The sequence below is a fragment of the Micromonospora xinjiangensis genome, from assembly GCF_056150165.1.
Genome location: NZ_JAXCFO010000003.1, coordinates 228,207 through 284,847, shown reverse-complemented (window position 1 = coordinate 284,847; position 56,641 = coordinate 228,207). Strand labels below are relative to the sequence as shown.

The following is a 56,641-nucleotide window of genomic DNA, read 5'->3' as shown; positions in this document are numbered from 1 at the left end:
CCGGCTGCTCGCCGAGCCGGGGTTCGCCGAGCGCTTCCGTCCCCGCGTCGTCTCCACCACCCTCGCGGTGGCCTGGGTGGCGGCCGGCCGCCGGGCCGCGTACGTCACGGACGGCGACCTTCGGGACAGCGTGCACTTCGCCAGCGGCATCGCCCTCTGCGAGGCCGCCGGATGCGTGGTGACCGGCATCCACGGTCAACCGCTGCACACGGGCGCGGGCGGGCTGATCGTGGCGGCGGACCGGGAGACGCACGACGCTCTGCTGGCGCTCGCCGAGAAGCAGTCGCCGCCTGGTCTCGACGACGCCTGGTAGGCGATTCGCGTCCTGTCGGAACGGCCCGGCCGCGCGACGAGCCCGTGTCAGAGCCCGTGTCAGAGGCGGTGTCAGGGCCGTGTCAGGGCGGTGACAGGGTGGACGCCGATCGTGGCGGCATGAGAAATTCAGCGATCCACGTCTCCGGGCTGCGGAAGGCGTACGGAGACAAGAAGGTGCTCGACGGCATCGATCTGGATGTCCAGGCGGGAACGGTCTTCTCCCTGCTCGGCCCGAACGGGGCCGGCAAGACGACCACCGTCAACGTGCTGACCACGCTGGTGAAGGCCGACAGCGGCACCGTACGCGTCGCCGGACACGACGTCGCGACCGAGGCGAAGGCGGTGCGGGCGGCGATCGGTGTGACCGGTCAGTTCGCCGCGGTGGACGAACTGCTGACCGGGCGGGAGAACCTCCAGCTGATGGTGGACCTGAGCCGGACGCCCACCAGGGACGGCAGACGGGTCGTCGCAGAGCTGCTGGAGCGGTTCGATCTCGTGGGGTCGGCGGACAAGGCGGCGTCGACCTACTCCGGGGGCATGCGGCGCAAGCTCGATCTCGCGATGACGCTCGTCGGCAACCCGCGGATCATCTTCCTGGACGAGCCGACGACCGGACTGGACCCACGCAGCCGCCGCACCATGTGGGAGATCATCCGTGACCTGCTCGCCGACGGGGTGACCATCTTCCTCACCACCCAGTACCTCGAGGAAGCCGATCAGCTCGCCGACCGGATCGCGGTGCTCGACCAGGGCCGCCTGGTGGCCCAGGGCACTCCCGACGACCTCAAGCGCCAGGTTCCCGGCACCCACGTGCGGCTCCGGTTCGCCACCGTCGCCGAACTCGACGCGGCCGCGCGCGTCCTCACCGACTCCCGGCGCGACGACGAGGCGATGGTCCTGCGAGTCCCCAGCGACGGCGGAACGAAGTCGCTGCGGGCCCTGCTGGACCGGCTCGACGAGTACGCGATCAGCGCCGAGGGGTTCTCCGTGCAGACCCCCGACCTCGATGACGTCTTCCTCGCCCTGACGGGCCGTACCACGGAGGTGGCCGCGAAATGAGCGCCAAGTCCCACTCGATCGTCATGCTGCGTCGCAACGTCAAGCACATCGCGCGGAACCCCACCTCGGTGTTCAACGCGGTCCTGATGCCGATCGTCATCATGCTGATGTTCGTGTACATGTTCGGGGACGCCTTCGACGTCGGTGTCGACTACATCGACTACGCGACGCCGGGGCTGATGTTGCTGGCCGTCTGCTACGGGCTGGGGGCCACCGCGACGGCGGTGAACTCCGACATGACGAAGGGCATCATCAACCGGTTCAAGGTCATGCACGTCTCCCGGGGCGCGGTGCTCAGCGGCCACGTCATCGCCACCGTGCTGACCAACCTCATCGCCATCGGGGCGCTCGTCGGGGTCGCCTTCCTGCTGGGATTCGACCCGTCGGCGAGTCTCCTGGACTGGCTCGGCGCGATCGGCGTCATCGTGCTGCTCGGCTTCGCGGCCAGCTGGCTCACGGTCGCCCTGGGCCTGTCCGCGAAGTCTCCGGAGACGGCGGGTCTGGCCTCGGTGCCGCTGGTCATGCTGCCCTTCTTCAGCAGCGCGATCGTGCCGGCGGAGAAGATGGGGCCGGGCCTGCGGCAGTTCGCGGAGTACCAGCCCTTCACCCCGATCATCGAGACCCTGCGGGGCTTCCTGAACGGGACGCCGTCCGCCGGTGACGTGATTCCCGCCCTCGCCTGGTGCGTCGGCATCGCCCTCGTCGGCTACCTGTGGGCGCGTTCCACCTTCACGAAGCGAGCGTGACCTCGACCAGCTGACCCCAGCCCGTCCGGGTGCCTTCGAGCGCCGCCTCGGCGAACTTCTCCTCGCCGAGGCGGCGCCGCGCCGTCTGTTCGATCCGGAGCACGTCCGGGTGGGCCCGATCCGGCATCCCGCGCACCGCGGCACTCGCCGCGAGCAACCGGGCGGCCTGCTCCGGTTGGTCGCGGCGCAGCGCCAGGTCCGCGACACCGACGAGCACCTGCGCCGTCAACGGTGCGTACCCGGCCTCGAGCGCCGCCCGGCACGCCGCCGCCCGATGGGTGCGGGCCTCGTCGACGTCGTCGGCCAGATAGCCCAGCAGGTCGTGTGTCCCCGCCCGGATGCCCGCCAGCCCCGCCTCCTCGCCGAGCAGGGCGGTCATGGCCCGGAGCTGCTCGTACGCCTCCTCGGCGTTCCCGCGCCAGCGCGCCAGCTCCGCCTTCGACAACGCCAGTTCGGCCAACGCGCCCGGCCAGGTGACCCGCGCCGCGCGCCGTTGCGCCTCGGTCACGGCGGCGGCGCTGGCGTCCTCGTCGCCCAGCAGCCAGTACAGCCGCGCCTGCCGCGACCGCATCCGGATGACGTCCTCGACGGCGCCCACCTCGGTGACCGCCGCGATCGCCTCCTCGTAGTGCTCGCAGGCGGCCGCGTACTCACCGCGTACCGCGATCAGCTCCGCCAGCTCGGTCAGCGCGAACGAGGTCCCGAACCGTTCGCCGAGGGCCCGGAACTCGGCGAGCGCCTGCCGGAGATGGTTGTCCACGTCCGGCCCGTCGCGGCCGAGGATGATCCGCATCTTGCCGAGGTGCAGCCGGGCCAGCGCGCGTACCCAGGGGTCTTCGTGGTCCAGCAGCGTCTCCCAGGCGGGCAGCAGCGCGTCCGGCTCCCGCAGCATGCGTTCCAGCGGGACGACGAGCGCCAGCCCCGGGTGACTGCCCCGGCTGCGCACACTGAGCCGGTACGCCTTGTGGATCCACTCCGCCGCGTGCTGCGCGTCGCCCGGTCCGGAGTTCAGGAAGAGCACCACCAGCGCGTACACCGTCGCCCGGATCTCGTCCGGCACCTCGCCGGGCACTCCGGTGGCCGCGGTGACCAGCTCCATGCCTTCGGTCCGGTGACCGCCGAGCCACCAGTACCAGCCGGCGCCCGCCGCCAGGCGCATCGCCGCCGGTGCCTCGCCCGCCGCGAGCGCACCCCGCATCGCGGACCCGATGTTGTCGTGCTCGGCCTCGAGCACGGCGAGCCATGCCACCTGGTCGGCGCGGCGCAGCCGCGGCTCCGCGGTCTCGGTGAGATCGGTGAAGTAGGCGAGATGCGCCTGGCGCGCCAGCTCCGACTCTCCCGCCTCGGCGAGCCGGTGCGCGGCGTACTCCCTGATCGTCCCGAGCATCCGGTAGCGCGGCGCGCCGCCACCCTCGGCGACCAGCAGCGACTTCTCGGTCAGCGCGGTGAGCAACTCGAGCACGTCCTCCCGCTCGACCGCGTCGCCGGCGCAGACCCGCTCGGCCGCGTCCAAGCTCGCTCCGCCGGAGAACACCGAGAGCCTGCGCAGGACCGTCCGTTCGGCGTCGGTCAGCAGCTCCCAGCTCCAGTCCACCATCGCCCGCAGCGTCCGGTGCCGGGGCAGGGCGGTACGGCTGCCGCCGGTCAGCAGGCGGAACCGGTCGTCGAGCCGCTCGGCGAGCTGATCGAGCGACATGGTGCGCAACCTGGCCGCGGCCAGTTCGATCGCCAGTGGCATCCCGTCCAGTGCCCGGCAGACGCGCGCCATCATCGACGACGTGTGGGCGTCGACCGCCAGATCCCTGCGCACCGCGCTCGCCCGGTCCCGCAGCAGACGGACGGCGGGAGAGGCCTCGATGCCGCCCGGGCCGGCGTCCTCGTCCGGCAGGGTCAGGGGCGCGACCGGCCACAGCGTCTCACCGGTGATGCCGAGCGGTTCCCTGCTCGTCGCGAGGATCCGCAGTCGCCGGCACTCGCCGAGCAGTCGGTGGGCGAACGCCGCCGCCGACTCGATCACGTGCTCACAGTTGTCGAGGATCAGCAGCGCCTCACGCTCGCGGACGGCGGCGACGAGCCGGTCGATCAGCTCCGCGTTCGGCGCCCCGCCGAGCAGGGTGTCCCGGAGGCCGAGCCCGGCGAGCGTCGCCTGCACCACGTCGCCGCCGGCGCCGATGGCGGCGAACTCCACCAACCAGGCGCCGTCGGGCAGGTCGTCGAGCAACCCGCGCGCCGTCTCGACGGCCAGCCGGGTCTTCCCCGAGCCACCCGGCCCGATCAGCGTGGTGAGCCGGTGTTCGGCGACGAGCGCGCGGACCGCGGCGACGTCGGCCTCCTTGCCGATGAAGCTGCTCAGCTCGGCACGCAGGTTGGTCTTCCGGTTCTCCTCCCGCCGTCCCACCTCGCCGCGCAGCAGCGCGACGTGCAGGGCGGACAGCTCCGGTGAGGGGTCGACGCCCAGCGTGTCGGCCAGGGTCTCCCTGGTCCGCTGATACACCAGCAGCGCCTCGCTGGCGCGGCCGGCCGCGGCGAGCGACCGCATCAGCGCGGCGACGAGCCGCTCCCGCACCGGGTGCGCGGCCACCAGGTCGGTCAGTTCGGCGACCAGCTCCGTACCGTGGCCGAGGGCGACCTCCGCGTCGAACCGGTCCTCGAGCGCGGTCAGGCGGAGCCCCTCGAGCCGGGTGACCACCGCGTCGAGCACGGCGCTGTCGGGCAGGCCGACGTCCTGCATGGCGGCACCGCGCCACAACGCCAGGGCCTCACGCAGCAGTCGGACCCGCACCGCATCGTCGCCGTTCCGGGCCCGGCTCGCGGCGACGAGGCGTTCGAACCGCACCGCGTCGACCGTGTCGGGTTCCACCGTGAGCCGGTAGCCGTCCGTCTGCCCCTCGATCACCCCGGCCGGAAGTACCTTTCGCAGCCGGGAGACCAGGCGGTGCAGAGAGTTCGTGGCGTCGGCGGGCGGGTGCTCGCCCCAGATCCAGTCGACGAGCGTGGCCTTCGGGACCACCCGACCGGCTTCGAGCGCGAGGGCGATCAACAGCCCGCGCAGCCGCGCGCCCGGCACGTCGGTGAGGGCTCCGTCGTCCGTACGAACCTCGAACGATCCGAGCATCCCGATCTGCACGCGGCAGATTGTGCCAGGGCCGGCGTTCCCCGGACGAGCCCGAACCCTCGGGTGGCAACGCCGTGCGGTCGGTTTCGGGAGGAGTCAGTCGTCGTGCTCGCCCCGGGCGCTGCCAGCCAGCGCAACGCCGAAGGCCCCGGGGGACTCGCGTCCTGACCGGGGCCTCGATCGTGGAGCGGGTGACGGGAATCGAACCCGCACTGTCAGCTTGGGAACTGGACAAGATCGGATCTCGTGCTGGGTAGACGCTGGTCCTCCGGTCCTGGGCGGCCTGGCATGGCCCCTTGTGGCACCGCTTAAGGCCCGTGGATGGCCCGGCAGCTTCGGCTGCCGCTGGCTGAGCGGCCTGCGGGTTGGGAGACAACCACGGATGGTCGGGGTTCCGCTGCCTCCCTCGGACTGGGTGATCGTCAGTGTTTGTGCAACCATGCCGCAATGTCGCGTGCACGCCTGCTGACAGTCGCCGGAATTCTCCTAATGCTGGCTTCGTGTCTGCTTCCGTGCCTTACGTTCTGGAACGGAATCACCCTGCCTGATCAGGACCCGACACCTGAGGCTATTCAGCAGCAGAACGCAGAGGAGCTCGCGTTCGAGCAGAGGTTCCAGCTGGCCGCCTCGATCGCTGCCGCTCTTGCAATCCTTGGTTTGGCAGCCTTCATCTACGCCTGGAAATGCCGCCAGCGGTCCACCCCTGTCCGTGGCGACTAACGGGAGCGGGCAGATACCCAAAGTACCGCACGCATCGGGAAAGGTTCCTGGACGGACGGAGCCGAGGAACTGTTGGCGGATCTCTGAGGAGGGCCGGGGTTCGGGCGGAGCCCCGAGGTCGTCAAGGGTTTGATAGTCCCAAGCGTGGCCGGCCAGCCGGGCCGATGCCGGCCGGAGGTCGCCAGCAGGCCGGGGCCGGGCCGGCGTGGCCCGCTTTGCGGGCCGCCTTGATGCCGAAGAGGTGACCCTCATCCCAGAGGAACCCGAGCGGGAAACTCGGCTGAACACCTGGGGCTACGGCGTGCCCGATGGTCCACTCGACGTGGCGGCCGTTGTGAAAGCCCTTCAGCTCGTTCACTGCGAGCTCAGGCAACGGTGGGTCACCACAGCCGCAGCGGGCACCTTTTATGCCTGGTACGACGAGCAGGCCGGCCAGCTCCGGTGCTCGTTGACCTCCGCGCCTTCAGACCGGCTTCCCTTCGGGGCGCCCTACGGAGAGACGGTCGATGCTGCGGGAGTCGTCGCCCTGGCCGCCGCTGACTCCAGTCCGGACCGCGTCCCCTGGGCAGAGCTGACGGACGTAGACAACGCCGAGGCGTCCGCTATCGCCGGCGAGCAACTGCGGTCGCGCTTCCCCGTCTGGGTGGCACCCCTCAAGTGAAGACTGCCGGTTCGCCGGAACCTCAATTTGGAAACGCGCGCTCAGGCGGTCGTGATGCCCGAAACGCCTGCGGCCGGCGGTCGCCCCAGCTGCGTCTCGTGCCCGTTCGTGACCGCCACGTGCCACGGCTACTGGCCCACGGATGACCCATGCCGGCCTTCGGGCTCCTGGCCCTGGGCGTCGTCTTGCGAACCACTGGGAACCTTGGCGGCATGAGCAGCATGGTCGCCACTCCTCGCGGTAGGCCGGGTGCTCGTCGTACGACTGGGCGAGCACTCGGAGCGCGTACGCCAGACCGGCGAAACGCTGGTCAGTGGGGTCCATCGACTCGTATTCCCGTGCCAGCATGTCGACCAGGTCCAGCATTGGCAGATGACTGTCGAGGAGCGCTGCACCCCCGAAGCGATGGGCCACCTCGGCATAGGCATGGCACCTTGTGCCCCTCGTGCCCGGTCATGACCGTCGCGCCCCACGGTTACTGGCCCATGGGTGGCCCGGCACGCCCGGGTTGCGTCTGAAGCCCATCTCCGCCGTGAGTCCGCACATCGTGGAACGGGCGTGCTCCCCGCTGTCAACACAACGATCCACCGTGTTAACAGCGGGGAGCAGGTCTGTTCGGCTCTGCCCGACTCGTGGTGGAGGTGGGCGACCCATCTCTGTCGAAGATCCCCGCCGGAGGCGCGCCCTCTACCGCAGCTTCGCTCGCTCATCGACGACGTGTGGAGTCTGGCCTAAGAACGCGTCGGGTGGCATCGGGCCGAACGCGATGCTGACGGTGACCAAGGTGTAGTGCCAGTCCGCCATGCCGGCAGCGGACGAGTAGCGGGTGTTCAGCTGCCACCGCACCCATTCCCCCGGTTGCAGCATCACCACGGGTCGGTGAGACCGGACAGGTACCCCGAAGCCATTGGGTATCTGCACTCGCAACGCCTCCCCGACTAGGCGCAGCCCGAACTCGTGAGGTGATGGAGCTTCGTGGATCACGCGCTGCCGGGGAGTGAAGTCGTCGCCTTCGTCTAGGACGATGTCGTGGAACAGCGGTGGGCGACCCGGAGGTAACTCGAACGCGGTCGGGGCAGCGTTGCGAAGGGTTGCGCGTGGAAAGCCGCGGGACCGCTTGCTCCACGTCGTGCGTACCCGTTGCACGATGACGTCCATGGCGAGCCATGGTGCTGCCTACTGACGCCGACGGCAATCGACTTCGTTCGCGACAAGTTCTGCCTGATCTCGGTAGGCCCGCCGCGCCGGCCGATGCCGCCCGCAGGTCGCCAGCAGGCCGAGCGCGGGCGGGCGCGGCCCGCTTGCGGCTGCTCTACGGCATCCAACCCAAGAAGGCCCGGCCTGGGCTACGGGCCGGGCAACTGCAAGAACAAGGTCCACAAGCGGGAGACCCTCGGCATTGGCGGCCGACGAGTCCTCATCAGCCGCCAATGGTCCGGCAAAACCGTCGCCGACCACCGTGCCGACCGCAAGGACTGGGTCAAGGCGATGCTCGGCATCACCACCGACGCCGACACCGCCCCACCTGGCGGAGAGCAACGGCACGCCTGGGAACTCGCCAAACCCACCGACCCCGACGTGCCGCCCCTCGGTCACCGGGTCCTGCGCGCGATATCCGAACGCATCCAATGGCGTGCCCAGCTCGACACGGCCAGGCGGGATCAGGCACCACCCGATGTTTCGGCAACTGACCACACCACGACGGGGAGCGGGGAGGTATGACGGCGGTGGACGAGGCGGCTGACGGTGGAGGAAGCCGCGGCGCGCATGAGAATGAGCGTCCGCTATGTGCGTCGAATGGTCGCGCAGCGGCGCATCGCCTTTCACACGGTCGGTCGCAGCGTGCGCCTCAAGGCTTCGGACGTAGACGCTCACGTCGACGCCGGCCGGGTGGAAGCCCTCTCCGTGTCCGACGTTTGGACCGGCATGCGGAGCGTGGCCTGATGGCGGCACGGCGGCGGTTCGGCAGTATTGGCAAGCGGGAGTCGGGCCGTTACCAGGTGCGCTATCCCGGACCGGATGGGCGCCAGAGGACGGCCCCGGATACCTTCGCCCGCAAGTCGGATGCCGACCGGTACCTGTCAATGGTCGAGGCGCAGATGATGCGCGGCGAGTGGATCGACCCGGAGCGGGCACGGATTAGGCTGGGCGACTACGCGGAGCGGTGGATTACGCAACGACCGGTGTTGACGTTGGTTTAGGTGCTCGGTCTCGCCGACCTGATGGACGACCGGTTCCGCGCCCTGGTGCTGGTGACCACGTTCGCCTGCCTGCGGTGGGGAGAGGCGTCGGCGCTGCAACGGCAGGACGTCGACGCGGAAGCCGGGGTGATTCGGGTTCGGCAGACGTTCACGGAGGTACGCGGCGTCGGCCTGGTCCTCGGTCCGCCGAAGTGACGTGCTGGCCTGCGTGCCGTCTCGGTGCCGGCGGCGATCCTGCCGGCGCTGCAGGACCACCTTGCACGCTTCGTCGACGGCAACCTCAACAAGGTCATCGGCTGGTCGGCGGCGGTCGGCAGGCTCGGCGTACCGGGTCTGCACTTTCACGATCTGCGGCAGACCGGTAACACGATCGCGGCACGGACCGGCGCGAGCACCCGAGACCTGATGGCTCGGTCGGGGCACGCCTCGCCCCAGGCCGCCATGATTTACCAGCACGCCCCCTCGGAGGCGGATCGGGCCATCGCCCAGGCCGTGAGCGACGCGGTGAAGGCCGAACGGAAGAAGGGCAGGAAGTCGGCGGCCGGCGCATCGGGCAAGCCCAGGGGCAAGGGGAGGAAGCGTGGCTAACGGCCCGTGGATGGCCCGTCAGGCGTTCGTGGTTGGCGGAACATCGAAGGCCCCGGCTCGGACTCGCGTCCTGACCAGGGCCTTCGAATCGGAGCGGGTGACGGGAATCGAACCCGCACTGTCAGCTTGGGAAGCTGATGTTCTGCCATTGAACTACACCCGCAGGCGGGACCACTGTACCTGAGTCACCGACCGGGTGCATCCAGGTACCCCTCCGCGCGCCCTCTCCTACCGCCGTGGTCCCTGCCCGCCCGGCCACGATCAGAGCCGGCGGTCGGCCCGCCGGACCGGAGCAAGAAGTTTCCGTACGACAAGGTATGGGCGTTCTCAAATCTTTCGATTGCTTGTAACGTCTGCCTCACGTTTCGACCACGGCGTGACATACCCCCTGTCACGCCGCCAGAAAGAGGTGGGCCCATGGGACTCCGTCCCAACCTGCTGACCCGGCGTGCCGCCGGTGTCGCGTCGACAACCCTCGCGCTGCTGCTCAGCACCGCCGCGGTGGGCGTCGTACCGGCCGCTTCGGCCTTCTCCGCCGCCCCGGCGGGCACCTGCGTGGAGCCGGCCGACGTCCACGCCGACGCCCGCGTCAAGGCCGGTGGCGTCGCCAAGCACGAACCCAACGAGCTGACCGCCAAGCAGGTGCAGGAGCGCGAGGCCGACCTCGCCGCCGCGCTGCGGGAGCGTGCCAACCGGCGTACGACGGCCGCCGTCGCCCCGCTCGCCACCGTCACCATCCCGGTGGTCGTGCACGTGATCCAGGAGAACAACACCCGGGCCGGCGGCAACATCCCCGATTCGATGATCAACAACCAGATCTCGGTGCTGAACCAGGCCTACAGCGGCGCGACCGGCGGCGCACCCACGGCCTTCGCCTTCCAGCTCACGAAGATCAACCGGGTGACCAACCCGGCCTGGTACCCGATCGTCGAGGGCTCTTCGGCGGAGCGGTCGATGAAGACGTCGCTGCGCGAGGGCGGCAAGAACACCCTGAACGTCTACCTGGGTGAGCTGAGTGACAACCTGCTCGGCTGGGCGACGTTCCCGCAGCGGCGGCTCAACAGCATGGACGGTGTGGTCGTGCTGAGCGAGTCGCTGCCCGGCGGCACCGCCACCAACTACAACCAGGGCGACACCGCCACTCACGAGGTGGGCCACTGGCTGAACCTCTACCACACCTTCCAGGGCGGCTGCTCGACCACGGGTGACAGCGTCAGCGACACCCCGGCGGAGGCCTCGCCCGCCTCGGGTTGCCCGACCGGGCGCGACACCTGCCCGGCCGCCGGCCTGGACCCGATCACCAACTTCATGGACTACAGCTACGACTCGTGCATGTACCAGTTCACCCCTGGGCAGGCGAGCCGGATGCTGACCGCGTGGAACGCCTACCGCGCGGCCTGACGTCGCGGCGTACCACCGGTGCCGGCCCCGTCACGACGGGGCCGGCACCGGTGTCTTCCTCCCCAGGACGCGGTCAGGCGGCCGAGCGCTGGGTGTCGCGACGCTCGCGGCGGGCGGGTCGGGTCTGCGGGACGACCGGCGCGTGATCGGCCGGACGGTCGGAGGCCCGGGGGTCGAGCCAGACCTGCACGGCCGGACGCCCCCGCCCCTCGCCGGGACCGCCGGCACTGCCCGAGTCGCGCCGGGCGAGCATGGCCACGTCGACGGTGAACTCGAACAGCCGCCAGTCGACCTGGGGTGCGGCGCCGGCGCTGGCCGCCAGCCGGGCCACCCGGGCCCGGTCCGTGACCGGGCGGGCGTGGCCGGCGACGTACGCCTCGTCGTCGCTCTCCTCCGGCGGGAAGGAGTGCAGCGCGTAGCGGCCGTCGCGCTCCAGGTCACGCCGCTTGGGCGAGTCGATGATGAAGCAGAAGAGACCCTCGTCGGTGATCACCGGTGACACCGGGTGCACCCGGGGCCCGCCGTCGGCACGGACCGTGGCCAGATAGCCGAAGCCCGGACCGTACTGCTGCATGAGAACGCGGATCCCGTCGGCGAGCCGGGGCTCGTCAGCGGCGAATTCGGACCAGGAAGCCATGTGGGCATTCTATCGAACAAATGTACGAGGAGCGACCGCGACGCGCTGGTCACCCGCACCGGATGGGGACCTTCGAGGAAGCCTCGCTATGGTGGTGCGATGCTGCTCTCCGACCGCGACCTGGTCACCGAGATCAAGGCCGGCACGCTCGGGCTGGAGCCGTTCGAGCCCACCCTGGTCCAGCCGTCCAGCATCGACGTCCGTCTCGATCGGCTCTTCCGGGTCTTCAACAACCACCTCTACACGCACATCGACCCGGCCCGGCAGCAGGACGACCTGACCTCCGTGGTCGAGGTCCCCGACGGAGAGCCGTTCGTGCTGCACCCCGGCGAGTTCGTGCTCGCCTCGACGCTCGAGGTGATCTCGCTCGGCGACCAGCTGGCCGGGCGGCTGGAGGGGAAGTCGAGCCTCGGCCGGCTCGGCCTGCTCACCCACTCCACCGCGGGCTTCATCGACCCCGGCTTCTCCGGCCACGTGACGCTGGAGCTGTCGAACGTGGCCAACCTGCCCATCACGCTCTGGCCGGGCATGAAGATCGGGCAGCTCTGCATCTTCCGGCTCTCCTCGCCGGCCGAGCACCCCTACGGTTCGGCGGTCTACGGCTCGCGCTACCAGGGGCAGCGCGGCCCGACCCCGAGCCGGTCCTGGCAGAACTGGCGCACCTGGCCGACCCGCTGACACCACGAGAAGGGGGCCCGCTCCGGGGTCGGAGCGGGCCCCCTTCTCGGCGTACGCGTCAGCCCGGCCGGCCGAAGCTGTGGATGGGGCCGTCGTCGACCTTCTTCATCTTGATCGGCACCCCGGCCTGCGAGGCGTGGACCACCCAGCCGCCGCCGACGTACATGCCCACGTGGTGCAGGTCGCTGTAGTAGAAGACGAGGTCACCGGGGCGTAGGTCCGCCCGGCTCACCGTCTTCGTCACCCGCCGCTGCTGGGCCGCGTTGTGGGGCAGGGCGACACCGGCCTTGGCCCAGGCCGCGAGCACCAGGCCCGAGCAGTCGTACGCGTCGGGGCCCTCGGCGCCCCAGACGTACGGCTTGCCGATCTGCGCGCAGGCGAACTTGACCGCCACTCCGGCCGGCCCGCCCGGGTAGGTGGCCGGGCACGGGGCGGGCCGCAGCGGGCCGCCGCCACCGTTGCCGTACACCTTGATCCGCAGCTTCTGCAGCCGGTCGATCTCGGCGTTGATCTGCTTCTTCTTCGCCGCCAACTGGGCCTCGGCCCGGGTCAGCTGGGCGACCAGGGCGTCGAGCGGGGCCTTCTGGCGCATCAACTCGTCGCGCAGGTCGGCCACCTGCCGCACACCCTGCTGCCGGCTGTGGGCGAACCGGTCGAGCAGCTCCAGTTGGCCGACCAGCTCGCCGGGGCTACGGCTGCCCAGCACGGCGTTGACGGTGGAGACGTCCTCGCCCTTGTACGCCCGTACCGCGAGCGCGCCGACCTCGTTCATAGCCTGGTCGACCTGGAGTTGCAGGGGCTTGATCCGGTCGGCCAACGCGTCGGCCTGCGTGCGCTTGGCGGCGAGCGCCTGGCGGGTGGCGTTGTGCTGCTCGATGACGGGCTCGAGCTTGTTCCAGTCCTCGTCGATCTGGCGCTCGATCTCGGCGATCGACGGGTCGGCGTGGGCCGCTGTCGCGCTGCCGGTCAGGATGACGGCAACGCCGACGAGGGCGGCGAGGGCGGTGGTGAAGCGGGACCAGCGGGAACGCGGCGCGTCCGTCGAGGGGCCGGCGGTCACCGGCCCGATCGACGGCGGCCGCGGGGCATGGTGGGCCACCGGGCTCCGTACTCCTTCTTCCTGACCGCCTACCGGGTTAGCTGACGGGTTCGGGCGGGAAGGGAGGCGCCCTACCGCATTGGCTGCGGATTCACCCCGGGAACCTGGGTCCCCGGCTCGCTCGTCGAGCGACTCGGCGGTGTCGGACCGTTACCGCCCGGGTTGGACGGACCTGCTACCGGGCCGACGATTGACCAGACTAGAGAGCCCCGTTATTGATCCGCAACCCTTCGCGCCGTGACACTCCGTGCTCGCCACCACGTCGGCGGACGGCCGGTGCGATGTCGAAAGTTTTCTTCGAATTCGGTCCGACGACGGAAAGGTATTGACCCCGGTGCGGTGACGGAGTGAAGGTGACAAATACCTGACCCGTCCATTCCTGGGGGTTCGATGCACCTTCCCACCATGTCCAGGGGCAGGCGTGGCCTGCTCGCCACCGCGCTGGTCGCCGCCACCGTGGCCGTGCCCCTCGCCGGCGTTCCGGCCGGCGCCGCCCCGCTCGCCGGCGCCCCGTCGGGCGGTGACCGACAGCAGCAGTACGCCGCCGCGGCGGCGGAGTACGGCGTGCCGGAGAGCGTCCTGCTCGGCGTCTCGTACCTGGAGTCCAGATGGGACACCCACGCCGGCACGCCGAGCACCAGCGGCGGCTACGGCCCGCTGCACCTCACCGACGCGGCCCACGTCGCGAGCCTGCCCTCCGGCTTCCACGTCGACGAGGGAGAGGACCCGCGCGGGGACACGTCCCGCCCGATGACCGTGGACGCACCGGCGGGAGCCGCGGGGGCCGACAGGGCGCCCGCCGCCGCGCTGCAGACGCTCCAGGCCGCCGCCGCGCTCACCGGGGCGCCGGTCGAGGCGCTGCGCGCCGACCCGGCCACCAACATCCGAGGGGGCGCCGCGCTGCTCGCCGCGTACCAGAGGGAGCTGGGCGGCCCGGTCGGCACCGGAACCGACGCGGGGGCCTGGTACGGCGCGGTGGCCCGCTACTCGGGCGCCGACACCGAGGCGACCGCCACCGCCTTCGCCGACGAGGTGTACGACCAGATCCGCGCGGGCGCGAGCCGTCGGACCGACGACGGTCACCAGGTCACCCTCGCCGCCCAGGCGGTGACGGTGCGGGCGGACACCCTGCACCGGCTCGGGCTGCGCCGGGCGGAGCGGCCCGACGGGCTGGAGTGCCCCGTCGGCCTCGGCTGCGAGTGGATCCCGGCCCCGTACGAGCAGTACGGCCCGGGCGCCGGCGACTACGGCAACCACGACCTGGGTAACCGACCGGCCCAGCAGAAGATCGAGTACATCGTCATCCACGACACCGAGGGGTACTACGGCCCGAGCGTCGACCTGGTGAAGCGAGCGGACTACCTGGGCTGGCACTACACGCTGCGCTCGGTGGACGGCCACGTGGCCCAGCACGTCAAGGCCAAGGACGTCGGCTGGCAGGCCGGCAACTGGTACGTCAACGCCAAGTCGATCGGCATCGAGCACGAGGGCTTCGCCGGTCACGGCACCTGGTACACCGAGGCGATGTACCGCACCTCGGCGAAGCTGGTCCGGTACCTGGCCCACAAGTTCCACATTCCACTGGACCGCCAGCACATCATCGGCCACGACAACGTGCCCGGCACGGTGGCCTCGACCGTCGCCGGCATGCACTGGGACCCGGGCCCGTACTGGGACTGGTCGCACTACTTCGACCTGCTGAAGGCGCCGTTCCGGACCACCGGCACCGCGCGGACCGGCCTGGTCACCATCGACCCCGACTTCGACACCAACCGGCCGGCCCTCCAGGGCTGCAACCAGCAGCCGCCCGGCGTGCCGACCCCGCCGCCGCCCGCCGAGCCCTGCCCGCTGCGCGGCTCCTCCGCGGTGGTCCTGCACAGCGCGCCGAGCCACGACGCCCCGCTCGTCAACGACCTCGGCGAGCGCCCGGACGGCACGCCGAACACCATGTACGTCTCCGACCACGGCGCCCGCGCCTCGGCGGGGCAGACGTACGCGGTGGCCGAGGTGCGCGGCGACTGGACCGCGATCTGGTACCTCGGCCAGAAGGCGTGGTTCCAGAACCCCGCCTCGGCGCCGACCGCGAAGTGGGCCACCGGGCTCGTGGCGACCCCGAAGCCGGGGAAGGCCACGATTCCCGTCTACGGCCGCGCCTACCCGGAGCAGGACGCGTACCCGGCCGGCGTGCCGTACCAGACGATCTCGCCGCTGCAGTACACGTTCCCGGCCGGGCAGCGGTACGCGGTCGGCGGGATCCTGCCGAGCGAGTACTACCGCGCGGTGACCTTCGACGGCTCGTCGCCCGGCGACTGGACGGTCGTCCGGGGCGACCTGCGGTACGTGCAGGTCCAGTTCGGCCACCGCATCATGTACGTCAACCTCGACGACGTGCTGCTGCTCCCGTCCCCGATCGGGGCGCCCCGGTGACGGCCGACGGGCCGACCGGGCCCTGACGGTCGGCGGCGAACGCGAGAGCCCCCGGTCGGATCGACCGGGGGCTCTCGTCGTGGGCGGTGGATCAGCCGGGTCGCCGGAAGCCGGCGACCGGCATGTTGTTGATACTCGCCACCTGGACCGGTTTACCGGCCCGTGGCGCGTGCACCATCTGGTCGTTGCCGAGGTAGAGCCCCACGTGGTGCAGGTCGCTGAAGAAGAAGACCAGGTCACCCGGGCGCGCCTCGGAGCGCGGGATGGCCTTGCCCTCGTTCCACTGTGCACCGGTGAAGTGGGTCAGGCTGATCCCGGCGGCCTTGTACGCGTACTGGGTCAGGCCGGAGCAGTCGAACGAGTTCGGGCCGGTGGCCCCCCACACGTACGGGTCGCCGACCTGCTGGCAGGCCGTCTTGATCGCGACGCGGGCCGCCTCGCTGACCACGCCCTTGACCGTCGGGCAGTTCTCCGGCCGGACGACGGTCTTCGGCAGCAGCTTCTCCAGCCGCTTGATCTCGGCGTCGATGTTCTTCTTCTTGGCGGCCAGGTCGTCCCGCTGCTTGGTCTGCGTGACGATCAGGGCGTCCAGCTTCTGCTTCTGCGTGTCGTACTTGGCGCGGATCTTGAGGATGCCCTCGACCTGCTTCCGCTCCTGCCGCGCCAGCCGGTCCAGGATGGTGAGCTGCTCGGTGAGCGTGTCGGGCTTGGCGCTGACCAGCAGCGCACCGACCTCCTGCGAGGGGCCGCTCATGTAGTAGCGGGAGGCGAGGTCACCGACCCGGCTCATCGCGATCTCGGACTGCAGAGCGAGCGGCTCGATCTTCTTCTGCAGGTCGGCCGACTTCTTCTGGTTGACCTTCAGCTGCGCCCGCACCTTGTTGTACTGCTCGATCGTGGGTTCCAGCTGCTCCCACTGCTTGTCGATCTGCGCCTCGATCTCTTCGACCGAAGGCGCGGCGTGTGCCGGCGCGGCGAGCATGCCGGCGCCGACGGCCGCGGCGGCGACCAGGGTGAGCAGGCGGTGGGCGACCCGGCGCAGGCCACCCGGACGAGCGGAACGTCCCGGTGCGTGACGATGGGGGGGCATGGTTGCCACCGGCACCGACTCCTTTGCAACCGACCGCCGGGCGCCTCGCGGAGGGGAAGAGGCGAGGGCAGACGACCCACAGCGGTCGGTGCCCCACGATAGGGAAGCGCCGAAGCGGAATCAAGGCGACGACGCGCGCCGTCACCCTGTGTGGAACACCGCGCGTACGAAGGGTGTCCGTCGCGGCGGACGGGGCTGTCCCGTGCGCCGCCGAACTACCGTGGCGCCATGGCGCACCTCACCCTCGCGCACGAACTCGCCCTCCTCGGCTACGACGACGCGGGCGTCAACCGGCTCGGCGCACCGCACCTCGGATTCGGCCTCGCCGGGGCGCTGCTGCTCGAACTCTCGCTCGCTGGCCGGGTGACGGTCACCGACGGCCGGCTGACGGCGGTCAGCGCCGACCGGCTCGACGTGCCGCTCCTGGACGACGCGCTGGCCCGGATCGCCGCCGACGGCAAGCGCCGCCGCCCGAAGGACTGGGTCCGGCTGCTGGCCGAGGACCTGCCGGAGCGGGTGCTGGACGGGCTGGTGGAGGCCGGCGTGCTGCGTCGCGAGTCCGACCGGGTGCTCTGGGTCTTTCCGCGCACCCGCTACCCGTCCCCCACGGGTGCCGAGCCGGTGGTGGAGACGCGGGCGCGGCAGCGGATGCTGGCCGCGGTGGCGGGCACCGGGCCGGTGGAGCCGCGGACGGCGGCGCTGATCAGCCTCAGCCGGGCCGTCGGGCTGGACCGCAAGCTCTTCAAGGACCTGCCGAAGGCCCAGGTCAAGCGGCGGTTCTCGGAGATCGCCGAGGGTAGTTGGGCCTCGGACGCGACGAAGCGGGCGATCGCCGACACGCAGGCGGCGGTGATCGCCGCGACCACCGCCAGCACGGCGGTGATCGTGACGAGCACCTCCTGACCCCGCACGACACGACGACGGCGGTGGCCGGTGCCACCGCCGTCGCGCGTGCGGGTCCTTCGCGGGCGTACGCCGTCAGCCGGCGACCGGCTCGGCCTCCTTGTCGCCCTGGGCCTGCTCCGGCTTGACGGAGCGGAGCAGGACGCTCGCCACGTCGATCACCTCGACCTGCTCACCGGCCCCCTTGCCGTTCACGCCGTCGTTCAGCATGGTCGAGCAGAACGGGCAGCCGACGGCGACCGTCTTCGCACCGGTTGCCATGGCCTCCTCGACCCGCTCGACGTTGATCCGCTTGCCGATCTTCTCTTCCATCCACATCCGGGCACCACCGGCGCCGCAGCAGAAGGAGCGTTCGCTGTTGCGCGGCATCTCGATGAGGCCGTCGGCGCCCTGACCGTCACCGGCCACGGCGCTGCCGAGCACCTCGCGCGGCGGGGCGAAGACGCGGTTGTGCCGGCCCAGGTAGCAGGGGTCGTGGTAGGTGACGCCGCCGTCGACCGGCTGCACCGGGGTGAGCTTGCCGGTGGCCACCAGGTGGGCCAGGAGCTGGGTGTGGTGCACCACCTCGAACTCGCCGCCGAGCTGGCCGTACTCGTTGCCGAGGGTGTTGAAGCAGTGCGGGCAGGTAGCGACGATCTTGCGCTTGCTCTTCTCCCGGCCCTCGAACGCCTCGTTCAGCGTCTCCACGTTCTGCTGGGCGAGCATCTGGAAGACGAACTCGTTGCCGATGCGGCGGGCCGGGTCGCCGGAGCAGGTCTCGCCCTCGCCCAGGATCGCGAACGTCACGCCCGCCTCGTGCAGCAGCGTGGCGACCGCCCGGGTGGTCTTCTTTGCCCGGTCCTCGAAGGCGCCGGCGCAGCCGACCCAGAAGAGGTACTCGAAGTCGTCCACCTCGCCGACCCGGGGCACCTCGAAGTCGAGGCCCTTGGTCCAGTCCTCCCGGGTGTTCTGCGGGGCGCCCCACGGGTTGCCCTTGTTCTCCAGGTTGCGCAGCATGACGCCGGCCTCCGACGGGAAGCTCGACTCGATGAGCACCTGGTAGCGGCGCATGTCGACGATGTGGTCGACGTGCTCGATGTCGACCGGGCACTGCTCCACGCACGCGCCGCAGGTGGTGCAGGACCACAGGACGTCCGGGTCGATGACACCGCCCTCCTCGGCCGTGCCGATGAGCGGCTTGTCGGCCTCGGCGAGGGCCAGCACGTCGACGTGGGCGAGCTGCGCCTCGGTCGCCTTCTCCTCACCGGTCAGGTCCTTGCCGCCGCCGGCCAGCAGGTACGGCGCCTTGGCGTAGGCGTGGTCCCGCAGGCTGAGCACGAGCAGCTTCGGCGACAGCGGCTTACCGGTGTTCCAGGCCGGGCACTGCGACTGGCAGCGACCGCACTCGGTGCAGGTACTGAAGTCCAGCAGGCCCTTCCAGGTGAACTGCTCCACCTGCGCCACGCCGAACTGGTCCTTCTCCGGGTCGGCCTCCTCGAAGTCGAGGGGCTTGCCGTTGCTCGTCATGGGTCGCAGCGCGCCGAGGCCCGAGCCGGCGGGCTTGGCCGGCTCGCGCTTGAAGAAGATGTTGGGGAACGCCAGGAAGCGGTGCCATGCGACACCCATGGTGACGTTCAGCGAGATCACGATGAGCCAGGTCATCGAGATGACGATCTTGATGAGGGCGGCGACGCTGACGCCGGCCTCCCAGTCCGGGAGGGCGTTGCCGAGCGCGTGGCTCACCGGGGTGGCCCAGGCCGGGTACTCGAAGTGACCGGTCGCGACCTTGAAGCCGCGGATCAGGAAGCCGAAGATCAGCACCAGCAGGACGACCCACTCGACGAAGTAGCCCTGCCACATGGTCGAGCCGGTGAAGCGGGAACGGCCGCCCGGGCGGCTGGGCCGGTTGCGCAGCCGGATCGCCATCAGCACGAGGATGCCGACCAGGCCCAGCACGCCGATGATCTCGGTGGCCAGGCCGAAGACCGTCCAGTGCCCGATGATTGGCAGCCCGCCGGTGGTGCTGACCACCTCGAAGTACGCCTCGAGCACCAGCAGCGACAGCACGATGAACGCGACCATCACGAACCAGTGGGCGGCGCCCACGACGCTCCATTTGAGCATCCGCGTGTGGCCCGCGGTCTCGACCAGCATGGTCTTGGTGCGGGTGCCCTTGTCGGTGAACCGCTCCGGCGCCGGTTGACCCAGCCGGATGACTGCCACCATCTTCAGGACCGCGCGTACCGCAAGTCCCACCGCCACGGCGGTGATGGCGGCCGCGAGGATCGTGGTGACGATCTGGACGCTGCCCATCGAGTTGGCCTCCCGGTCTGCTGCCTGTCGAGCGGCTCGGCGACCGGGGCCGGCGTCGGGGCACGATCAGCGAGCCTCGCTGCCCCACGCGCGACCGGACCGGTCGATGACCTCGCTCCGCTCGGTCATGCAGTGCAGCCTACGCGCAAGGTTACCCAGCAGTAACGTGAGTCTTCTCGCACCCGGGCCGCGCCGCCCTGCGCACACGATAGGTGGACCCGCGCGGATCTGCCGGGCAGGGGCGGCGCGGAGTGAGGTGCGGCGGCTCCCGGAGCGCGGCGCCAGCCGTCCGCCGCGCCCGGAGCGTCGGGCTCAGCGCCAGCGGGAGAGCAGGATCAGGGAGCCGACCATCGCGCCGAAGCCCACCGCGAGGTTCCAGTAGCCCCACGACATGACCGGGTACTCCTGCTCGGACAGGTAGTAGACCACCAGCCAGCCGATGCCGAGCACGATGAGCGCGACCGCCGTGATGGGCAGCCAGACCGGGCTAGGCTTGCGCGTCGCCGCCGTCGCCGTCGGGCGCACGTCCGTCGGCGGGGTGTACACCTTCTTCTTGCGGACCTGAGACTTCGGCACGACGCTCTCCAGAGGGGGTTATTACGACCTCGTCCGGCCTGACAACCGGGCGCGGGGGCGACGGTCCATGGCCAATAATGTTCGACAGCTAGCGTAGTCCGGAAGGCCCGCCCAAGCCATGAATGGGGTCAGGCCGGTGCGCGGAGTGACCGGAAAGGGTGGGTTGTACGGGCACCCGACCGGTCAGGCCGGCAGAGGACGACGGGAAGGAACGCTCGGTGGAGTACACATCCGGCGCGGCCTCCTGGCAGAAGGTGATCCGGCGTGCGGTCGCCGGTCTGCTGCCACGACGCCCGCGGCAACGACGGCCGGGCTGGTCGATCGGGGTGCCGCTCATCGCCGCCGCGGCCGGGCTGCTCTTCACCACCACCGCGACGACCGCCGGTGGCACCGCACTGCGCGAGGACCGGCGCCCCCAGCTCACCCAGTTGATCGAGGAGCGCCGCCAGCAGGTGGCCGCGAGCGAGCACCGCGCCGCGACACTGCGCCAGGACGTCGAGGAACGCACCACGGCGCTCGGCCAGCAGGACGGCCCGATCAAGGCCCAGCAGGACCGGGCCGCCGCCAGCCGGCAGTCCGCCGGGCTGACCGCGCTCACCGGCCCCGGTGTCACGGTCGAGCTGAACGACGCTCCCCAGCTCAATGACCAGCACCTGCCGGAGGGGGTCACCAACGACGACCTGGTCGTCCACCAGGGGGACGTCCAGGCGGTGGTGAACGCGCTCTGGGCCGGCGGCGCGGAGGCCATGTCAATCATGAACGTCCGCGTACTCGCCACCAGCGCGGTACGCTGCGTCGGTAACACCCTGCTGCTGCACGGCCGGGTGTACTCCCCTCCGTTCAAGATCGTAGCGATCGGCGATCCGGCTGCCCTGCAGCAGGCTCTCGCCGAGTCTGAGGGAGTCCGGTGGTTCAAGGACGCGGTCGACCACTACCAGCTCGGTTATCAGGAGCGCGTCTCCACGGTGACCGTGCCGGCATTCGAGGACTCGACCGCACTTCGCTCGGCGAAGGTGCTCCAGTGAGCCGCTGGCGAAGGTGTTCCTGTGAGCAATGACGACCGGCCCGACGGGCGGCACCGGGGCCAGGGCGACGAGCCCACCGCTTTCCTGCCGAAGGTCGACCGTGCCGAGCCGCCCGCCGGCCGTCGGCGGGCCGCCTGGCCCGACCCGGTCCTGCCGGCCCGCTCGCCGGCCCCGCAGCCGCCCGCCGCGCCCGATCCACGCCCGGGCGCGGGCACACCTACCGTCCCGGGCGGCCCCGTTGGCGCACCGCCCCCGTGGCCCGGCGCCGCGCCGACCCGACCCACGTCGCCCGCGGGGCCCGACAGCAACCTCGCGTACGGCGGATCGGCTCGTCGCGACGAGGTGCCGCACCGGGCACCGCGAGACGACGGAGCGCAGCCCCTCCGGTCCGCCGCGCCCGACCCGGCTCGATGGGCGGCCAACCCCGACCACCCGGCCGGGGCCGACAGCCACCCTGGCCGGCCGACCGCCTCGGGTGGCCTGCCGCACCGTCGGGCCGCCGCCGAACCGGATCAGGTCGGCCCCGGAGGGGCACATCCCCGGTCCGCCACCCCGGCCCACCCCGGCTCGGCGGCACCCGGCACGCGCCCGCCGGCCCCGGCCGGAAACGGCCCCACCGCGTTCCTCCCCCCGGTGCCGGCGCGCGGCGAGCGCGTCTCCGGCGCCGTCGAGCCGAGTGCCCCGGTCTCACCGGCGGCCGCGGACCCCTCCGCCACCGCGCTCATCCCGGCCGTGTCCCCGGCCCGGCACCCGGCCCTCGACTCCACGGCGCTGATGGGCGCCGTGCCCAAGCCGCCCGAGTCGGACGACCCGGTCGAGCCCGGCCCCGCCGAGCCGCCACGTCCACGTCGGGGCGAGCGGGTGGTGAAGCTGCGCCCGGAGCAGACCGGCGAGGGTTACAAGAGCGTCTACTCGGAGTTGACCCGACCGTCGTTCGGCTCCCGGCTCCGCACCGGACTGCGGGTCAGCGGCGAGGTGCTGATGACCTTCGGCCTGGTGGTGCTGCTCTTCGCCGGCTACGAGGTGTGGGGGAAGTCGGCGATCGTCGACGCCCACCAGAGCGACCTCAGCCAGCAGTTGGCGCAGGCCTGGGGGCCGACCGGTGACCCCACGGTCTCCGCCTCGGCCAGCCCGACGGCCAAGCCGGCCCCACCGGTGAAGGGCAAGCCCCTCGCCGGCCTCTACATCCCGAAGCTGGACAAGAACTGGGTCGTCGTCGAGGGCGTGACCCAGGCGGACATCCGGTACGCCCCGGGCCACTACCCGCAGAGCGCCCTGCCGGGCGAGGTCGGCAACTTCTCGGTGGCCGGGCACCGGAACCGGGCCACGTTCTGGCGCCTCGACGAGCTGGACCGCGGTGACGCGATCGTGGTCGAGAGCAAGACCGACTGGTACGTCTACAAGGTCTCGCAGACCCGGATCGTCAAGCCGACCCAGGTCGAGGTGGTGGCACCGGTGCCGGGCAAGCCGGGCGAGAAACCGACCCGACGGATGCTCACCCTCACGACCTGCAACCCGAAGTTCGACAACTACGAACGGTTGATCATCCACGCCGAGCTCGACCACACCCAGCCGAAGTCGGCGGGCCGCCCGGCGGAACTGGGGAGCTGACCCGCGATGTACGCATGGATCTGGCGCAAGCTTCCCTTCGGCCTGGCCGGCAAGCTGACCGGGTCGCTGCTGCTCGCCGCCGCCGCGGTGGCCCTGCTCTGGTACGTGGTCTTTCCGTGGGCCGAGCCGCTGCTGCCCTTCGACGACGTGCAGGTCAGCCAGGACGCCGACGTCCCGGCCGACCCGGGGAGCGACACCATCCCCGGCGACGCCCCGCCCGGCGACGAGCACGATCTGCCGTACGACACCGAGCGGAACAACACCCCGCCCCCCTCCCCGAGCCGGTGACCTGATGCGCGTCCTCGTGATCGACAACTACGACTCGTTCGTCTTCAACCTGGTGCAGTACATCGGCCAGCTCGGCGTGGAGTGCGACGTACGCCGCAACGACGAGATCGACGTCGCGGAGGTCGGGAAGGTCGGCGCCGCCGGCATCCTGCTCTCACCCGGCCCGGGCAGCCCGGACCGGGCGGGCATCTGCCTGGACGTGATCCGGCGGTACGCCGGGGAGCTGCCGATCTTCGGGGTCTGCCTCGGTCACCAGGCGATCGGCGAGGCCTTCGGCGCTACCGTTGCCCGCGCCCCCGAACTGCTGCACGGCAAGACGTCCGAGGTGCGGCACGACTCGGTCGGCGTGCTCGCCGGCCTGCCGGACCCGTTCACCGCGACCCGCTACCACTCCCTCGCCGTGCTGCCCGAGACGCTCCCCGAGGAGCTGGAGGTCACCGGCCGGACCGGGTCCGGCGTGGTGATGGCGATGCGCCACCGCACCCTGCCGATCGAGGGCGTGCAGTTCCACCCGGAGTCGGTGCTCACCGAGGGTGGCCACCTGATGCTCGCCAACTGGTTGGCTGTGTGCGGTCACCCCGAGGCGCTGGAGCGCGCCCCCGCGTTGGCCGCCGAGGTGGACGCCCGCCGCCGGGCCGCGTTCGCCGCCGCCTGACGGGGCACCTACCTGTCGCCGGGCGAGGCGCTGCCGACCGCCGGACGAGACAAGGCACCTGCCCGCCGCCTGGCGAGGCAAGGCACCCCCGCCCGGCGCTGGTCGGCGTTCGCCGCCGCACGCCCCGCTCGCGGGCCGTCCGACGCGCACTCGCCCGACCCGGGCCGTGGCCCGGGCCGGGTGAGCGGTCAGTCCTGCCGGGGGAGGCCGCTCGGCGGCGGGAAGAGCGGGAAACCGTTGCCGCCGCCGTTGCCGGTGCCGGGCGTGGTCGGGGTGGCCGTCGGCGTCGGGGTCGCCGAGTCCGTGGGTGACGGCGGGCTCTCCGGCGCCGGGACGCCGACCCAGATGGTGACCGTCCGGTCCTGGGCCAGGTTCTCACCGGGCCCGGGGTCCTGGCGCTGGACGCGGCCGGCCTGGTCGGCGGGCACCTCGGTGCCCTCCTCGACCTTGACCTTGTAGCCCGCCTCCTTGAGCTCCTCCCGCGCGTCGTCCTCGGTGGAGCCGATGACCCGCGGCACCTTGCCCACGTTGCCCTTGGAGATGGTGAGGGTCACCTCGCTGTTCTCCGCCACGCGGGACCCGGGCTCCGGCGACACCTTGAGAACGGTGCCCTTCTCCTTGGAGCTGTCCTCCTCGACCGGCGGCCTGACCTTGAAGCCCAACGACTCCAGCTGCTCCTTCGCGCTCTCGAAGCTGGAGTTGACCACGTTGGGAATCTGCTGCATGTTCGGGCCGCCGCAGAGCTGGATGGTGACCGTCCGGCTCTGCTCCAGCTGGGTGTTCGGAGCGGGGCTCTGGTTGACGACCGTGTCCTTCCGGCAGGTCGCGTTGAACACCTGCTCACCCAGGCTCGGCGCGAATCCCGCGTTCTGGATCTCCTGGAACGCCTGCTGCTGGTTCATCCCGGCCAGGGACGGCACCGGACGCAGGTCATCACCCTGCTGGTTCCGGAGCAGCGCCGCCACCAGGGCGATCACCGCGAGGACGCCGACCGCCGAGAACGTGGCGATCAGCCAGGACGAGGCACGGCGGCGGCGCGGATCGCCGACCCGGGCGGGGATCTGGTGCGTCGGCGGGGCGGCGGCGCCACCGGCCGGGTAGCCGGGCGCGGCCGCCGCCGGGGCCATCGGCATCGTCTCGTGCTCCCGCATCACGGGAGTGGCCAGCACCGGCCGGCCGGCGGCGGCGCGGAGCAGGTCGGCGCGCATCTCGGCGGCGCTCTGGTAACGGTTGAGCGGGTTCTTCGACAGCGCCTTGAGCACGATCGCGTCGACCGCCGGGTTCACGTCCGGGTTGAGGTCGCTCGGCGTGGGCGGCGCCTCCCGTACGTGCTGGTAGGCGACGCTGACCGGGCTGTCGCCGACGAACGGCGGGTGACCGCAGAGCAGCTCGAAGAGCACGCAGCCGGCGGCGTAGACGTCGGAGCGGGCGTCCACCGCCTCGCCCCGGGCCTGCTCGGGCGAGAGGTACTGCGCCGTGCCGATCACCGCGCTGGTCTGCGTCATGGTGGTGGCGCCGCTGGCCAGGGCCCGGGCGATGCCGAAGTCCATCACCTTGACCTGGCCGGTCTGGGTGAGCATGACGTTTCCGGGCTTGATGTCCCGGTGGATGATGCCGTGCCGGTGGCTGAACTCCAGCGCCGCGCACACGTCGGCGCAGATCTCCAGCGCCCGCCGCGGCTGGAGCCGCCCCTCCGCGGCCAGCACCTCCTTGAGGGTCCGCCCGTTGACGAACTCCATCACGATGAACGGCAGCGTCTCGCCGGTCGGCGCGGTCTCCTCGCCGGTGTCGTAGACCGCCACGATCGCCGGATGGTTCAGGGACGCGGCGTTCTGCGCCTCCCGCCGGAACCGCATCTGGAAGGTGGCGTCGCGGGCGAGGTCGGTGCGGAGCATCTTGATCGCGACGTCCCGACCGAGCCGGAGGTCGCGTCCGCGGTGCACCTCAGCCATGCCGCCGTAGCCGAGCAGCTCGCCGACCTGATACCTGCCACCCAGCAGGCGGGCCTGGGCTGTCATCGCGTCTGTCGTCCTTCGCTCGTCGTCGTCTCACCGCTCGCCGGCTCGAGCCGCACACTGCGACGGTACGACGTCTGGGTCAGATCGTCGCGTCCGTCGAACCGTAGCGCGCCGGACGTCACGGTCGGCGGGGTGAGCGCACCGGACTCGCCGGACTGGGCGCTCTTCCGCAGCTTGTAGGAAATCACGCCGGAGCAGAGCAGGACCAGCACGGCCAGGAGGACCGCCACGAGCACCATTCCGGGCCGGGCCCGGCTCTCGGCGGGCGGCGGCGTCGAGGCGGTCTGCGGGTACGCCGCTGGCTGGTCGTGCCGGACGGCGGCCGGCGGCACGGCGGCGGCACCGCGCGGGTAGCCGCCCGACGCAACCGGCGGCCGGGGCTGCCCGACGGCCGGAGCGACCGCTGTGGGCCGCAACGGCGTCGCCGACGCGTGGGGCGCCGCGGCGCCGGCGTGGGGTGCCACGGTGGGTGGCCGCACCGGCGACGCGACGGCCGGGGGCCGGTGCGGGGCGGCCGGTGGGCGGGACTGCTGCGGCGGTGGCACCTGGGCCCGGCCGGGCGCCGGGGCCGGCGACGACGGGACGCCGGAGATCGGCCGGGCCTGCCCGCCGGCACGGGCCTGCTGCGACAGCGTCGCCTTCAACTGGCGGGCCACCCCGGCCAGCGCGGCCGCGCTCGGCCAGCGGCCCGCCGGGTCCTTGGCCATCGCCCGCTCGACCACCGCGCGCACCTGCGGCGGGATGTCGGCCGGCAGCGGTCGCGGCGCCTCCTGGACGTGCTTCATGGCGATCTCGAGCGGGTTGTCCCCCTCGAAGGGGCGGCGGCCGGCGAGGCACTGGTACGCGACCACGCCGAGCGCGTACACGTCGGACGCGGGCGTCGCGACCTGCCCCATCGCCTGCTCCGGGGAGATGTACGACGCCGTGCCGAGCACCGAGCCGGCGGCGGTGAGCTGCCCGACCAGCTCCGAGCGGGCGATGCCGAAGTCGGTCAGCACCAGCGTGCCGTTCGGCCGGACGAGAAGATTGCCCGGTTTCACGTCCCGGTGCACGATGCCCTTCTCGTGGGCGGCGTGCAGCGCGTCGGCGGCCTGGGCCACCAGGGCCATCGTCCGGGCGGGGGTGAGTCGCCCGACCCGGCTCAGCGTCGCCGACAGCGGGTCACCCTCGACGTACTCCATCACCAGGAAGGCGATCTGCTGGTCGTTGCCGAAGTCGTAGACGTCCACGACGCCGGGGTGGTTGATGGTGGCCATGGTCCGCGCCTCGCCGCGGAACCGCTCGGCGAAGCCCGGCTCGTCGAGCAGCGCCGGCAGCAGGCTCTTCACGGCGACCGTCCGGCCGAGCACCTGGTCGGTGCCGCGCCAGACGTCGCCCATGCCGCCGCTGGCGATCCGCTCGTCCAGGCGGTAGCGGTTGCCGAGCTGGACCCCGGGGCTGAGCATGTCAGCGGCCCCCGGGGTCGGCGATGGCCGCCTTCATGATCTGACCGGCGATGCGGGCCGCCTCGGCGCTGCCGCCCGGGCCGGCCTGCTCCAGCTCGACGCAGACCGCCGAGACCGGGGTGCCGTTCTTGTCCATGGCGAAGCCGATGAACCACCCGTGGTCGGGACGGTTCGGCGCGGACTGGGCGGTGCCCGTCTTGCCGCCGACCGTGTAGCCGCTGATCCGCGCGTTCCGGCCGGTGCCGTTCTCGTTCTCGACGACGCTGACCATCATCTCGCGCAGGTCGTTCGCGACGGTGCCGCTGATCGGCTGCCGCAGCTCACTCGGCTTGGCAGTGTAGTAGCTGGTGGTGCGGTCCGGGGCGAGCAGCTGCCGCACCAGGTACGGGCGCATCTGCTTGCCCTCGTTGGCGACCGAGGCGGCGATCAGCGCGCCCTGCAACGGCGTCATCCGCACGTCCCGCTGCCCGATCGACGACTGGGCCAGCGCGGCCGGGTCGTCTCCGCCGTCGGCGTTGCGCATGTCGCCGGTCCGGCTGGCCGCCACGGGCAGCCCGTCCTCGCCGAGCTCGCCGACCGTGAGGTCCTCCTGCTCGAACCCGAACTGCCGGGCCTTGGCCTTGATCACGTCGGCTCCGAGCTGCACGCCCAGCTTCGCGAAGCCGGTGTTGCAGGACTCGGTGACCGCCTCCATGAGCGTGACCTGCGACTCGGGGCAGATCGAGGGCGCGGCGTTACGGATCGGCGTGCCGGACGTCGGCGGGGTGTAGCTCGATCCGGCGGAGATCCGGGTGTCCTGGCCGATCCCGTTCTCCAGCGCCGCCGCGGCGACCACGATCTTGAAGGTGGAGCCCGGGGGCAGGGTCTCCGTCAGCGCCCGGTTCTTCAACGGGCCGTCCGGGTCCTGCTCGAGCTGGTTGTACGCGGCCTGGGCCTTCCTGGAATCGTGGCCGACCAGCGGGTTCGGGTCGAAGCTGGGCATCGAGACGAGCGCCTGCACCGCCCCGGTGCGCGGGTCGATGGCGATCGCGGCTCCCCGCTTCACGCCCAGCTCGTTGTTGCGCAGCTGGTCGTACGCGACGTCCTGGGCCCTCTTCGACAGGGTGAGCAGCACGTTGCCGCCGCCGGTCTGGTCGCCCGTGAACATGTCCTTGATTCGGTCACCGATCAACTGGTCGCTGGTGCCGGCCAGGAAGTCGTTCTCGATCCGCTCGATGCCGGTGTCGGCGAGGTTGACCGGCTTGTAGCCGAGGACGTGCGCGTACTTCGGCCCGTCCGGGTAGGTACGCAGGTACTTCAGCTCGCCGGTGGTCTCCTTGCTGGTGGCGAGCGCCCGGCCGCCGGCCTCGATGTTGCCGCGCTTGCGCTCGTACTCGGCGACCTGGACCCGGCCGTTGTAGTCGCTGTTGCGGTACTCGTCCGCCTTGTAGGCCTGGATCCAGTTCAGGTTCGCGAAGAGCAGGCCGAAAAGGATCATGACTACGACACCGGCGCGGCGCAGGGGTGCGTTCACGGCCTGATCACCTCCGTCGGGGCACCGTGCAGCTGCTCCGGCGGGCCGCCGGACGGCTTGACCGCCTTGCCACCCCCACCGGGCACGGGGCGGCGGGCCCCGTCCGAGACGCGGAGCAGGACCGCGATGAGCAGCCAGTTGGCCATCAGTGAGGAGCCACCGGCGGAGAGGAACGGGGTGGTCTGGCCGGTCAGCGGGATGAGCTTGCTGATCCCGCCGACGATCACGAAGACCTGGAGCCCGAGGGTGAACGCCAGACCGCCGGCCAGCAGCTTGCCGAACGAGTCACGGACGGCGAGCGCCGCGCGCAGGCCCCGCTCGACGATCAGCAGGTAGACGACGAGCAGCGCGGAGAGGCCGAAGAGCCCGATCTCCTCGCCGATGCCGGCGAAGATGAAGTCGTTCTGCACCTCGGGCAGCAGGCCGGGCTGGCCGCCACCCGGGCCCGCCCCGAACAGGCCGCCGGTGCCGAGCGCCAGCAGCCCCTGGACCAGCTGGTAACCGTCGTTGTGCGGGTCGGCGAACGGGTCGAGCCAGATCTGCGCCCGCAGGTAGAAGTTCGCGAACGGCCCGCCGACCGTCTCACCGAGGACGTAGGCGAGGTAGGCGCCACCGAAGAAGAGCACGAGACCGATCAGCAGCCAGCTCACCCGTTCGGTGGCGATGTAGAGCGTCACCACGAACATGCCGAAGTAGAGCAGCGAGGTGCCGAGGTCCTTCTCGAAGACCAGGACCAGGAGGCTGATCAGCCACACGACGACCACCGGGCCGAGGTCGCGCCCGCGCGGGAAGTCGATGCCCAGGAACCGGCGGCTCGCCAGCGAGAGCACCTCACGCTTGCGCACCAGGTAGTAGGCGAAGAAGACCAGCAGCGCCAGCTTGGCGAACTCACCGGGCTGGATCGAGAAGGCGTCACCGAACTTGATCCAGAGCTTGGCGCCATTGATCTCCGAGAACCGGCTCGGCAGCACCGCCGGGATCATCACCAGCACGATGCCGGCGAGGCCCAGGGTGTACGCGTACCGGGAGACCGAGCGGTGGTCGCGCATGAGCGCCAGCAGCGCGGCCGCGAGGATCACCGAGACCAGCGTCCAGGCGAGCTGGCGGCCACCGGTGCCGCTGAAGATGCCCAGGGTCTCCCGGTCGACCGCCTCGGCCTCACCGAGGTCGAGCCGGCGCAGGAAGCCGACGCCCAGGCCGTTGAGCAACGCCACCGCCGGCAGCAGGGCCGGGTCGGCGAACGGGGCGAGGAACCGGATGACCAGGTGCAGACCGAGGAACACGGCGCCGAGCGCGGCCGCCGGGATCCAGAAGTCCGGGGTGACCGTGTCGAGCAGGTTCGCCTCGACGGTCGCCGCGTACGCGGCCACCAGCACCATGGCCAGCAGCAGCAGGGAGAGCTCGGCGTTGCGCCGGGACCGGGCCAGGCGTACGCCGGGCTGCTCGCCCGTGGTGGCGGGCGAGGCTGCCGGTGTGGCCGCTGCGGTCACGGAAGGATCCTCGGGGTCGGGCCGACGCTCACTCAGGCGACCGGCAGCCGGCCGGGTCGTGCACCGGCGGAATCGAGTCGGAGGGCGGGGCGTCGGGCGTGCTGGTCGGCTCCGCGCCGGCCGGGCTACCGGTGGCGCTCGCGCTGGCGCTGGCACCGGGGTTGGCGCTGGCGCTGGCCGAGGCGGTCGGGGTGCGGCTGCTGCCGGTCGGCGCGCCGACGGCGGCGCTGCCGGTCGGCACCGGCGAGGTCGGGAGGTCGGACGGCACGGGCGAGGGCGAACCGGTCGTCGCGGCCGGGCTCGTCGGGCAGATCGGCTTCAGGTTCGGGTTGGTCGGGCTGTCGCTCGTCAGCTCGGCCAGCCGCCGCTCGGCGTCCGGCTCGCTCCGGGCGGGGATGCCCTGCTTGACCTGCTCCTGGGCCGCCAGGGTGAGGTCGTCCAGCTCCGCCGGGCTGCGGGAGTGCACGGTGGAGAGGTTGAGGCCCGCAATCTGGCCCTGTATCCCGCGGAACACCGCCACCTGGCCGTCCTCGGTCGCGCCGACGTAGTACTGCCGCTGGGTGTAGCTCCAGCCGCCGAAGAGACCGCCACCCAGGATCACCAGCAGCGCGAGCGCCATGGCGGCGGCCCGCACGGGCCGGTGCCGGCGCCGTTCGGGCTCCTCGTCGTCGTCGGCGGCCGGCTCCTCCGGCGCCGGGGCCCGGGGCGCGGACAGCGCCGACGCCCGGGCTGCCGGGGTGGAGTTGTCGGCCGAGGTCGCCATGCCCCGGTCCCGAGCGGCCGCGCCGCCCACGATCGGCGTCGCCTCGACGATGTCCTGGTCGGTGGCGTCGGCGATGATCACGGTGATGTTGTCCGGACCGCCGCCGCGGAGCGCGAGCTGCACGAGCCGCTCGACGCACTGCTGCGGGTCGGCGTACTCCCGCATCGTCTCCGCGATCGTGTCGGCGCTCACCACGCCGGAGAGCCCGTCACTGCAGATCAGGTAGCGATCGCCGGGGAGCACCTGGCGGACGGAGTACTCCGGGTCGATGTCGCGGCCGTCGAGCGCTCGGGTGAGCAGCGACCGCTGCGGGTGGCTGCTCGCCTCCTCGGCGCTGATCCGACCCTCGTCCACGAGCATCTGGACGTAGGTGTCGTCCTTGGTGATCTGCGCGAACTCACCGTTGCGCAACAGGTACGCGCGGGAGTCGCCGATGTGCACCATGCCGAGCTTGGTGCCGGAGAAGAGCGTCGCGGTCAGCGTGGTGCCCATCCCCTCGAGCTGAGGGTTGGCGTCCACGGTGTCGCGGAGCTGCTGGTTGGCGGTGCCCACGGCCGAACGCAACGCATCGACGAGGGCGTCACCGGGGACGTCCTCGTCGAGTGGCGCCATGGCACCGATGACGATGTTGCTGGCGACGTCACCGGCGGCCATACCGCCCATGCCGTCGGCGACGGCGAGCAGCCGCGGCCCGGCGTAGACGGAGTCCTGGTTACCGTCTCGGATCAGACCGCGGTCGCTGTGGGCCGCGTAGCGCAGGGTCAGAGTCATGGCCGTAATTCGAGGGAAGTGCGGCCGATCCGGATCGGCACGCCGAGGGGGACGGGGGTCGGTCCGGTGACCTTAGCGCGATCCAGATAGGTGCCGTTAGTCGAACCGAGGTCCTCGACGAACCACTGCCCGTCGCGCGGCACGAGCCGGGCGTGTCGCGCCGAGGCGTAGTCGTCGGTGATGACGAGGGTGGAGTCCTCCGCGCGACCGATGGTGATCTGCGCCTCACCCAGCGTGATCCGCGTGCCGGCCAGCTGGCCGGCGGTGACCACCAGCTGGTGCGCCGCCCTGCCCCGCTTCACCTTGGCCGGCTTCGCGGCCTGCCCCATCGAGGCGCCGACCGTCCGGGGCGCGGCGACCAGCCGGCCCGAGCGGGCACCCGCGAAGAGGTCCCGGCGGATGACGCCGACCACCGTGAACACGAAGATCCACAGCAGGATCAGGAACCCGAACCGGGCGACGGTGATGACGAGTTCCGGCAAGACGGATCAGCCGTCCACGCGGAAGGTCAGCGTCGTGGTGCCGAGCTGGATCATGTCCCCGGGGTTGAGGGCGACGGCGGAGACGCGCTGGCCGTTGACCATCGTGCCGTTCGTCGACCCGAGGTCGGTCAGCACGACCTGGCCGCCGTCGAAGTCCAGCCGGGCGTGCCGCCGGGAGATGCCGACGTCGGGCAGCCGGAGGTTGGCCTGGTCGCCGCGGCCGATGACCGTCGAACCCATCTGCAGCGGGTAGGTGCGCCCGTCGCCGGAGACCAGCCGCACGTTGCGCGCGCCGCCGTGGCCGGGCGGGGGGCCGTAGCCGCCACCCTGGTCGTAGGCGGGGTAGGCGGGCGGGCCGGCGTCGTAGCCGGGCGCCGGGACCGGGGCGACGTCGCCACCCGTGTAGACCTCGGCGGTGACCCGGAACATGCCGGTGTCCAGCCCCTCACCGCGCTCGATCTCGACGATGACGTCGCCGTAGACCGTCCAGGCCTGCTCGCCGATGAACTCCGCCTGCGACTGGGCCAGCTCCTGGGCCAGCGCGGCGGCGTACGGCGCCAGGCGACTGTGGTCGTACGGCGAGAGATCGATCACGTAGCGGTTTGGCACCAAGGTGCGCCCACCGGCCAGGATGGCCTTGTGCGCCTCGGCCTCCCGCTGCATGGCGTTGAGGATCTCCACGGGGTGGACCACCCCTTTGAAGACCTTGGCGAAGGCCCCCTCGACCAGGCCTTCCAGACGCTTCTCGAAGCGTTGCAGCACGCTCACCGGCTCCTCCTCGGGTCCCGAGGACATGATGGTATCCGGCCGGCGCGCGCGCAGCTCACACGCCGCTCGGCCGGCCGCTCCCGGCCCATTCGGACGGGCCACTTCCCTCGTGCTACTCTTTCGTCCGCCACGAACGGTGACCGGTCGTGGCGATGACCGGGACAGCGTAATATGTGCCGGGCCCCGCCGGAGACGGCGAGGTCGCGACAGATTACAGTGATCCGGTCGTGCCACGGGGAAGTGGCGGAATGGCAGACGCGCACGGTTCAGGTCCGTGTGCCCGAAAGGGCGTGGGGGTTCAACTCCCCCCTTCCCCACCACCACACGAGGGCTCCGCGAAGCGGGGCCCTCGCGGCATATCGGGGCATGTCGAGCGTCACGCTATGCTCCGATGGATTCTGACTCCGATGAACCAGGAGTGGCGTGTGAGTGTCGCGTTGGTGACCGGATCGGGCGGTCTCATCGGCTCCGAGGCGGTCCGGCACTTCGCCGGCCTCGGTCTCGACGTGGTCGGCATCGACAACGACATGCGGCAACGGTTCTTCGGCGAGGAGGCGTCGACCGCGTGGAACGTGCGGCGGCTGACCGTTGAGCTGGGCGAGGCGTACACGCACCACAGCATCGACATCCGGGACCGGGACGCCCTCGCGGCGGTGTTCCGGCGCTACGGTCCCGACATCGCCGTGGTGATCCACACCGCCGCCCAGCCGTCGCACGACTGGGCCGTACGCGACCCGTACACCGACTTCGACGTCAACGCCGGCGGCACCCTGAACGTGCTCCAGAACGTCCGCGAGCACTGCATCGAGGCGCCGGTCATCCACTGCTCGACCAACAAGGTCTACGGTGACCGGCCCAACAGCCTCCCCTTCGTGGAGCTGGAGACCCGCTGGGAGATCCAGCCCGGGCACCCGTACGAGCAGGGCATCCGCGAGGACATGTCGATCGACTCCAGCCTCCACTCGATCTTCGGCGCCTCGAAGGTCGCCGCGGACGTGATGGTCCAGGAGTACGGCCGCTACTTCGGCATGCGTACGGCCTGCTTCCGGGGCGGCACGCTGACCGGCCCCGCGCACTCGGCGACCGAGCTGCACGGGTTCCTGGGCTACGTGATGCGGGCCAACATGGAGCGCCGGAAGTACCGGATCTACGGCTACCAGGGCAAGCAGGTCCGGGACGCGATCCACAGCTCCGACGTGGTCGCCGCGTTCGAGGCGTTCTTCCGTGACCCGCGCTCGGCGGCGGTCTACAACCTGGGCGGCGGGCGGCACTCCAACATCTCCATGCGGGAGGCCTTCGTCGAGGCCGAGCGGATCACCGGCAAGGAGATGATCTCGGAGTACGTCGAGGAGAACCGCGTCGGCGACCATCGGTGGTGGATCGGGTCGAACGAGGCGTTCCAGACCGATTATCCCGCGTGGAAGCAGGTCTACGACGTCCCCATGATCATGCGCGAGATCTACGAGGCCAACGTCGAGAAGTGGGTGCCGGCGGCATGAGCGAGCTGATCATCGACTCGGACGGCCGCGCTTCCACGGGCGCGCCGAGCGGTCACGGAGCACGGTCGTGAGCTTCCAGCGCAAGCGGAACGTGCTCGGCGTCCTCGTGGACGCCACCGACTACGCCGAGGCCACCGAGCAGGTGGTGGCGGCCGCCCAGGAGCGCCGTCCGCTGGCGCTGACCGCGCTGGCGGTGCACGGCGTGATGACCGGGGTGCTCGACCCCGCCCACAACGCGCGGCTCAACTCGTTCGACGTGGTCACCCCGGACGGGCAGCCGGTGCGCTGGGCGCTCAACCTGCTGCACCGCGCCGGCCTCACCGACCGGGTCTACGGCCCGACGCTGACGCTGCACGTGCTCTCCCGCTTCGCCGACGCGGGGCTCCCGGTCTACCTGTACGGCTCGACCGAGGAGACGCTGTCCCGGTTGATCCCGGCCCTGGAGCAGATGTTCCCGGCGCTCAAGATCGCCGGCGTCGAGGCGTCCAAGTTCCGCGCCGTGCAGCCGGGCGAGGAGGCCGAGATCGCCGACCGGATCCGGGCCAGCGGCGCCCGGCTCGTCCTGGTCGGGCTCGGCTGCCCACGCCAGGAGGTCTTCACGTACGCCATGCGGCCGTTGCTCGACATGCCGCTGATGGCGGTCGGCGCCGCCTTCGACTACCACGCCGGGCTGCTGCGCAAGCCCCCGCGGTGGATGCAGCGGGTCGGCCTGGAGTGGCTCTGGCGCCTCGGCCTGGAGCCGAAGCGACTCTGGCGCCGGTACGTCATCCTCAACCCGGCCTTCCTGGGCCGGCTGCTGGCGCAGAAGGTGGGGCTGTGGAAGGCGACCCCGCCGGCCCCCGCCACCGAACGCCCCGCCACCTTCGCGGTCTGAGCCCGGCGCCCGCTGCGTCGCGCACACGCGAGGGCCCCTCCCGACAGCGGAAGGGGCCCTGCCGTGATCGCTGGTCAGAGGGTCAGGGACCAGGTGTTGAGGTAGCCGGTGTCGCCCGAGTAGACGTCCCGCACCCGCAGCTGCCAGGTGCCGTTCGCCGCCTCGCCGGAGAGGTTCACGGTGTAGGTCGTGTTCACGTTGTCCGCGCCGTCGAAGTAGCTGCTGTTCTTCAGCCGGTACGACGAGCCGTCCGGGGCCACCAGGTCGATCACCAGGTCACCCCGGTAGGTGTGCACGATGTTGACCGGCACCTGCGAGCTCGCCGACGCGTTGCGCCCGCACCCGGAGATCACGATCGAGCTGGACACGGTGGCGCCCGTGTCCGGGATCGCCACGTCGGTGCCGTTGGTGCCGGAGCAGCCGCCGCCCGTGCCCGTGACGGTCAGCGTGTAGGTGGCCGTACGGGTGGCCGAGGCGCCGGTACCGGTGATCGTGACCGGGTACGTCCCGGCCGGCGTGCTCGCCGACGTGGCGATGGTGAGGGTCGACGAGCCGCCCGAGGTCACGGTGGACGGGCTGAACGACGCCGTCGCCCCGGCCGGCAGGCCGCTGGCGGAGAGGCTGACCGACTGGGCGGAGCCGTTGGTGGTCGCCGTGGTCACCGTCGCCGTCACCGAGCCACCCGCGGCGGTGGAGCCGGAGGTCGGCGACACCGAGACGGAGAAGTCGTTGGTCGGCGGCGGGGTGGAGCCGTTCACCACGTAGAGCAGCCGGTTCGGGGTGCCGGTGCCCAGGTTGGTCAGCACGTTCGGGGTGGCGTCGTTCACCAGGCTGTCCCGGACCTGCTGCGGGGTCCAGGTGGGGTTGGCCGACAGCACGAGCGCCGCCGCGCCGGCGACGTGCGGCGACGCCATGGAGGTGCCGCTGATCGTGTTCGTCGCCGTGTTGTTCGTGTACCAGGCCGAGGTGATGTTCACGCCCGGGGCGAGGATGTCGACGCAGGTGCCGTAGTTGGAGAAGCTCGCCGCCGCGTCGTTGTTCTGGGTCGCGCCGACGGTGATCGCCGGGCCGACCCGGGCCGGCGAGTAGTTACAGGCGTTCTGGCGGTTGCCGAAGATGTCGCCGTTGCCGGCCGCGACCGCGTACGTGATGCCGGAGTTGATCGAGTTGGTGACCGCCGTGTCGATCGCGCTGTTGGCCGAGCCGCCGAGGCTCATGTTCGCGACCGCCGGCTTGACGGCGTTCGCGGTCACCCAGTCGATACCGGCGACGACCTGGGCGTTGGTGCCGCTGCCCTGGCAGTTGAGCACCCGGACGCCGACGATCTGAACGCCCTTGGCGACGCCGAAGTCGGTGCCGCCGACCGTGCCGGCGACGTGGGTGCCGTGGCCGTTGCAGTCGTCCGCGGAGCCGCCGTCCACGGCGTCGAAACCGGAGACGGCGCGGGTCCCGAACTCCTCGTGCGTGAACCGCACCCCCGTGTCGATGATGTAGGCGCGGACGTTGGACGCGGTGTTCGGGTAGGTGTAGGAGCTGTTCAGGGGCAGGTTCCGCTGGTCGATCCGATCCAGCCCCCAGGACGGCGGGTTGGGCTGGGTGTCGGCGATCGAGACCGTGTGGTTCTGCTCGACGTACGCCACGGCGGGGTCGGCGGCGATCCGCGCGGCGGCCTTCGCGTCGACCCGTACCTCGAAGCCGCGCAGCGCGGCGCCGTAGGTGCGGGCCACGGCTCCGCCGTGCCGCCCCACCAGGCGCTGGGCGTTGTCACCGACGGCGTTGCGGCTGACCGCGGTGTCCTTGAAGACGACGATGTAGCTGTCGGCCACGGCGGTGTCCCCGCCGGCGGCGCGGATCACCCCGGTCGGCTCGGCGGCGAGTGCGGGCGTGGCGGCGGCCAGCATGGTCAGTGTGGCCACCCCGACGAGTACGGACCTGTGGGCAAGACCCATCTCTCTCCCTCCCTCCGACCGGCAGCCGCCCGACGGGAGTGCCGTCCAGATCGACGGCCGCCGATCCAACCGAGAGTAGATCAAGACTGGGAGTCATTGAAACATGTCGAATCTTTCATAACGCGGCAGGGATGACCCCCTACGGGACCTGGTCCGGGGCGAACGGGGGGCGCTCCCGGATTCGCCGACAGCGACAACGGGCAAGGCTGTCCAGCATGGAGAGCCATCTCGCCGTCCTGCTGCCGATCGCCGCGGTGTGGCTGGCCGCCGCTCTCGTCGCGGACGGGCTGCCCCGGCTGGATCACGCCCGTGCCCTGCGCCGACGCGCCGGATGGCTGCTCGGGCTGACCGTGACGGGTCTCGCGCTGACCGCGGCGGTGCTCACGGCCGGGCTGCTCAGCGCCGGGGACGCCGCAGCGGACCGGGCGGCCGCCGCACTCGACGTCGTCGCCGTCCCGGCGCTGGTGGTCGCCGTCTGCACCGTGCGCCGGGTGCGCCGGTTGTGGGCCGGGGCGGGCGCGTTCGGGGCGGCGCCGGGTACCCCCGCGCCGCACGGCCTGCGGGCCGCGGCGGCACATCCGTTGATCGGGCTGCCGCTGCAGGTCACCGGCCTCCTGGCGGTGCCGGCGCTGGTCGCGGCGAGCGGCAGTGACCAGCTCACCGCGCCGGGCGTCACCGGGCCGGCGATCACCGTGGGCGCACTCGGGATCCTGGTCGTCGGGATCCGGCACGCGCTCCGGCACAACCGGCTCGCGGAGCGGGCCCGGCCGCCGGAGCCGGCCTCAGCGCCGACCCGTGCCCTGCACGTATAGCAGCTCCAGGATCGCGCGGGTCGCCTCGAACCAGCGGTCCAGCCAGCCGGGCGGCGGCACGCTGCCCTTCGGCGGCAACTCGAGCAGCAGGCCCCGCAGTAACGGGTGGTCGGCCAGCGATTCGCCGGGCTCCGTCGACCAGCCGGTCGGCGGGAACGACGGCTCGGTGAGCGGGTTCGGGTCCAGCGAGGGCAACGTGATCGGAGAGCCCGACTGCTCGGGCGCGGACGACTCCCGCCCGGACACCTCGGCGTCGGTCGAGACCACCTCGGTCAGGACGGTGTCCCGGCGCGCCCCACGGTACTTGCCACCGAACCGCTCGGGCTTGCCCGGCCCGTTGGTGAGGTTCTCTGACCCGATCGTCGTCATGCGTCTCGCCTGCCTCGCTCGGTTGCCGATCCCCCGTGGCCGGTTGTCGACCGGCGCCGTACCGACGGGTACAACGAGGCGGGGCGGATGTGGCGACGGGATTCCCGGCGGATCCTCACGCCCCCCGCGCGAAGGCGGGCTCCCGCCCGGTGCTGCCCGGACGAGAGCCCGCCCCCGTCACCTCCGCCCGGTGGTTCAGGCGGGACCGAAAGCGCCGTTCCTGGTGCCGACCACGAAGGCGCGCCAGTCAGCCGGGCCGAAGACCAGGGCCGGCCCGGCCTTGTCCTTCGAGTCCCGAACACCGACCGCTCCGGTCACGTACGCCACCTCCACGCAGTTGTCACAGTTCGGCCCGCTCTTCGAGCTCTTGAACCACGTTGCCTGCGTCAGGTCCACGGAGAACCCCTTGGTCGCCATTTCCACAACGGCTCCTCTGCCAGTTTCGCGATGTGTGCGATGGACTCCTCGGGACGGATGGCGGCCGCTCGAATGTGATCGAAGATGAAGCTGTACTTCTGCAGTTCGTCGCTCTTCTCCAGGAAGAGCCCACCCGTGGCGTTCTCCGCGTACACGACATCCGGATCACCGGGCTCGGGGAAGCTGAGGATCGTGAACGTGCCGTCCATGCCGGCGTGCGCCCCCACCTCGAAGGGCAGGATCTGCAACGTCACGTTCGGCAGTTCGGCAACCTCGACCAGCCTTCTCAACTGGTTCCGCATGACCTCGTCCCCGCCCACCGGACGGCTCACTACCGCCTCATCGAGCACCACCCACAGATCGACCGGATCGTCCTGAGTCAGCAACGACTGTCGACCGAGGCGGACACGGACACGTTGTGCGACCTGATCCGGCGTGAAGTCCGGCCGCGCGGCCCGGATCATGGCGCTCGCGTACTCCTCGGTCTCCAGCAGACCCGGCACGACCTGCTGTTCGTACGCCCGGATCGAGCTGGCGGCGGCCTCCAGCCCGACGTACGCACCGACCAGGACCGTGCTGTAGGGGTGCCACCAGCCCTTCTGTCGGGCCTCCCGGGCGATCTGGACCAGCTCGTCGCTCTCCGCGCCCACCACCCCGTAGATGCGCAGCATGTCCCGCACGTCGCGCGGGGTGGCCGAGGTGTGCCCGGTCTCGATGCGGGAGATCTTGGATGCCGAGCACTCCAACTGCTCGGCGACCGCCTCGATGGTGATCCCGGCGGCCTCGCGCTGACGCCGCAGTTCCGCGCCCAGCCGCCGGCGCCGGATCGTGGGGCTGCGCCGTTCACTCACCGGGCCACCCCCGGGTGCCCGCGCGCCGGCACTCGTCGCCCGCCCGGGGGTCTCACCCCGGGATGCTGGCTGCTCGCCCCCACCGCCCCGTACCTCCGTCGACGCGCCGACTCCTCGGCCGCCCACCGAGGCGCGACGCTCGGACGGCGGACGTTCGCGGCTGGTGTGGTGCCGGTCGTCGGCCGGCCGCGGCGGGCGAAACCGGCCCTCAGTGTGCCGTTTGGACGCCGACGGCTTCAAGCGCCGGTTTGCGTGGCGCGCTCACGTATCGGCAAAAGTCGACGTGCAACTTGCATGAAGCACGCCGCTGGTGCACTCTGTCCGTATGGCACGGGTTACTCACCGTCTCCACCCGCTACCCGAAGGTGATCATGCCAGCCGGGGCGGGGGGTCAGGCGGCGGGGCCCGGCCGGCGACACAGAGACCTGCCCCGGGGTAAGGACCCCGCCGCTGCATGCCAGCCGGCTGCGGCGGTGGGCGCGGTTCCCGGAGCAGCCGGGTGATGGTCGGGTGGCGGCGCGCCACAGCGGGTACGGCCCGACCACCACCACCCGCACCACCATCGGTTCACAGAGGCACGACCTTCACCGAACCGTAGAAAGTCCCCCCGACGAGACTCGCCGGCGCCAGCCGGCCGACCTCCTTCAGGAGCCCATGTGCTTCCCCGCTCCGGTGACGTACTGCACGTGACTCGCGCGGCGAGTGTCCAGTTCCTCCAGCCCATCAAGTTCCGGGTGATCCGGGTGCTCGACTGGCCGACCTACGACGGTTGGCTCTGGCTCGACGGCTACGAGTTGAACGCGGCGGGGGACGCGGTCAACCGGCGGTCGATCTTCGTCCAGCGGCAGGGGTTGCAGCAGCTGCCGCAGCAGCAGCACCGGCCGGCGCCGCAGCAGCGGCCGCACACCGTGCGGCAGCGCAGGCCGGTCTCCCGTACGCCCGTCCGGGTCGGCTGACACCGACGAAACCGCAGATCGTGGGCGTGTCTCGCATTAGACTCAAGGCACGCCCACCCCGGCATGTTCCACCCCGCGCGTCCAGGACCCTGAACCTGGGATGGCCATGCTCAATCTGCCCGCCGCGCGGCGGCACCACCGCTCCCGTATCGCCTACGCCTTCGGACTCCTGGCGCTTCTCGGCGCGGCGACCACGCTCGTGGTCGTCGTCCGCGACCCCGTCCTCTCCGCGACCGAGCTGCCGGAACCGGTGCCGGCACCCGAGATCACGGTGATCGGCGAGGAAGCCCGACCCGACACCGACGACGAGCCCGGCTGGGACGGCGCGGGCGTCGACGACCCGACAAGTGACGCGCACGCGGGCGCCGGTGACGCGACCGGCGGTGACGGCACCGCGAGCGGCTCCGGCGCGGGAGCCCTACCCGGGCCGGGGGACGGGCCCGCCGGGCCGCACTCACCGGAGGACATCCGCCGCTCGCTCTTCTGGTCCGGGGTCCTCGGGTTGACCATCTCGCTGGCCGGGCTCGGTCTCGTCGGCACGAGACGACGAATGTGGTGACCGGTCCGGCCTCGACCCGGCCGATCAGCGCGTGGCCGTGACCGTGGGGGTGGCCGTGAGGCGCGACGGCGGCGAGTCGGTCGGCGACGAGGTGGGACCCTCGGAGACCAGGAGCACCACCTCGTCGTCCTCGGTGACCAGCTCGCCCGCCGCCGGGTCGGTGCCGATCACCCGCCCGGACGGCAGCTCCGACGGGCGAAACTCCACCCGGTGGTCGACCCCGAGCTGATCCAGGAGGGCCTCGGCCGTCGCCTGCGGCAGGCCGGTCAGCGGCGGCAGTGGCACCCCCGTCGGCTCCGCCGAGGTCGGGGGCGTGCCACTGGGCGACTCGGTCGTCGGCTCCGCCGACGTCGGGCTGGCGCTGGTCGGCACGGCGGTGGTGGCCGACGGAGACAGGGTGGGTTCCGGCCCCGGACGATCGTCCTCGGCGTTGCCGACCAGCCACAGCGCCACACCGAGCAGCGCCACCAGGAGCAGCGCCAGGACACCCCAGAGGATCGGCAGCCACCACCGGCGAGCGCCCTGGTCCTCGGCGTACCACTCGGCGGACGGCTCCCGGTAGTCGGCCGGCCGGGGCGGTGGCACCTCCGCCCGGCCGGACCAGGGCGCCGCGCGCTCCGGCGGCAACGGAGCGGTCGCGTCGGCGGGCCGCCCCAGCGGTGCCGTGGCATCGGGCTCCGGACGGCCGGAAGCGCTCGACCCGCTGCCCTCGACAGGGCCGGACAACCGCTGGGTCCGGTCGCCCGTGTCGTCGGCGGAGCGCGGAAGGGGCCGGGTCTCGTCGCCGTCGTGATTCCCGGCGGGCGGCTCCTGGCGGTCGTCGCTCATGGCACGTCCTTCCCGAGCCGGGCGGGCTCCTGGCCCTCTGACCGCCAACCTAGCGGGCCGCGCAACCATCGGCCCGGATCGACCTGCCGACCCGCGTGAACCGACCCGTACCCGACATCCGGGGTCGACGACCGCGGCGGTCAGACCCCGGGCGGAGCGGTCACCACGGGGCGGTCGTCGGGCCGTTCGGCTCCTCCGACCCGCACCAGATCCGGACCTCGTCGTTCCAGCGTGCCGGGCTGCCCTCCGTCGGCTCCTGCCGGCTCACGCTGCCACGCTTCCCGCTCTGGTACTGGGGATAGAAGCCCTCCTCCACCAGCTCCTCCGCCGCCTCGGCGCAGTCGTCGCCCACGACGTCCGGCACCTCGGCCTCCGGTGGCGGTCCGCTGACGAAGAGCGTCACCGTCGTCCCGCGCCGCACCTCCGCGCCGACGGTGGGCTCGGTCCGCTGCACCGTACGGCCGGTACCGGTGCCGAACACCAACCGCCAGCCCAGCCGGCGGTCGCGCAGCTCGTCGCGCGCGTCGGTGAAGTCCGCGCCGACCACCGGGGGGACGGTCAGCCCCGAGCCGGTCGAGGCCGAGGTGCGGGGGGCGGAGGGTGTGGTCCGGCCGGGGGCCGGTCGGTGGGTCGGCGCTTCGCTCCGCGTGCCGGTCGCGCTCCCCGCCGCGACCGGGGTCGCTGGAGGTGGGCCTGCCTCGCCGGCCAGCAGCCAGCCGCCGGTCGCGCCGAGCGCGGCGAGCAGCACGGTGGCCAGCCCGCCGCCCAGCACCAGCGGGAGCCGGCTCCGTCCACCCGCACCGCCGTCGGTGAGGTGCCCGCCAGCGTTCCCGTCCGTCATGCCGCCACCACCTCGTTCACCGGGACCGTACCGCTCCCGGCCAGGTCACCACCGTCACCGTCCTGCCGGGACGGTCGTCGACGGCTCGCCGCGCCGACGACGGGACGTTACGCTGCCCGGCATGGCCAGACGCGGCTGGGGAGGATCGATCGCGACGGCGGTCGGCGTTGCTGCCGGCACCGGCGCCGCACAACTGGGCTTCGGCTACGGGTTGGGCATCATCAACTGGGCGCCGGCGGAGGCCGGCACGGGCCCGGCGGCCTGGGTGGCGAGCCTGATCTGGGCCACCTGGATCGCGGCCACCTCGACGGTCCTCGGCGCGGTGTGCGCTTTCCGCCTGCGGGAGCGGACCCTCACGACCGAACCGGCACCGCACGCGTCGCGCCCGGAGCCGACCGGCGACACCTCCGACGCCGGTGCGGTGGACGACGGCGGTGCGAGCCCCGCCCACCCGGCGGGGTCGGACGGCGTGCCCGAGACCGGGGAGGGGCGCATCCATCCGCCGGCCACCGCAAGGCCGGACGCGGCCGCGGGCGAAGCGGCGGCGAGCGGTCGGAGCATCCCGGTCGGACGCCTCGGACGCCTGGGTCTCGCGCTCGCGGCCGGGCTGGGCGGCCTGGTGGCCGTACTGCTGGTCGCGGTGCCGGCCCGGGTCGCGTCGGCACCGGACACCGGCACCCCGCAGCGCGTCGCGGCGGCGTACGCGGCGATCGGAGTCCTGATGGGCGTCCTGACCGCCCTCTGGGCGCTGCGCTCCCGTGCCGCCGCCGCCAACGTGATCGCGACGGTGGCCTGGCTCTGGCTGCTCGCGGTGGTCGCGGTGGTCGACGGGGTGCTCGCCGGACGCGGACTGACCACCGCCCAGCTCGGCATCTGGCAGATCAGCTCGGACCGGCCGGAATTCTGGATCCGGGACTACCTCTACTGGCCGGGCGCCGTCCTGTCGCTCGGTTCGGCGCTGGTGATCGGGGTGCTGGCCGCCCGGCGGGCGGCCCGGGCCGCCGGTCTCCGGGTCGGCGCCGCCGCCTCCGGCGCGGCCGGGCCGCTGCTCGTCGCGGTGGCGTACCTGCTGGCCGTGCCGCGGCTGTCGGCGATCAGCCCGGAGCAGGTGTCGGCGCATTTGATCGCCCCGTACGCGGTGATCGTGGGCATCGGCGGCTCGGTGCTGGTGGCGGCTCTCGGCCAGCGGGCCGAGCGGCGCGCGGCCGTCCGCGGGGAAGCGGCGGCCGAGCCGGCGCCGGGTGCCCCGGTGCCGCCGGTCGACACGCCCGCGCCCACCGGCACCGGTTCGGCGCAGCCGCCCCGGCCGGGCCACGGTACGGCGGACTCGCCGGCCACGACGGCCGCGCCGCCGGCGACCGGGCGCCCGCACGCCGGGGCTCCCGGGCCGGTGGACGGCACCGCCGCCCGGGGGGTGGCCGACCCGTCCGGCGCTCCGCGGGTGCCCGCGCCGCGTACGGCGGTGACGGCCCCGCTCGATCCGGTCGCGGCGACCTCCACGGCCCCGGAGCCGGGCCAGCTCGACGCTCCCGGGGCGGAGGTCACGGACCCGGCGCCCAAGCCGGACCGGCCGGCCCGCCGGGCACGGCCGCCCCGCCGCACCGGCTGATCGTCACCGCCCGACGGCGGAACACCGTGAGCCCGTCCGCGTACGCTCAGTCGACCGGCCAGGTGTGCACCGGCTCGTTGCTGCGCTGGAGTTCCGCGTAGCGCTGCACCATGTGGTGCAGGGCCGCGTCGCGATCCATGCCGCGGTGCCGTTCGGCGGCCCACACCGTCTCCGTCTGCCACACCGCGCCGTTGCGGCCCGTGCGGCACCGTTGCTCGATGATGCCGAGCAGCCGGTCCCGCTGGGCCGGGGCGACACCGAAGCCGTCCAGCCCGGCGGCGGCCCGGGGCAGCAGCACGTCGAGCACCAGCTCCGTCACCGGCACGTCGCCGAGCCGCGGCCAGTGCAGGACGGCCTCCATGCCCCGGCGGGCCGCCGCGTGGAAGTTCTCCTCGGCGGAGCTGAAGGTCAGCTGGCTCCAGATCGGGCGGTCCGCCTCGGCGAGGGCCCGGACCAGGCCGAAGTAGAAGGCGGCGTTGGCCAGCATGTCCACCACCGTCGGCCCGGCCGGCAGCACCCGGTTCTCCACACGCAGATGCGGACGGCCGTCCATGATGTCGTAGACCGGCCGGTTCCACCGGTAGACGGTGCCGTTGTGCAGGCGCAGCTCACCGAGTTGGGGCACGCCTCCGGCGTGCAGCACCTCGACCGGGTCCTCGTCCTCGCAGATCGGCAGCAGCGGTGGGAAGTACCGGACGTTCTCCTCGAACAGGTCGAAGATCGACGTGATCCACCGCTCGCCGAACCACACCCGGGGCCGCACGCCCTGCGCCTTCAGCTCGTCCGGGCGAGTGTCGGTGGCCTGCTCGAAGAGGGCGATGCGGGTCTCCGCCCAGAGTTGCCGCCCGTACAGGTAGGGGGAGTTCGCCCCGATCGCGACCTGCACCCCGGCGACGGCCTGGGACGCGTTCCAGTAGTCGGCGAAGCTGTCCGGCGCGACCTGGAGGTGGAACTGGAGGCTGGTGCAGGCCGCCTCGGGCGCGATGGAGTCGGTGTGCGTACGCAGCCGCTCGACGCCGCGGATGTCGAGTTCGATGTCCTCGCCCCGGGCTCCGACGATCTGGTCGTTGAGCACCCGGTAGCGCTCGTTCGTGGAGAGGTTGTCCACGACGAGGTGCCGCTCGGTGAGGGTCGGCAGGGTGCCGACGAGCAGGATCTTCGCGTCGGACTTGGCCGCCCGCTCGTCCGCCCGGGACAGGCTCGCGCGCAGGTCCTGCTCGTAGTCGGCGAAGCCCGTGCCCTCGATGAGCCGGGGCAGGGCGTTCAGCTCCAGGTTGAACTGGCCCAACTCGGTCTGGAAGAGCGGGTCGGCGATCTCGGCGAGGATCTCCTCGTTGCGCATGGCCGGCTCGGCGGTCGAGTCGATCAGGTTGAGTTCGATCTCCAGCCCGGTCATCGGCCGGTCGGCGTCGAAGCCGAAGTCGTCGAGCATCAGGGCGAAGACGTCCAGGCACCGCCGGACCTTCTGCCGGTAGCGGACCCGGTCCTCTCGCGAGAAGGCGCCCTGCGAGACGTCCCTGCCCATGTGCCCTCCCGGCATTGGGCGCAACCGGCTGTGTCGTCCCGGATGCGCGTTGTCAGCCAATTACGTTAAGAGCGCTCACCTCCGCGGACCAGAGGCCAACCCGATGATCCGTTCAGCGGGACCGCCGCTGTCGGCCGCGAGGTGGCCGCTCGGGGCCATCTCTACCCCGTCGGCCTCCCGTGTCATCGCGGGCGGCCGCGAACAGGTGGTGACAATTCGCACGTACGGACGACACCGGGCCCGCGCCGGTGTCCGGCGCGGGCCCGGTGGACGGGACCAGGGTTCAGGCCTGGCGGACGGCCTCGCCCTCGATCTCGATCTTGATCTTGCGGCCGACCAGCACGCCGCCGGTCTCCAGGGCGACGTTCCAGGTCAGGCCGAACTCCTCGCGATCGATCTCGGTGCTCGCGGAGAAGCCGAAGATGTCCTGCCCGAACGGGCTGCGGCCCACGCCCTCGAACTCGACGTCCAGCTCGACCGTGCGGGTCACGTCCTTGATCGTCAGCTCACCGACGAGGACGAACTCGTTGCCCTTGCGGGACTTCACGCCCGTGCTCCGGAACTCCAGGGTCGGGTACTTCTCCACGTCGAGGAAGTCACCGCTGCGCAGGTGACCGTCGCGGTCGGCGGCGGCGGTGTGGATGCTCGCGGCCTGGATGGTCGCGGTGACCGAGGACTGCATCGGGTCTTCCGCTACCGTGATGGTCGCGGCGGCCTCGGAGAACTCGCCGCGGACCTTGCTCACCATCATGTGGCGGGCGACGAAACCGACGCGCTTGTGGGCGCTGTCCAGGACGTAGGTGCCGGCGGTCGGGATCGTGAGACCCTCCCAGTCGCGGGTGACGGCCTCGGTGCTGCTGGTCATGACACTCCTCCGGAGGATTTGTTTAAGAGCCCAACGGCTGACGCAGCAACTATAGCCAGCGCAATATTCCCCCTGTCAAGAACTGATAGGATGAACCGGTGAAGAACGTGTTCGACGATCCCCGGATCACCGCCGTCGGCCTCCTGTACGAGGTGCACGCCGGGCTGTCGGCCCGGTTCGCCGCCCAGTTCGAGCAGTACGGCCTCTCGAGCGTCGAGTTCGAGGTGCTGACCCGACTGGCCCGCTCTCCCGACAACCAGCTCCGGATGACCGATCTCGCCGCCCAGACCTCCCTCTCCACGAGCGGGGTCACCCGGGTGGTGGACCGGATGGAGCGGGACGGCCTGCTCACCCGGCGTGCCTGTGCCTCCGACCGGCGCAGCTCCTTCGCTGTCGTCACCGAGGCGGGGATGCAGCGCCTGGACGAGGTGCTGCCCGGGCACCTGCGGATCATCGAGGAGTGGTTCACCGGCCAGCTCGACCCGGAGTCGCTGCAGGCGCTGCTCGACGCCCTCCGCCGGATCCGGGACGCGGTGCACCCCTGTGCGACCGCCGGGAGCGGCGGCGGTGCCGGCAAGTGCGACCCGGCAGAGGATCTGGCCGCCCCGGCCGACGCCTGACGCCGGGCGCGTACCGGCAGAAAGACCGGCAGAACTCTCCGAACCACCGGACACGACCCTAGAAATCGGACCAACCGCCCGGCCAGCTCTGGCTAGTGTTCGCCTCAGCGGGGATCACCGGGGGGTGCCGGCGCGGGCGGACAGCGAGGGGTTGCAACGAGGGGGCTATTCGCCCGCGCCATCTCCGCCGCCACGCGGCACGACGCACAGCGCCCGGGAGCGCTGCCACCCCGGCGCCGTCAGCGCGACCGCCTGACGTGACGTGTCGCGACCAGCGCGAACAGCAACTCCTCCTCCTGCGGCAGCAGCCGGATCGCGTTCTCCCGGCAGACCCGCTCCAGCCGCTCCAGCACCGCCGGGTCCGCGGTGCTGGCCGCGAGTCCGACCAGCGCCTCCACGACGTCCCGCTGGTCGTGGCCCTCCGCGCCCGCCTCGACGGCCGCGGCGAACCACTCCGCCGCCAACTCCCGGTCACCCCGACCCAACGCGAGATGCCCCTCGATCAGCGCGCAGATCCGCGCCTCGGGATGGGGCCACGGCCACGCGTCCGCATCCGGCACCGCACCGGCCAGCCGCTGTCGAGGAACCCGGCGTGCCGGCTGCGACCGTGCCGGAACGGGGGCACGCAGCTCGTCCAGCACCTCGGCGGCCTCGTCCTCCCGACCGGCCTGGGCGAGTGCCAGTCCCGTCCGGCCCAGCACCCGGCGGCGGTGCCCCGGGTCGCCCAACTCGGCCAGGGCGGCAGCCGCCCGCCGGCCCTGCTCCACAGCATCGCCGTACCGGCCCTCCAGCCGGGCGACCTCGGCCAGGTTCGCCCGCGCCAGCACCCGCAACCGCTGCTCTCCCGACTGGGCGGCGAGCCGGTCGACCGCGGCGAGCCGCCGTCGGGCCGCGGGCAGGTCGGCCACGCGCACCTCGTGCCAGGCGAGGTTGTTCTGCGCCACCGCCATGTCCCGGACCCGGCCGTGTCGAGCGGCCAGCCGGAGCACGGAATCCGCCTGGTCCCGCGCCTCGGCCTGGGAGCCGACGCTCACCAGCAGGGCGCCGAGGACGGTACGCGCCGCGAGCTCCCCCGCCACGTCACCGGCACGGCGGAAGGTGTCCAGCGCGACGCGGGCCGCGGGCAACTCCTCGCCGCCCGCCCCGTGCTCGGTCGCCAGCTGCGCCGCGCCGAGCGACGCCCAGGCCCGTAGCACCGGGTCCGCGTCGGCGGTACGCGGATCGGCCAGCAGCCGGCGTAGCCACTGCCGGCCGGCGACGTCCCGCCCCCGGAACCGCCACCACCGTGCGAGCCCGGACGCGATCACCAACGCGGTCAGCGGGTCGTCGCTGGCCGCGTGCGCCAGCGCGGAGCCGATGTCGCTGCTCACCTGGTCGAGCCGGTGCACGGCGTCGGCGAGGCGGGCACCGACCAGGTCGGGGGCGGTCCGCGCGACGAGCGCGGCGATCACGGTCGCGTGCCGGCGGCGGATGGGCGTCAGTTCACCGGCCCCGGCGGCCTGTTCGGTGGCGAAGTCGCGGACCGCGCCCAGCAGCCGGAAACGAAACGGGCCGGTGCCGTAGACGCTCAGCAGGCCGAGCTCGGCGAGCCGGTCCAGCACCGGGACCGGGTCGATCGCCACGGCGCCGTCCGCGTCCGCGTCGTCGACGAGCATCTCCTCGGCCAGGTCCACCGACCAACGGTTGCCGAACGCCGCGAGCCGGCGCAGGGCGGTGCGCTCCTCCGGCGCGAGCAGCCGGTAACTGGCCGCCACGGCGTCCCGGAGGGTGACCATCGCCGCCGGCCGCTCCGCACCGCCCGGTTCCCGGCCCTGCGCCCCCGTGTCCGGCGCGGCAAGACCCCCGGTGTCCGGCGCCGCCAGGTCGAGGATGTGGTCGCCGTACCGGTCGAGAAGTTCGGCGGGGTCGAGGATCCGACCACGTGCCGCCATCAGCTCGATGGCGAGCGGCAGCCCGCCCAGCCGGCGTACCAGCGCCGCGATGGCCGGCAGCTCGGCGGGGACGGGCGGCTCGCGACGCACCTGGGCGAAGCGGGCCGTGAAGAGCGCCACCGCCGGCCAGGCGGCCAGCGCGGCGGGCCCGGACGCCTCGTCCTCGGGCAGTGGCACCTCGATCGGCGTCACCGGCCAGACCCGTTCGACGGACAGGCCGACCGGATGCCTCCCGGTGACCAGCACCCGCAGCGACGGCACCGTGGCGAGCAGGCGGTGCAGCGCCTCGGCCACCGAACCGGGTGCCCGCTCCGCGCCGTCCACGACGAGCAGCGCCGGCCGCCCCGCCAGGCGGGCGGCCAACTCCGGGAGCCGGGCCGCACCGAGCACCGCCACGGAGGTGGCGAGCACGTCCGGGGTGTCCGACCCCTCCCCGATCAGCACCCCGGCCACACCGCCGGGGTGGCTGTCCGCCACCGAGTGCCCCACGGCCAGGGCCAGCGCGGTCTTGCCGACGCCGGCCAGGCCGACCAGGCTCACGAGCCGAGGCCCGAGGTCGTCGGTCAGCATGCCGGCCAACTCGGTGACGTCCCGGTCCCGCCCGATCAGCTCGACCGGCGGCGGGAGCGTCACCGGCGACCCCGGGTCGCCCGTACCCCCGCCGGCGACCGGGGCGGATACGGGCCGGGGTGGCTCCGCCGGAGGCGAACCCCGCGCGGCGGCGAGAAAGCCGGCCCGGGCGGCGCCGGTCAGCTCGAGCGCCCCGGCGAGCAGCTCCACAGTGGTGCGCTGGGGACGCGAGGACCGGCCCCGCTCCAGGTCCCGCACCGTCCGCACGCCGACACCGGCCCGCTCCGCCAGCTCGACCTGGGTGAGCCCGGCGGCCAGCCGGTGCCCGCGCAGCAGCTCCGGCAGGGCGGCGGGGCCGCCCGGGCCGGATGCGCGATCATGGGCCCGAGTCACGGGGTGGAAGACTACGTACCAGGTCCGACCTCCGACACTCGAACGTCGGGCTGCCGACGCCCCGCCGCCGAAATCCGACAGTGGGTCGCCGGCGGCGACCTCAGAGGCCGAGGTCGCGGGCGATGATCATCCGCTGCACCTCGCTGGTGCCCTCACCGATCTCCAGGATCTTCGAGTCCCGCCAGAACCGGGCCACCGGGTACTCGTTCATGAAGCCGTAGCCACCGTGGATCTGCGTGGCCTCCCGGGCGTTGTCCACGGCGATGGTGCTGGCGTGCAGCTTGGCGATCGCCGCCTGCCGCTTGAACGGCTCGCCGGCGAGCATCCGCGCGGCCGCGTCGTAGTAGGCGAGCCGAGCCGTGTGCGCCCGCATCTCCATGTCGGCGATCTTGAACTGGATGGCCTGGTAGTTGCCGATCGGCTGGCCGAAGGCGTGCCGCTCCCGGGCGTACGTCAGCGACTCGTCGACGCAGCCCTGGGCGAGGCCCACGGCGAGCGCCGCGATGGCGATCCGCCCCTCGTCGAGGATGCGCAGGAACTGGGCGAAGCCGCGGCCGCGCTCACCGAGCAGGTTGGCGGCCGGCACCCGGCAGTCGTCGAAGGTCAGCTCGTGGGTGTCGGACGCGTTCCAGCCCACCTTCGAGTACTGCGGCGCGACGGTGAAGCCCGGCGTGCCCGAGGGCACGATGATCGTGGACAACTCCTTCGAGCCGTCCGGGCGGGTGCCGGTGACCGCGGTGACCGTGACCAGCGCGGTGATGTCGGTGCCGGAGTTCGTGATGAACGCCTTCGAGCCGTTGATCACCCACTCGTCGCCGTCCAGCACGGCGCGGGTCTGCGTGCCGCCGGCGTCCGAACCGAAGCCCGGCTCGGTGAGCCCGAAGCCGGCGAGCGCCTCGCCGCTGACGAGCTTCGGCAGCCACTGGGCCTTCTGCTCCGCCGTGCCGAACCGGTAGATCGGCATGGCACCGAGAGAGATCGCGGCCTCCAGCGTGATGGCCACGCTGGAGTCCACCCGGGCCAGCTCCTCCAGGGCCAGGCAGAGCGCGAAGTAGTCGCCGCCCATGCCGCCGTACTCCTCCGGGAAGGGCAGGCCGAACAGCCCCATCTTGCCCATCTGCCGGACCACCTCGTACGGGAAGGTGTGCTTCTCGTAGTGCTCGGCGATGACCGGCGCGACCACCTCGCGCGCGAAGTCCCGCACGCTCTCCCGCAGCGCCTCTTGCTCCTCGGTGAGCCGGAAGTCCATGGTTCCTCCTGTACGGACGGGCCGACCGGGCGCTCGTGACGCCGGCGGCGGACGCGGGGTCGGTCGGTCAGACCGGGGTGACGCCGTGCCGGCGCCGGGAGAAGTGGCGGTCCTTGCCGCGCGCGGCGGCGAGGCGGCGGACCAGCTCGGCCCGCAGCTCCTGGGGCTCGACGATCGCGTCCACCACCAGCTCGCTGGCGAGCCGGACGATGTCGATGTCCCGCTCGTACTCCTCACGCTTCGCGGCGACGAAGGCCGCGCGCTCGGCCTCGTCGGCGATCGCGGCGATCTTGTTGGCGTAGACGGCGTTCACCGCCGCCTCGGCGCCCATCACGGCGATCTTGGCGGTGGGGAGTGCGATGGTGGCGTCCGGCTCGAAGCCCGGGCCGGCCATCGCGTAGAGGCCCGCACCGTAGGCCTTGCGGACCACCACGCAGATCTTCGGCACGGTCGCCTCGGAGATCGCAGTGATCATTTTTGCGCCGTGCCGGATGATGCCCTGCTTCTCCACGGCCGTGCCGACCATGAAGCCGGGCACGTCGCTGAGGAAGAGCAACGGCACGTTGAACGCGTCGCAGAGCTGGACGAACCGGGTGGCCTTGTCGGCGGAGTCGACGAAGAGCACGCCGCCCTTGAACATCGAGTTGTTGCCGACCACACCGACGACCTCGCCGTTCAGGCGGCCGAAGCCGATGGTCAGCTCCTTGGCCCAGAGCGCCTGGATCTCGAAGAAGGACCCGTCGTCGAGCAGGCCCTTGACGTACCGCCGCATGTCGAAGGCCTGCCGCTCGCTCGCCGGCACCAGAGCGGCCAGGTCGGCCGTCGCGGGCGCCTCGGCGGCGGGCGCGGTGGGCGGCTGCTGCGTCCAGTTCGCCGGCAGGTAGGACAGGTAGCGCTTCACCACGTCGAGCGCCTCGGCCTCGGTCTTGCAGAGGAAGTGCCCGACGCCGGACTCGGCGCAGTGCACCTTGGCCCCGCCCATCGCCTCCAGCGTGGTCTTCTCGCCGGTGACCATCTCGACCATGCGGTCGGAGCCCAGGTACATGCTGGCGTTGCCGTCGACCATGGCCACCACGTCGCAGAACGCCGGGATGTACGCCCCGCCGGCCGCGCTCGGCCCGAAGAGCGCGCAGACCTGCGGGATCGAGCCGGAGGCGCGGACCTGGTTCCAGAAGATCTTCCCGGCGCCACGCCGGCCGGGGAACAGCTCCACCTGGTCGGTGATCCGGGCGCCGGCCGAGTCGACGAGGTAGACCATCGGCACGCCGGTGGTGTACGCCCGCTCGATGATCCGGATGATCTTCTCGACCGTACGGGCGCCCCAACTGCCGGCCTTCACGGTGGAGTCGTTCGCCATGAGGCAGACCGGCCGCCCGTCGATGGTGGCGGTGCCCGTGACCACGCCGTCGGCAGGGAGCCCCTCGGCCAGCGCGTTGGCGTAGAGGCCGTCCTCGACGAAGCTGCCCTCGTCGACCAGGAGCGCCACCCGCTCGCGCGCGAAGAGCTTGCCCTTCGCGGCGTTCGCCGCGTGGTACTTGTCCGCACCGCCGGCCTTGGCGCGCTTGCGCAGCTGCTCCAGTGCCTCACCGTCGAGCGTCACGCCGACTCCCTCGCCGTACCGACCTGAACGATCGTTAGGTTAACCCATCGCGGCGACCTCCGGCCACCCGGCCACGTTCCGCACAGATATTGATATCTACCTATCTCTATGGCTAGGCTCCTGGCACCCCGAAACTTCCGGATTGGAGTGAGTCATGACCTCACGGATCAGCCGGCTCGCGGTCGCCGCCGTCGCGACGGCAGGCGCCACCCTCGGTGTCACGGTCGCCAACCCGTCACCCGCCTCGGCCGCCATGACCATCTGCTACAACACCAGCCAGGCGCCCAGCTTCGCCAGCATCGCCAACCAGGCCGCCACGATCTGGAACAACGCCACCTCGAACCTGACCCTCTCGGCCAACTGCGGCTCGAACCTGCGGATCTACCAGATCACCGGCGGCGGCTCGTACGCCGTCCGCACCAGCCTCGGCAACGGCCGTGTCTACATCGACACCCAGCAGGCGCAGCAGTACAGCCCGTTGCGGATCATGACCCACGAGATCGGGCACATCCTCGGCCTGCCCGACAACTACAACGGCAACTGCGCGATCCTGATGTCCGGCGGCAGCGCCGGCACCAGTTGCACCAACCCGTACCCGAGCACGACCGAGGCCAACCGGGTCAGCAACCTCTTCGCCGGCACCCGCAGCGCGGAGCGCGCCGCGGACGGCACCGACAGCCAGATCTTCCGCGACAGCTGGCCGGCCCCGGTGACCGTGGGCTGACTCCCACACCGGTGACGACGGAGGGGCCGGCCCCGAGGAAGGGCCGGCCCCGTCCGACATCCCGGGTTGGGCGCGGGTGCCCGGGTTGAGCTAGCCGGCCAGGCGGGTGCGCGGGCCGGCGCGCAGCACGCCGGACGGCAGCTGCCGGCCGACCAGCCGCTCGGCCAGCTCCGCCACCTCGATGAGGGCATCCAGGTCGATGCCGGTGTCGATGCCCATGTCGTGCAGCATGTGCACCGCCTCCTCGGTGGCGAGGTTGCCGCTCGCGCCCGGCGCGTACGGGCAGCCGCCGAGGCCGCCGACGCTGGCGTCGAACTCGGTGACCCCCAGCTCGAGCGCGGTGAGCAGGTTGGCCAGGGCGGTCCCCCGGGTGTTGTGGAAGTGCAGCAGCACCGGGATGTGCGCGTTGCGGTCGCGTACGGCCGTCAACAGCTCGCGGACCCGGCGCGGCGTGCCCATCCCCGTGGTGTCGCCGAACGCCACCCGGTCCGCCCCGTCGCGGACCACCCGGTCCACGATGCCCGCCACCCGCCGCGGGTCGATGTCCCCCTCGTACGGGCAGCCGAAGCTGGTCGCCACGATCACCTCGGCGCGGGCGCCCGCACCGTGCAGCAGGTCGATCAACTCGGCGATGTCGTCCAGCGACTCGTCGGTGGAACGGTTGACGTTGCGCCGGTTGTGCGTGTCGCTGGCCGAGACGACGACCTCGATCTCGGTGAACCCGGCGGCCAGGGCGCGTTGCGCCCCCCGGGTGTTCGGCACCAGGGCCGAGTAGCGCACCCCGTCGACGCGGTCGGCCCGCTGCCACACCTCGTCCGCGTCGGCCATCTGCGGGATCGCCTTCGGGTGCACGAAGGACACCGCCTCGATCCGCTTGACGCCGGTGCGGGAGAGCGCGTCGAGCAGGCGCACCTTCGCGTCGGTCGGGATCGGGTCCTCGTTCTGCAACCCGTCGCGGGGCCCGACCTCCCGGATCGACACGGCGTTCGGCAGGCTCGTCATAAGGGGTCACCTCACTGTGACGCGGTGCTGGGCTGGTCCCTCCAGCATGTCACCAGGCCGATCCCGCCCGCCTCCCACCGCCCCACGACATCGATCAAGAGGTGCGCGTCAGGCCGAGCCGGAATCCTGACGCGCACCTCTTGATCAACGGGGGAGAGCGGGGGTGGGGTCAGCGCATGCGGGTGACGATCGCGGTGTCGTAGTCGCCCGAGCGGAACTCCTCGTTCTCCAGCAGCTCGGCGAAGAACGGCAGGTTGCACTTCGGACCGGCGATCTCGAACGCCGCGACCGCGGCCTTCGCCCGCTCGATCGCCTCGGCCCGGTCCGCGCCACTGACGATGAGCTTCGCCATGAGGCTGTCGTAGAACGGGGTCACCGTGTTCCCGGCGACGTAGCCGGAGTCGACGCGTACCCCCGCGCCGACCGGCTCGCTCCAGGCGGTGATCGCTCCCGGCCCGGGCAGGAAACGCTTCGGGTCCTCGGCGTTGATCCGCAGCTCGATGGCGTGCCCGCGCGGGGCGAGCGCGTCCGGGTCGAACGTCGGGGCCAGCCCGGAGGCCACCCGCAGCTGCTCCTCCACCAGGTCGAGCCCGTAGACCAGCTCGGTGACCGGGTGCTCCACCTGGAGCCGGGTGTTCATCTCCAGGAAGAAGAACTCGTTCGTGGTCGGGTCGAGCAGGCACTCCACCGTGCCCGCGTTGCGGTAGTTCACCGCCTCGCCGGCCCGCACGGCCGCGGCCAGGAACCGCGCCCGCAGCTCCGGGTCGACCGCCGGGGACGGCGACTCCTCGACCAGCTTCTGGTTGCGCCGCTGCACCGAGCACTCCCGCTCGCCGAGCGCCACGACCCGACCGTCGGCCAGGCCCAGGATCTGCACCTCCACGTGGCGCACCCGCGGGAAGTACCGCTCGATCAGCACCGAGCCGTCACCGAACATCCGCTCGGCGAACGACCGGACCTTGTCGTACTCCGTGCTCAGCGCGGCCTCGTCGGTCGCCACGCCCATGCCCATGCCGCCACCGCCGGCCGCGGCCTTCACCATCACCGGGTAGCCGATCTCGGCCGCCGCCGCGAGCGCGGCGGTGAGGTCGGCCGCCGGTTCCGTGGTGCCGGGCGCGACCGGGACGCCGGCCGCCGCCATCAGGTTCCGCGCGTTGATCTTGTCGCCCATCGCGGTGATCGCGTCGGCGCCGGGGCCGACCCAGATCAGGCCGCTCGATTCGACCGTACGGGCGAAGTCGGCGTTCTCCGACAGGAAGCC

The 56,641-nt window shown here is 72.0% G+C and carries 52 protein-coding genes, 2 tRNA genes, 1 pseudogene and 1 riboswitch (2 of these 56 only partly in view); of the genes and pseudogenes, 26 read left to right on the top strand and 29 right to left on the bottom strand.

Annotation, left to right across the window (positions count from 1 at the left end; all coding sequences use genetic code 11):
- The 3 genes from SM573_RS13190 to SM573_RS13180 form a co-directional block, all read left to right on the top strand.
- Positions 1-313, top strand: the 3' portion of a protein-coding gene (locus SM573_RS13190) for an inositol monophosphatase family protein (RefSeq protein ID WP_474616175.1). The gene continues 503 nt to the left of window position 1, outside the view; only the last 313 of its 816 coding nucleotides appear in the window; its start codon lies off the left edge, out of view; it ends in the stop codon at positions 311-313.
- 119 nt (positions 314-432) lie between these two features.
- Entirely contained in the window at positions 433-1,374 is a 942-nt protein-coding gene (locus tag SM573_RS13185) for an ATP-binding cassette domain-containing protein (RefSeq protein WP_474613324.1), read from the top strand.
- Positions 1,371-2,120, top strand: coding sequence for an ABC transporter permease (locus SM573_RS13180; protein ID WP_474613325.1), 750 nt, complete (start codon positions 1,371-1,373; stop codon positions 2,118-2,120). The genes SM573_RS13185 and SM573_RS13180 overlap by 4 nt, the downstream gene beginning before the upstream one ends.
- Here SM573_RS13180 and SM573_RS13175 read toward each other — a convergent pair.
- Positions 2,104-5,247 (bottom strand): BTAD domain-containing putative transcriptional regulator, encoded by a 3,144-nt coding sequence (locus SM573_RS13175; protein WP_474616174.1) that lies wholly within the window; start codon positions 5,245-5,247, stop codon positions 2,104-2,106. The two genes, SM573_RS13180 and SM573_RS13175, sit on opposite strands and share 17 nt — an antisense overlap.
- Positions 5,248-6,196: 949 nt before the next feature.
- Between SM573_RS13175 and SM573_RS13170 the strand changes: the two genes are divergently transcribed.
- Complete coding sequence (locus tag SM573_RS13170; protein WP_474613578.1) at positions 6,197-6,616, top strand: hypothetical protein; 420 nt, start codon at positions 6,197-6,199, stop codon at positions 6,614-6,616.
- 234 nt (positions 6,617-6,850) lie between these two features.
- On the opposite strand, the pseudogene SM573_RS13165 reads toward SM573_RS13170, so the two are convergent.
- Together SM573_RS13165 and SM573_RS13160 are read right to left on the bottom strand one after the other, a co-directional pair.
- A pseudogene (locus SM573_RS13165) lies at positions 6,851-6,982 on the bottom strand (hypothetical protein); the annotation flags it as partial.
- A gap of 321 nt (positions 6,983-7,303) precedes the next feature.
- Positions 7,304-7,774 carry a hypothetical protein gene (locus SM573_RS13160; RefSeq protein ID WP_474613327.1) on the bottom strand — a complete coding sequence of 157 codons (471 nt, stop codon included), beginning with the start codon at positions 7,772-7,774 and terminating at the stop codon, positions 7,304-7,306.
- On the opposite strand from SM573_RS13160, the gene SM573_RS13155 reads away from it, so the two are divergent.
- The 5 genes from SM573_RS13155 to SM573_RS13135 are packed head-to-tail and all read left to right on the top strand — an operon-like array spanning position 7,757 to position 9,405.
- Positions 7,757-8,338, top strand: a complete 582-nt coding sequence (locus SM573_RS13155) for a replication initiator (protein ID WP_474613328.1) — start codon at positions 7,757-7,759, stop codon at positions 8,336-8,338. The genes SM573_RS13160 and SM573_RS13155 overlap by 18 nt on opposite strands.
- Before the next feature lie 24 nt (positions 8,339-8,362).
- A complete protein-coding gene (locus SM573_RS13150) occupies positions 8,363-8,560 on the top strand; it encodes an excisionase family DNA-binding protein (protein WP_474613329.1) in 198 nt (65 codons plus the stop codon).
- Complete coding sequence (locus SM573_RS13145) at positions 8,560-8,817, top strand: hypothetical protein (RefSeq protein WP_474613330.1); 258 nt, start codon at positions 8,560-8,562, stop codon at positions 8,815-8,817. Before SM573_RS13150 ends, SM573_RS13145 begins: the two co-directional genes overlap by 1 nt.
- Positions 8,818-9,012: a site-specific integrase gene (locus tag SM573_RS13140; protein WP_474613331.1), complete on the top strand. Its 195-nt coding sequence runs from the start codon at positions 8,818-8,820 to the stop codon at positions 9,010-9,012. It abuts the gene before it with no gap.
- A 24-nt stretch (positions 9,013-9,036) separates the two neighbouring features.
- Entirely contained in the window at positions 9,037-9,405 is a 369-nt protein-coding gene (locus SM573_RS13135; RefSeq protein ID WP_474613332.1) for a tyrosine-type recombinase/integrase, read from the top strand.
- A 92-nt stretch (positions 9,406-9,497) separates the two neighbouring features.
- On the opposite strand, the gene SM573_RS13130 is transcribed toward SM573_RS13135, so the two are convergent.
- Positions 9,498-9,568: transfer RNA gene (locus SM573_RS13130), tRNA-Gly, on the bottom strand.
- Between the two features lie 254 nt (positions 9,569-9,822).
- Between SM573_RS13130 and SM573_RS13125 the strand changes: the two genes are divergently transcribed.
- Positions 9,823-10,806, top strand: a complete 984-nt coding sequence (locus SM573_RS13125) for a zinc metalloprotease (RefSeq protein WP_474613333.1) — start codon at positions 9,823-9,825, stop codon at positions 10,804-10,806.
- A gap of 73 nt (positions 10,807-10,879) precedes the next feature.
- Here SM573_RS13125 and SM573_RS13120 read toward each other — a convergent pair whose 3' ends face one another.
- On the bottom strand, positions 10,880-11,443 hold the full coding sequence (locus SM573_RS13120) for a pyridoxamine 5'-phosphate oxidase family protein (protein ID WP_474616173.1): 564 nt from the start codon (positions 11,441-11,443) through the stop codon (positions 10,880-10,882).
- A 99-nt stretch (positions 11,444-11,542) separates the two neighbouring features.
- Between SM573_RS13120 and dcd the strand changes: the two genes are divergently transcribed.
- Positions 11,543-12,121, top strand: coding sequence for a dCTP deaminase (gene dcd / locus SM573_RS13115; protein WP_474613335.1), 579 nt, complete (start codon positions 11,543-11,545; stop codon positions 12,119-12,121).
- 58 nt (positions 12,122-12,179) lie between these two features.
- Here the strand turns inward: dcd and SM573_RS13110 are convergent, their stop codons facing one another.
- A complete protein-coding gene (locus SM573_RS13110; protein WP_474613336.1) occupies positions 12,180-13,220 on the bottom strand; it encodes a C40 family peptidase in 1,041 nt (346 codons plus the stop codon).
- 12 nt (positions 13,221-13,232) lie between these two features.
- A riboswitch (cyclic di-AMP (ydaO/yuaA leader) is annotated at positions 13,233-13,369 on the bottom strand.
- A gap of 256 nt (positions 13,370-13,625) precedes the next feature.
- Between SM573_RS13110 and SM573_RS13105 the strand changes: the two genes are divergently transcribed.
- Complete coding sequence (locus SM573_RS13105) at positions 13,626-15,647, top strand: N-acetylmuramoyl-L-alanine amidase (RefSeq protein WP_474613337.1); 2,022 nt, start codon at positions 13,626-13,628, stop codon at positions 15,645-15,647.
- A 91-nt stretch (positions 15,648-15,738) separates the two neighbouring features.
- Here the strand turns inward: SM573_RS13105 and SM573_RS13100 are convergent, their stop codons facing one another.
- Positions 15,739-16,752 (bottom strand): C40 family peptidase, encoded by a 1,014-nt coding sequence (locus tag SM573_RS13100; RefSeq protein WP_474616172.1) that lies wholly within the window; start codon positions 16,750-16,752, stop codon positions 15,739-15,741.
- A gap of 213 nt (positions 16,753-16,965) precedes the next feature.
- Here SM573_RS13100 and SM573_RS13095 point away from each other — a divergent pair, with 213 nt between their 5' ends.
- Positions 16,966-17,640 (top strand): GOLPH3/VPS74 family protein, encoded by a 675-nt coding sequence (locus tag SM573_RS13095; protein ID WP_474613339.1) that lies wholly within the window; start codon positions 16,966-16,968, stop codon positions 17,638-17,640.
- A 75-nt stretch (positions 17,641-17,715) separates the two neighbouring features.
- On the opposite strand, the gene SM573_RS13090 is transcribed toward SM573_RS13095, so the two are convergent.
- Entirely contained in the window at positions 17,716-19,932 is a 2,217-nt protein-coding gene (locus SM573_RS13090) for a (Fe-S)-binding protein (protein ID WP_474616171.1), read from the bottom strand.
- A gap of 312 nt (positions 19,933-20,244) precedes the next feature.
- Positions 20,245-20,508, bottom strand: coding sequence for a cell division protein CrgA (locus SM573_RS13085; RefSeq protein ID WP_474613341.1), 264 nt, complete (start codon positions 20,506-20,508; stop codon positions 20,245-20,247).
- 218 nt (positions 20,509-20,726) lie between these two features.
- Here SM573_RS13085 and SM573_RS13080 point away from each other — a divergent pair, with 218 nt between their 5' ends.
- From SM573_RS13080 to SM573_RS13065, 4 genes are all read left to right on the top strand, one after another.
- A complete protein-coding gene (locus SM573_RS13080) occupies positions 20,727-21,533 on the top strand; it encodes a DUF881 domain-containing protein (RefSeq protein ID WP_474613342.1) in 807 nt (268 codons plus the stop codon).
- Positions 21,534-22,166: 633 nt separating this feature from the next.
- On the top strand, positions 22,167-23,144 hold the full coding sequence (locus SM573_RS13075; protein WP_474616170.1) for a class E sortase: 978 nt from the start codon (positions 22,167-22,169) through the stop codon (positions 23,142-23,144).
- Between the two features lie 6 nt (positions 23,145-23,150).
- Positions 23,151-23,432, top strand: coding sequence for a hypothetical protein (locus tag SM573_RS13070; protein WP_474613344.1), 282 nt, complete (start codon positions 23,151-23,153; stop codon positions 23,430-23,432).
- Between the two features lie 4 nt (positions 23,433-23,436).
- On the top strand, positions 23,437-24,087 hold the full coding sequence (locus SM573_RS13065; protein WP_474613345.1) for an aminodeoxychorismate/anthranilate synthase component II: 651 nt from the start codon (positions 23,437-23,439) through the stop codon (positions 24,085-24,087).
- A 188-nt stretch (positions 24,088-24,275) separates the two neighbouring features.
- Here SM573_RS13065 and pknB read toward each other — a convergent pair whose 3' ends face one another.
- Genes pknB through SM573_RS13030 form a run of 7 tightly spaced genes read right to left on the bottom strand, consistent with a single transcriptional unit; the run spans position 24,276 to position 33,364 of the window.
- Positions 24,276-26,105: a Stk1 family PASTA domain-containing Ser/Thr kinase gene (gene pknB, locus SM573_RS13060; protein WP_474613346.1), complete on the bottom strand. Its 1,830-nt coding sequence runs from the start codon at positions 26,103-26,105 to the stop codon at positions 24,276-24,278.
- The gene (locus SM573_RS13055) at positions 26,102-27,550 is read right to left on the bottom strand and encodes a serine/threonine-protein kinase (RefSeq protein WP_474613347.1); all 1,449 of its coding nucleotides are present in this window, start codon (positions 27,548-27,550) and stop codon (positions 26,102-26,104) included. Before SM573_RS13055 ends, pknB begins: the two co-directional genes overlap by 4 nt.
- Before the next feature lies 1 nt (position 27,551).
- Complete coding sequence (locus tag SM573_RS13050; RefSeq protein WP_474616169.1) at positions 27,552-29,063, bottom strand: peptidoglycan D,D-transpeptidase FtsI family protein; 1,512 nt, start codon at positions 29,061-29,063, stop codon at positions 27,552-27,554.
- The gene (locus tag SM573_RS13045; protein WP_474613349.1) at positions 29,060-30,553 is read right to left on the bottom strand and encodes an FtsW/RodA/SpoVE family cell cycle protein; all 1,494 of its coding nucleotides are present in this window, start codon (positions 30,551-30,553) and stop codon (positions 29,060-29,062) included. The genes SM573_RS13050 and SM573_RS13045 overlap by 4 nt, the downstream gene beginning before the upstream one ends.
- 28 nt (positions 30,554-30,581) lie before the next feature.
- Positions 30,582-32,087: a PP2C family protein-serine/threonine phosphatase gene (locus SM573_RS13040; protein WP_474613350.1), complete on the bottom strand. Its 1,506-nt coding sequence runs from the start codon at positions 32,085-32,087 to the stop codon at positions 30,582-30,584.
- The gene (locus tag SM573_RS13035) at positions 32,084-32,569 is read right to left on the bottom strand and encodes an FHA domain-containing protein FhaB/FipA (protein ID WP_474613351.1); all 486 of its coding nucleotides are present in this window, start codon (positions 32,567-32,569) and stop codon (positions 32,084-32,086) included. The genes SM573_RS13040 and SM573_RS13035 overlap by 4 nt, the downstream gene beginning before the upstream one ends.
- A 6-nt stretch (positions 32,570-32,575) precedes the next feature.
- Positions 32,576-33,364, bottom strand: coding sequence for an FhaA domain-containing protein (locus SM573_RS13030; protein WP_474613352.1), 789 nt, complete (start codon positions 33,362-33,364; stop codon positions 32,576-32,578).
- A 207-nt stretch (positions 33,365-33,571) separates the two neighbouring features.
- Between SM573_RS13030 and SM573_RS13025 the strand changes: the two genes are divergently transcribed.
- The 3 genes from SM573_RS13025 (at position 33,572) to SM573_RS13015 (ending at position 35,710) form a co-directional block, all read left to right on the top strand.
- Positions 33,572-33,657: transfer RNA gene (locus SM573_RS13025), tRNA-Leu, on the top strand.
- 105 nt (positions 33,658-33,762) lie between these two features.
- Complete coding sequence (locus tag SM573_RS13020; protein WP_474613353.1) at positions 33,763-34,836, top strand: NAD-dependent epimerase/dehydratase family protein; 1,074 nt, start codon at positions 33,763-33,765, stop codon at positions 34,834-34,836.
- Positions 34,837-34,903: 67 nt separating this feature from the next.
- Positions 34,904-35,710, top strand: coding sequence for a WecB/TagA/CpsF family glycosyltransferase (locus SM573_RS13015; RefSeq protein ID WP_474613354.1), 807 nt, complete (start codon positions 34,904-34,906; stop codon positions 35,708-35,710).
- Between the two features lie 74 nt (positions 35,711-35,784).
- Here SM573_RS13015 and SM573_RS13010 read toward each other — a convergent pair whose 3' ends face one another.
- Entirely contained in the window at positions 35,785-37,659 is a 1,875-nt protein-coding gene (locus SM573_RS13010; protein WP_474613355.1) for a S8 family peptidase, read from the bottom strand.
- A gap of 215 nt (positions 37,660-37,874) precedes the next feature.
- On the opposite strand from SM573_RS13010, the gene SM573_RS13005 reads away from it, so the two are divergent.
- A complete protein-coding gene (locus SM573_RS13005; protein WP_474613356.1) occupies positions 37,875-38,471 on the top strand; it encodes a hypothetical protein in 597 nt (198 codons plus the stop codon).
- Here the strand turns inward: SM573_RS13005 and SM573_RS13000 are convergent.
- From SM573_RS13000 to SM573_RS12990, 3 genes are all read right to left on the bottom strand, one after another.
- Positions 38,442-38,840 carry a hypothetical protein gene (locus tag SM573_RS13000; protein WP_474613357.1) on the bottom strand — a complete coding sequence of 133 codons (399 nt, stop codon included), beginning with the start codon at positions 38,838-38,840 and terminating at the stop codon, positions 38,442-38,444. The genes SM573_RS13005 and SM573_RS13000 overlap by 30 nt on opposite strands.
- Positions 38,841-39,035: 195 nt before the next feature.
- A complete protein-coding gene (locus tag SM573_RS12995) occupies positions 39,036-39,257 on the bottom strand; it encodes a DUF397 domain-containing protein (protein WP_474613358.1) in 222 nt (73 codons plus the stop codon).
- Positions 39,227-40,108, bottom strand: a complete 882-nt coding sequence (locus tag SM573_RS12990) for a helix-turn-helix domain-containing protein (RefSeq protein ID WP_474613359.1) — start codon at positions 40,106-40,108, stop codon at positions 39,227-39,229. The genes SM573_RS12995 and SM573_RS12990 overlap by 31 nt, the downstream gene beginning before the upstream one ends.
- A gap of 656 nt (positions 40,109-40,764) precedes the next feature.
- Between SM573_RS12990 and SM573_RS12985 the strand changes: the two genes are divergently transcribed.
- Both SM573_RS12985 and SM573_RS12980 read left to right on the top strand, forming a co-directional pair.
- Positions 40,765-41,064 (top strand): hypothetical protein, encoded by a 300-nt coding sequence (locus SM573_RS12985; RefSeq protein ID WP_474613360.1) that lies wholly within the window; start codon positions 40,765-40,767, stop codon positions 41,062-41,064.
- Between the two features lie 100 nt (positions 41,065-41,164).
- Positions 41,165-41,623 (top strand): hypothetical protein, encoded by a 459-nt coding sequence (locus tag SM573_RS12980; RefSeq protein ID WP_474613361.1) that lies wholly within the window; start codon positions 41,165-41,167, stop codon positions 41,621-41,623.
- A gap of 24 nt (positions 41,624-41,647) precedes the next feature.
- Here SM573_RS12980 and SM573_RS12975 read toward each other — a convergent pair whose 3' ends face one another.
- Together SM573_RS12975 and SM573_RS12970 are read right to left on the bottom strand one after the other, a co-directional pair.
- Positions 41,648-42,451 carry a PASTA domain-containing protein gene (locus SM573_RS12975; protein ID WP_474613362.1) on the bottom strand — a complete coding sequence of 268 codons (804 nt, stop codon included), beginning with the start codon at positions 42,449-42,451 and terminating at the stop codon, positions 41,648-41,650.
- A 160-nt stretch (positions 42,452-42,611) separates the two neighbouring features.
- Positions 42,612-43,292, bottom strand: a complete 681-nt coding sequence (locus tag SM573_RS12970) for a PASTA domain-containing protein (RefSeq protein ID WP_474613363.1) — start codon at positions 43,290-43,292, stop codon at positions 42,612-42,614.
- A gap of 121 nt (positions 43,293-43,413) precedes the next feature.
- On the opposite strand from SM573_RS12970, the gene SM573_RS12965 reads away from it, so the two are divergent.
- Positions 43,414-44,901 carry a hypothetical protein gene (locus SM573_RS12965; RefSeq protein WP_474616168.1) on the top strand — a complete coding sequence of 496 codons (1,488 nt, stop codon included), beginning with the start codon at positions 43,414-43,416 and terminating at the stop codon, positions 44,899-44,901.
- Between the two features lie 46 nt (positions 44,902-44,947).
- Here SM573_RS12965 and SM573_RS12960 read toward each other — a convergent pair whose 3' ends face one another.
- On the bottom strand, positions 44,948-46,426 hold the full coding sequence (locus SM573_RS12960; RefSeq protein WP_474613365.1) for a glutamate-cysteine ligase family protein: 1,479 nt from the start codon (positions 46,424-46,426) through the stop codon (positions 44,948-44,950).
- Positions 46,427-46,709: 283 nt separating this feature from the next.
- Positions 46,710-47,291 carry a YceI family protein gene (locus SM573_RS12955; RefSeq protein ID WP_474613366.1) on the bottom strand — a complete coding sequence of 194 codons (582 nt, stop codon included), beginning with the start codon at positions 47,289-47,291 and terminating at the stop codon, positions 46,710-46,712.
- Between the two features lie 98 nt (positions 47,292-47,389).
- Here SM573_RS12955 and SM573_RS12950 point away from each other — a divergent pair, with 98 nt between their 5' ends.
- Positions 47,390-47,911 carry a MarR family winged helix-turn-helix transcriptional regulator gene (locus SM573_RS12950; RefSeq protein ID WP_474613367.1) on the top strand — a complete coding sequence of 174 codons (522 nt, stop codon included), beginning with the start codon at positions 47,390-47,392 and terminating at the stop codon, positions 47,909-47,911.
- Positions 47,912-48,150: 239 nt separating this feature from the next.
- Here SM573_RS12950 and SM573_RS12945 read toward each other — a convergent pair whose 3' ends face one another.
- From SM573_RS12945 to SM573_RS12935, 3 genes are all read right to left on the bottom strand, one after another.
- On the bottom strand, positions 48,151-50,805 hold the full coding sequence (locus tag SM573_RS12945) for an ATP-binding protein (protein ID WP_474616167.1): 2,655 nt from the start codon (positions 50,803-50,805) through the stop codon (positions 48,151-48,153).
- Between the two features lie 100 nt (positions 50,806-50,905).
- The gene (locus tag SM573_RS12940) at positions 50,906-52,054 is read right to left on the bottom strand and encodes an acyl-CoA dehydrogenase family protein (protein WP_474613369.1); all 1,149 of its coding nucleotides are present in this window, start codon (positions 52,052-52,054) and stop codon (positions 50,906-50,908) included.
- Between the two features lie 67 nt (positions 52,055-52,121).
- Positions 52,122-53,654, bottom strand: coding sequence for an acyl-CoA carboxylase subunit beta (locus SM573_RS12935; RefSeq protein ID WP_474613370.1), 1,533 nt, complete (start codon positions 53,652-53,654; stop codon positions 52,122-52,124).
- Between the two features lie 154 nt (positions 53,655-53,808).
- Here SM573_RS12935 and SM573_RS12930 point away from each other — a divergent pair, with 154 nt between their 5' ends.
- The gene (locus SM573_RS12930; RefSeq protein ID WP_474613371.1) at positions 53,809-54,378 is read left to right on the top strand and encodes a snapalysin family zinc-dependent metalloprotease; all 570 of its coding nucleotides are present in this window, start codon (positions 53,809-53,811) and stop codon (positions 54,376-54,378) included.
- A gap of 90 nt (positions 54,379-54,468) precedes the next feature.
- Here SM573_RS12930 and SM573_RS12925 read toward each other — a convergent pair whose 3' ends face one another.
- Both SM573_RS12925 and SM573_RS12920 read right to left on the bottom strand, forming a co-directional pair.
- Positions 54,469-55,380, bottom strand: coding sequence for a hydroxymethylglutaryl-CoA lyase (locus SM573_RS12925; protein WP_474613372.1), 912 nt, complete (start codon positions 55,378-55,380; stop codon positions 54,469-54,471).
- A 169-nt stretch (positions 55,381-55,549) separates the two neighbouring features.
- Positions 55,550-56,641: the 3' portion of an acetyl-CoA carboxylase biotin carboxylase subunit gene (locus tag SM573_RS12920; protein WP_474616166.1), read on the bottom strand. 246 nt of this gene lie beyond the right edge of the window; 1,092 of the gene's 1,338 nt are visible here — the last part of the coding sequence; the start codon falls outside the window, past its right edge; the stop codon is at positions 55,550-55,552.

Excerpts from the sequence above, each read along its gene's own strand:
- SM573_RS13185 (WP_474613324.1), top strand. The coding sequence starts at position 433 with ATGAGAAATTCAGCGATCCACGTCTCCGGGCTGCGGAAGGCGTACGGA.
- SM573_RS13180 (WP_474613325.1), top strand. The coding sequence starts at position 1,371 with ATGAGCGCCAAGTCCCACTCGATCGTCATGCTGCGTCGCAACGTCAAG.
- SM573_RS13160 (WP_474613327.1), bottom strand. The coding sequence starts at position 7,774 with ATGGACGTCATCGTGCAACGGGTACGCACGACGTGGAGCAAGCGGTCC.
- SM573_RS13145 (WP_474613330.1), top strand. The coding sequence starts at position 8,560 with ATGGCGGCACGGCGGCGGTTCGGCAGTATTGGCAAGCGGGAGTCGGGC.
- SM573_RS13125 (WP_474613333.1), top strand. The coding sequence starts at position 9,823 with ATGGGACTCCGTCCCAACCTGCTGACCCGGCGTGCCGCCGGTGTCGCG.
- SM573_RS13120 (WP_474616173.1), bottom strand. The coding sequence starts at position 11,443 with ATGGCTTCCTGGTCCGAATTCGCCGCTGACGAGCCCCGGCTCGCCGAC.
- dcd (WP_474613335.1), top strand. The coding sequence starts at position 11,543 with ATGCTGCTCTCCGACCGCGACCTGGTCACCGAGATCAAGGCCGGCACG.
- SM573_RS13105 (WP_474613337.1), top strand. The coding sequence starts at position 13,626 with ATGTCCAGGGGCAGGCGTGGCCTGCTCGCCACCGCGCTGGTCGCCGCC.
- SM573_RS13095 (WP_474613339.1), top strand. The coding sequence starts at position 16,966 with ATGGCGCACCTCACCCTCGCGCACGAACTCGCCCTCCTCGGCTACGAC.
- SM573_RS13090 (WP_474616171.1), bottom strand. The coding sequence starts at position 19,932 with ATGGGCAGCGTCCAGATCGTCACCACGATCCTCGCGGCCGCCATCACC.
- SM573_RS13070 (WP_474613344.1), top strand. The coding sequence starts at position 23,151 with ATGTACGCATGGATCTGGCGCAAGCTTCCCTTCGGCCTGGCCGGCAAG.
- SM573_RS13065 (WP_474613345.1), top strand. The coding sequence starts at position 23,437 with ATGCGCGTCCTCGTGATCGACAACTACGACTCGTTCGTCTTCAACCTG.
- pknB (WP_474613346.1), bottom strand. The coding sequence starts at position 26,105 with ATGACAGCCCAGGCCCGCCTGCTGGGTGGCAGGTATCAGGTCGGCGAG.
- SM573_RS13055 (WP_474613347.1), bottom strand. The coding sequence starts at position 27,550 with ATGCTCAGCCCCGGGGTCCAGCTCGGCAACCGCTACCGCCTGGACGAG.
- SM573_RS13040 (WP_474613350.1), bottom strand. The coding sequence starts at position 32,087 with ATGACTCTGACCCTGCGCTACGCGGCCCACAGCGACCGCGGTCTGATC.
- SM573_RS13030 (WP_474613352.1), bottom strand. The coding sequence starts at position 33,364 with ATGTCCTCGGGACCCGAGGAGGAGCCGGTGAGCGTGCTGCAACGCTTC.
- SM573_RS13010 (WP_474613355.1), bottom strand. The coding sequence starts at position 37,659 with ATGGGTCTTGCCCACAGGTCCGTACTCGTCGGGGTGGCCACACTGACC.
- SM573_RS13005 (WP_474613356.1), top strand. The coding sequence starts at position 37,875 with ATGGAGAGCCATCTCGCCGTCCTGCTGCCGATCGCCGCGGTGTGGCTG.
- SM573_RS13000 (WP_474613357.1), bottom strand. The coding sequence starts at position 38,840 with ATGACGACGATCGGGTCAGAGAACCTCACCAACGGGCCGGGCAAGCCC.
- SM573_RS12995 (WP_474613358.1), bottom strand. The coding sequence starts at position 39,257 with ATGGCGACCAAGGGGTTCTCCGTGGACCTGACGCAGGCAACGTGGTTC.
- SM573_RS12980 (WP_474613361.1), top strand. The coding sequence starts at position 41,165 with ATGGCCATGCTCAATCTGCCCGCCGCGCGGCGGCACCACCGCTCCCGT.
- SM573_RS12975 (WP_474613362.1), bottom strand. The coding sequence starts at position 42,451 with ATGAGCGACGACCGCCAGGAGCCGCCCGCCGGGAATCACGACGGCGAC.
- SM573_RS12970 (WP_474613363.1), bottom strand. The coding sequence starts at position 43,292 with ATGACGGACGGGAACGCTGGCGGGCACCTCACCGACGGCGGTGCGGGT.
- SM573_RS12965 (WP_474616168.1), top strand. The coding sequence starts at position 43,414 with ATGGCCAGACGCGGCTGGGGAGGATCGATCGCGACGGCGGTCGGCGTT.
- SM573_RS12960 (WP_474613365.1), bottom strand. The coding sequence starts at position 46,426 with ATGGGCAGGGACGTCTCGCAGGGCGCCTTCTCGCGAGAGGACCGGGTC.
- SM573_RS12955 (WP_474613366.1), bottom strand. The coding sequence starts at position 47,291 with ATGACCAGCAGCACCGAGGCCGTCACCCGCGACTGGGAGGGTCTCACG.
- SM573_RS12940 (WP_474613369.1), bottom strand. The coding sequence starts at position 52,054 with ATGGACTTCCGGCTCACCGAGGAGCAAGAGGCGCTGCGGGAGAGCGTG.
- SM573_RS12930 (WP_474613371.1), top strand. The coding sequence starts at position 53,809 with ATGACCTCACGGATCAGCCGGCTCGCGGTCGCCGCCGTCGCGACGGCA.
- SM573_RS12925 (WP_474613372.1), bottom strand. The coding sequence starts at position 55,380 with ATGACGAGCCTGCCGAACGCCGTGTCGATCCGGGAGGTCGGGCCCCGC.